The sequence below is a fragment of the Terrabacter sp. NPDC000476 genome (genome assembly GCF_040300125.1).
Taxonomy (GTDB): Bacteria; Actinomycetota; Actinomycetes; order Actinomycetales; family Dermatophilaceae; genus Terrabacter.
Map to the genome: position 1 here is coordinate 571,580 of NZ_JBEPDF010000003.1, position 57,671 is coordinate 629,250.

At 72.3% G+C, this 57,671-nt stretch carries 42 protein-coding genes (2 of these 42 running past the window's edge); 21 read left to right on the forward strand and 21 right to left on the reverse strand.

All coding sequences use genetic code 11. The annotated features are described in order from the left end of the window. Positions 1–32, forward strand: the final stretch of a protein-coding gene (locus tag ABT295_RS18580; protein ID WP_352395877.1) for a DUF3017 domain-containing protein. It extends 289 nt beyond the left edge of the window; only the last 32 of its 321 coding nucleotides appear in the window; its start codon lies beyond the left edge, outside the window; it ends in the stop codon at positions 30–32. Positions 33–135: 103 nt separating this feature from the next. Here ABT295_RS18580 and ABT295_RS18585 read toward each other — a convergent pair whose 3' ends face one another. From ABT295_RS18585 to ABT295_RS18595, 3 genes are all read right to left on the reverse strand, one after another. Continuing rightward, the gene (locus ABT295_RS18585; RefSeq protein WP_352395878.1) at positions 136–1,125 is read right to left on the reverse strand and encodes a malate dehydrogenase; all 990 of its coding nucleotides are present in this window, start codon (positions 1,123–1,125) and stop codon (positions 136–138) included. Positions 1,126–1,186: 61 nt separating this feature from the next. Then, a complete protein-coding gene (locus tag ABT295_RS18590) occupies positions 1,187–2,026 on the reverse strand; it encodes a hypothetical protein (RefSeq protein WP_352395879.1) in 840 nt (279 codons plus the stop codon). Next, positions 2,023–2,673, reverse strand: coding sequence for a SatD family protein (locus ABT295_RS18595; protein ID WP_352395880.1), 651 nt, complete (start codon positions 2,671–2,673; stop codon positions 2,023–2,025). Before ABT295_RS18595 ends, ABT295_RS18590 begins: the two co-directional genes overlap by 4 nt. Positions 2,674–2,859: 186 nt before the next feature. Between ABT295_RS18595 and ABT295_RS18600 the strand changes: the two genes are divergently transcribed. Next, positions 2,860–4,497: a DUF1800 domain-containing protein gene (locus ABT295_RS18600; RefSeq protein WP_352395881.1), complete on the forward strand. Its 1,638-nt coding sequence runs from the start codon at positions 2,860–2,862 to the stop codon at positions 4,495–4,497. Between the two features lie 7 nt (positions 4,498–4,504). Further along, the gene (locus ABT295_RS18605) at positions 4,505–5,851 is read left to right on the forward strand and encodes a DUF1501 domain-containing protein (protein WP_352395882.1); all 1,347 of its coding nucleotides are present in this window, start codon (positions 4,505–4,507) and stop codon (positions 5,849–5,851) included. 53 nt (positions 5,852–5,904) lie between these two features. On the opposite strand, the gene aqpZ is transcribed toward ABT295_RS18605, so the two are convergent. Both aqpZ and ABT295_RS18615 read right to left on the reverse strand, forming a co-directional pair. Next, positions 5,905–6,720: an aquaporin Z gene (gene aqpZ / locus ABT295_RS18610; protein ID WP_352395883.1), complete on the reverse strand. Its 816-nt coding sequence runs from the start codon at positions 6,718–6,720 to the stop codon at positions 5,905–5,907. Positions 6,721–6,811: 91 nt separating this feature from the next. Beyond that, on the reverse strand, positions 6,812–7,654 hold the full coding sequence (locus tag ABT295_RS18615) for an SGNH/GDSL hydrolase family protein (protein WP_352395884.1): 843 nt from the start codon (positions 7,652–7,654) through the stop codon (positions 6,812–6,814). A gap of 131 nt (positions 7,655–7,785) precedes the next feature. Here ABT295_RS18615 and ABT295_RS18620 point away from each other — a divergent pair, with 131 nt between their 5' ends. From ABT295_RS18620 to ABT295_RS18645, 6 genes are all read left to right on the forward strand, one after another. Beyond that, entirely contained in the window at positions 7,786–9,675 is a 1,890-nt protein-coding gene (locus tag ABT295_RS18620; RefSeq protein WP_352395885.1) for a glycosyltransferase family protein, read from the forward strand. 93 nt (positions 9,676–9,768) lie between these two features. Then, a complete protein-coding gene (locus ABT295_RS18625; protein ID WP_352395886.1) occupies positions 9,769–10,536 on the forward strand; it encodes a class I SAM-dependent methyltransferase in 768 nt (255 codons plus the stop codon). Positions 10,537–10,547: 11 nt separating this feature from the next. Further along, entirely contained in the window at positions 10,548–10,958 is a 411-nt protein-coding gene (locus ABT295_RS18630) for a hypothetical protein (protein ID WP_352395887.1), read from the forward strand. Next, on the forward strand, positions 10,951–13,122 hold the full coding sequence (locus ABT295_RS18635; protein ID WP_352395888.1) for a glycosyltransferase: 2,172 nt from the start codon (positions 10,951–10,953) through the stop codon (positions 13,120–13,122). Before ABT295_RS18630 ends, ABT295_RS18635 begins: the two co-directional genes overlap by 8 nt. Further along, entirely contained in the window at positions 13,119–13,781 is a 663-nt protein-coding gene (locus tag ABT295_RS18640) for a hypothetical protein (RefSeq protein ID WP_352395889.1), read from the forward strand. Before ABT295_RS18635 ends, ABT295_RS18640 begins: the two co-directional genes overlap by 4 nt. Further along, a complete protein-coding gene (locus tag ABT295_RS18645; RefSeq protein ID WP_352395890.1) occupies positions 13,778–14,644 on the forward strand; it encodes an accessory Sec system protein Asp2 in 867 nt (288 codons plus the stop codon). Before ABT295_RS18640 ends, ABT295_RS18645 begins: the two co-directional genes overlap by 4 nt. Positions 14,645–14,664: 20 nt before the next feature. Here the strand turns inward: ABT295_RS18645 and ABT295_RS18650 are convergent, their stop codons facing one another. Continuing rightward, positions 14,665–15,693: a glycosyl transferase family 90 gene (locus ABT295_RS18650; protein WP_352395891.1), complete on the reverse strand. Its 1,029-nt coding sequence runs from the start codon at positions 15,691–15,693 to the stop codon at positions 14,665–14,667. 210 nt (positions 15,694–15,903) lie between these two features. On the opposite strand from ABT295_RS18650, the gene wecC reads away from it, so the two are divergent. From wecC to ABT295_RS18665, 3 genes are read left to right on the forward strand one after another with little or no spacing between them, the layout of a single operon-like run. Then, positions 15,904–17,151, forward strand: a complete 1,248-nt coding sequence (gene wecC / locus ABT295_RS18655; protein ID WP_352395892.1) for a UDP-N-acetyl-D-mannosamine dehydrogenase — start codon at positions 15,904–15,906, stop codon at positions 17,149–17,151. Between the two features lie 41 nt (positions 17,152–17,192). Further along, the gene (locus ABT295_RS18660; RefSeq protein WP_352395893.1) at positions 17,193–21,695 is read left to right on the forward strand and encodes a glycosyltransferase; all 4,503 of its coding nucleotides are present in this window, start codon (positions 17,193–17,195) and stop codon (positions 21,693–21,695) included. Further along, positions 21,688–22,482 (forward strand): DUF6270 domain-containing protein, encoded by a 795-nt coding sequence (locus ABT295_RS18665; protein WP_352395894.1) that lies wholly within the window; start codon positions 21,688–21,690, stop codon positions 22,480–22,482. The genes ABT295_RS18660 and ABT295_RS18665 overlap by 8 nt, the downstream gene beginning before the upstream one ends. On the opposite strand, the gene ABT295_RS18670 is transcribed toward ABT295_RS18665, so the two are convergent. The 11 genes from ABT295_RS18670 to ABT295_RS18720 all read right to left on the reverse strand — a co-directional run bounded on the left by ABT295_RS18670 (position 22,462) and on the right by ABT295_RS18720 (position 39,838). Further along, on the reverse strand, positions 22,462–25,164 hold the full coding sequence (locus ABT295_RS18670) for a DUF6270 domain-containing protein (RefSeq protein ID WP_352395895.1): 2,703 nt from the start codon (positions 25,162–25,164) through the stop codon (positions 22,462–22,464). The two genes, ABT295_RS18665 and ABT295_RS18670, sit on opposite strands and share 21 nt — an antisense overlap. A gap of 79 nt (positions 25,165–25,243) precedes the next feature. Further along, complete coding sequence (locus ABT295_RS18675; protein WP_352395896.1) at positions 25,244–28,261, reverse strand: hypothetical protein; 3,018 nt, start codon at positions 28,259–28,261, stop codon at positions 25,244–25,246. Positions 28,262–28,345: 84 nt separating this feature from the next. After that, complete coding sequence (gene wecB / locus ABT295_RS18680; RefSeq protein WP_352395897.1) at positions 28,346–29,488, reverse strand: non-hydrolyzing UDP-N-acetylglucosamine 2-epimerase; 1,143 nt, start codon at positions 29,486–29,488, stop codon at positions 28,346–28,348. 4 nt (positions 29,489–29,492) lie between these two features. Then, positions 29,493–30,491, reverse strand: a complete 999-nt coding sequence (locus ABT295_RS18685) for an ABC transporter ATP-binding protein (RefSeq protein WP_352395898.1) — start codon at positions 30,489–30,491, stop codon at positions 29,493–29,495. Continuing rightward, the gene (locus ABT295_RS18690) at positions 30,484–31,380 is read right to left on the reverse strand and encodes an ABC transporter permease (protein ID WP_352395899.1); all 897 of its coding nucleotides are present in this window, start codon (positions 31,378–31,380) and stop codon (positions 30,484–30,486) included. Before ABT295_RS18690 ends, ABT295_RS18685 begins: the two co-directional genes overlap by 8 nt. Then, positions 31,380–33,179 carry a glycosyltransferase family 4 protein gene (locus tag ABT295_RS18695; RefSeq protein ID WP_352395900.1) on the reverse strand — a complete coding sequence of 600 codons (1,800 nt, stop codon included), beginning with the start codon at positions 33,177–33,179 and terminating at the stop codon, positions 31,380–31,382. The genes ABT295_RS18690 and ABT295_RS18695 overlap by 1 nt, the downstream gene beginning before the upstream one ends. After that, positions 33,176–34,516 carry a glycosyltransferase family 4 protein gene (locus ABT295_RS18700; RefSeq protein WP_352395901.1) on the reverse strand — a complete coding sequence of 447 codons (1,341 nt, stop codon included), beginning with the start codon at positions 34,514–34,516 and terminating at the stop codon, positions 33,176–33,178. Before ABT295_RS18700 ends, ABT295_RS18695 begins: the two co-directional genes overlap by 4 nt. Then, a complete protein-coding gene (locus tag ABT295_RS18705) occupies positions 34,513–35,631 on the reverse strand; it encodes an SGNH/GDSL hydrolase family protein (RefSeq protein ID WP_352395902.1) in 1,119 nt (372 codons plus the stop codon). Before ABT295_RS18705 ends, ABT295_RS18700 begins: the two co-directional genes overlap by 4 nt. Positions 35,632–35,689: 58 nt before the next feature. After that, positions 35,690–36,724, reverse strand: coding sequence for an MraY family glycosyltransferase (locus ABT295_RS18710; protein ID WP_352395903.1), 1,035 nt, complete (start codon positions 36,722–36,724; stop codon positions 35,690–35,692). Further along, on the reverse strand, positions 36,721–38,763 hold the full coding sequence (locus ABT295_RS18715) for a polysaccharide biosynthesis protein (protein ID WP_352395951.1): 2,043 nt from the start codon (positions 38,761–38,763) through the stop codon (positions 36,721–36,723). The genes ABT295_RS18710 and ABT295_RS18715 overlap by 4 nt, the downstream gene beginning before the upstream one ends. Positions 38,764–38,782: 19 nt before the next feature. Continuing rightward, the gene (locus ABT295_RS18720; RefSeq protein ID WP_352395904.1) at positions 38,783–39,838 is read right to left on the reverse strand and encodes an LCP family protein; all 1,056 of its coding nucleotides are present in this window, start codon (positions 39,836–39,838) and stop codon (positions 38,783–38,785) included. Between the two features lie 113 nt (positions 39,839–39,951). On the opposite strand from ABT295_RS18720, the gene ABT295_RS18725 reads away from it, so the two are divergent. The 7 genes from ABT295_RS18725 to ABT295_RS18755 all read left to right on the forward strand — a co-directional run bounded on the left by ABT295_RS18725 (position 39,952) and on the right by ABT295_RS18755 (position 50,544). After that, on the forward strand, positions 39,952–43,017 hold the full coding sequence (locus tag ABT295_RS18725) for an NHL repeat-containing protein (protein ID WP_352395905.1): 3,066 nt from the start codon (positions 39,952–39,954) through the stop codon (positions 43,015–43,017). A 140-nt stretch (positions 43,018–43,157) separates the two neighbouring features. Continuing rightward, on the forward strand, positions 43,158–46,148 hold the full coding sequence (locus ABT295_RS18730; protein ID WP_352395906.1) for an RHS repeat domain-containing protein: 2,991 nt from the start codon (positions 43,158–43,160) through the stop codon (positions 46,146–46,148). A 35-nt stretch (positions 46,149–46,183) separates the two neighbouring features. Beyond that, on the forward strand, positions 46,184–46,777 hold the full coding sequence (locus ABT295_RS18735) for a hypothetical protein (protein ID WP_352395907.1): 594 nt from the start codon (positions 46,184–46,186) through the stop codon (positions 46,775–46,777). Positions 46,778–46,894: 117 nt separating this feature from the next. Beyond that, positions 46,895–47,692: an exodeoxyribonuclease III gene (locus ABT295_RS18740; protein ID WP_352395908.1), complete on the forward strand. Its 798-nt coding sequence runs from the start codon at positions 46,895–46,897 to the stop codon at positions 47,690–47,692. Between the two features lie 96 nt (positions 47,693–47,788). Continuing rightward, complete coding sequence (gene trpS / locus ABT295_RS18745; RefSeq protein ID WP_502991208.1) at positions 47,789–48,832, forward strand: tryptophan--tRNA ligase; 1,044 nt, start codon at positions 47,789–47,791, stop codon at positions 48,830–48,832. A 54-nt stretch (positions 48,833–48,886) separates the two neighbouring features. After that, positions 48,887–49,414, forward strand: a complete 528-nt coding sequence (locus ABT295_RS18750) for a 2'-5' RNA ligase family protein (RefSeq protein ID WP_352395910.1) — start codon at positions 48,887–48,889, stop codon at positions 49,412–49,414. A 2-nt stretch (positions 49,415–49,416) separates the two neighbouring features. Then, positions 49,417–50,544, forward strand: coding sequence for a YihY/virulence factor BrkB family protein (locus tag ABT295_RS18755; RefSeq protein ID WP_352395911.1), 1,128 nt, complete (start codon positions 49,417–49,419; stop codon positions 50,542–50,544). A 141-nt stretch (positions 50,545–50,685) separates the two neighbouring features. On the opposite strand, the gene ABT295_RS18760 is transcribed toward ABT295_RS18755, so the two are convergent. The 4 genes from ABT295_RS18760 to ABT295_RS18775 form a co-directional block, all read right to left on the reverse strand. Further along, complete coding sequence (locus ABT295_RS18760) at positions 50,686–52,167, reverse strand: D-alanyl-D-alanine carboxypeptidase family protein (RefSeq protein ID WP_352395912.1); 1,482 nt, start codon at positions 52,165–52,167, stop codon at positions 50,686–50,688. A 190-nt stretch (positions 52,168–52,357) separates the two neighbouring features. Beyond that, positions 52,358–53,101, reverse strand: a complete 744-nt coding sequence (locus ABT295_RS18765; RefSeq protein ID WP_352395952.1) for a succinate dehydrogenase/fumarate reductase iron-sulfur subunit — start codon at positions 53,099–53,101, stop codon at positions 52,358–52,360. Between the two features lie 11 nt (positions 53,102–53,112). Continuing rightward, positions 53,113–55,155, reverse strand: a complete 2,043-nt coding sequence (locus ABT295_RS18770) for a fumarate reductase/succinate dehydrogenase flavoprotein subunit (RefSeq protein ID WP_352395913.1) — start codon at positions 55,153–55,155, stop codon at positions 53,113–53,115. Positions 55,156–55,158: 3 nt separating this feature from the next. Further along, positions 55,159–55,815, reverse strand: coding sequence for a succinate dehydrogenase cytochrome b subunit (locus ABT295_RS18775; RefSeq protein WP_345506706.1), 657 nt, complete (start codon positions 55,813–55,815; stop codon positions 55,159–55,161). Between the two features lie 275 nt (positions 55,816–56,090). Here ABT295_RS18775 and ABT295_RS18780 point away from each other — a divergent pair, with 275 nt between their 5' ends. Together ABT295_RS18780 and ABT295_RS18785 are read left to right on the forward strand one after the other, a co-directional pair. Further along, positions 56,091–57,059 (forward strand): SDR family NAD(P)-dependent oxidoreductase, encoded by a 969-nt coding sequence (locus ABT295_RS18780; protein WP_352395914.1) that lies wholly within the window; start codon positions 56,091–56,093, stop codon positions 57,057–57,059. Between the two features lie 58 nt (positions 57,060–57,117). Beyond that, positions 57,118–57,671 carry the beginning of a nucleotide sugar dehydrogenase gene (locus tag ABT295_RS18785; protein ID WP_352395915.1) on the forward strand. The gene runs 613 nt beyond the window's last position, so the window shows 554 of its 1,167 coding nt (coding positions 1–554); its start codon is at positions 57,118–57,120; its stop codon lies off the right edge, out of view.

Sequence of the window (57,671 nt, forward strand, 5' to 3'; positions counted from 1 at the left end):
CGCGCGTCACCGAGGACCTCTCCACGCGCTGACCCGCGGTGCCGGCCGCATCCGTATGCCGGTGGCCCCGAACGCGCGAGCGCCGGCCACCGCTGGGGTGACCGGCGCTCGCGCTGGGTGTTCAGGTGGTGCGGCTCAGATGAGGCCGAGACCCTTGACGGCGTCGCGCTCCTCGGCGAGCTCGGCGACCGACGCGTCGATCTTGCCGCGGGAGAAGTCGTCGATGTCGAGGCCCTGCACGATGCTCCACCGGCCGTCATGGACCGTGACGGGGAAGGAGGAGATGAGCCCCTCCTGCACGCCGTAGGAGCCGTCGGAGCGGACCGCCATGGAGACCCAGTCGCCCTCGGCGGTGCCCTCGACCCACGTGCGGGCGTGGTCGATGGTCGCCGACGCGGCCGACGCGGCCGAGCTGGCGCCGCGGGCCTCGATGATCGCCGCGCCGCGCTTGGCGACGGTCGGGATGAAGGTGCCGGCGAGCCAGTCCTGGTCGCCCACGGCCTCGGCGGCGTTGCGGCCGCCGACCTCGGCGTGGAAGAGGTCGGGGTACTGCGTGGCCGAGTGGTTGCCCCAGATCGTCATCTTCCTGATCTCGGTGACCGGCACGCCGAGCTTCGCGGCGAGCTGGCTGATCGCGCGGTTGTGGTCGAGTCGCGTCAGGGCCGAGAAGCGCTCGGTCGGGATGTCGGGGGCGTTGCTCATGGCGATGAGCGCGTTGGTGTTGGCCGGGTTGCCGGTCACGGTGATGCGGATGTCGTCGGCCGCGACCTCGTTCAGGGCCTTGCCCTGGGGCGCGAAGATGCCGCCGTTGGCCTCGAGGAGGTCACCGCGCTCCATGCCGGGGCCGCGCGGGCGCGCGCCGACGAGGAGGGCGTGGTTGACGCCGTCGAAGACCTTCGTCGCGTCGTCGCCGATCTGCACGCCGGCGAGCGTCGGGAAGGCGCAGTCGTCGAGCTCCATGACGACACCCTCGAGCGCCTTGAGCGCCGGGGTGATCTCGAGCAGCCGCAGCTCCACCGGGGTGTCGGGCCCGAGCAGGGCACCGCTCGCAATGCGGAACAGGAGGCTGTAGCCGATCTGGCCGGCGGCGCCGGTGACGGCGACCTTGACGGGGGTTGTGCTCACAGGAAGGCCCTTCACATCGGTGGCGCTGGACGCTCCGACGCTACCAGTGCGCGCCGGAGGCTCAGGCGGCGAGGGCGAGCGAGGCGAGCGCGATGAGCCAGCTGACGAAGCTGCCCACGAGGAAGTACTCCGTCACGTCGTCGATGCCGGCCGGGCCGCCCGGGTAGCTGCCGGCCGGGTCGGTGGCCGTGCGGCCGCGGGCGGTCGCCTGGATCTCGGGGAAGCGGAGCAGACCCTTGGCGGCGATGACGAGCCCGGCCGCGCCGAACTCGCCCGCCAGCCCGAGCCCGACGATGACGAGGCGCTCCATGGGCCCGAGGAGGCGGCCGCCCTTGAGCCGGTCGGAGGGTTGCTGGCCCGTCCCCGAGGGCGGGTCACCGGCCGCTGCGGCGGCCGCTGCGGCCGCGGCTGCGGCCGCCGAGACGTCGGAGGGCCGCAGGGCACCGATGGCGAGCAGCACGAGCCGCACGATGAGGTTCGCGGTGGCGAGGTTGAAGGCGGCGAGCCCGGTGAGGAGCAGCACCCGCGACGCGGAGGGGGTGCCCGTGCCGGGCAGGTCGGCCCAGGCGAGCCACGTCGCGAGCGGGCCGCCGGCGGGGCTGGCGGCCCCGGAGGCCGCGAGCAGGCCGACGACGACGACGGCGAAGGCCGACAGCGCCGGCAGCGCGCCGCGGCCCGTCTCGTGGGTGCGCTGCGACAGCTCGATCCAGGCCGCGCCGGCCACGGCGGCGAGCGTGAGGGCGAGGGCGTCGGCCCACGTGTGCATGCCGGCGAGGAGGGCGACGAGCAGGATCACGACCGGCGTCGTCGCGTGGGCGACGGCCCGGCCCGGCCGCCACGACGTCGAGCGCACGAGGTCGCCGACGCCGAGGCCGACGAGGACGATCGACAGCCAGGTCACGGGAGCTCCTCGAGCCGGGCCAGCGCCTCGAGCGCGACGCCGAGGCCGTCGCGCCGCACCCGCTGCGAGACGGCCGACGCACTGATGCCGAGCCGGTCGGCGACGTCGGCCTGCGCTTCGCCCTGCATCAGTCCTCCGAGGATCTCGCGTGAGGTGGTCGACAACGAGCCAACCATGAAGTCCAGACAGTCGAGGGAGGCCTGCACGGCCGTCACGAGAGCGGCGGGCTCGTCGGGGGCGAGGTACGCCGTTCGCGCGGTCCGCGTCTGCGGGCGTCCCGCGCGCTCCTCGGCGAGCACGATGGCGTCGCGCGCCGCCCAGTAGGCCGGGCCGTCGTGCACCCCGCGCTCGGCGTCGAGGGTCGTCACCGCTCCCCGGCCGAGCCCGAAGCGCACGTCGGCCACGGGGTGGAGCCCGGCGCGGACGACGAACGCGGCGCGCAGGGCGTCGCCGAGGGAGGGGTAGACCGCCTGGAACTCGTCGCCGAGGGTGATGACCGGCGGCTCGAGCGCCGGCACCGCCTCGGTGACCTCCTCGATGACGGACTGGAAGCGGGCGTGCAGTCCGGCCCGGTCTGCGGCGGCGCGCGAACCGACGATGTCTCCGATGAGGGCGACGGGTGAAGGAGTGGGCTCCAGTGACGGCATATGAAGATCATAACTTCAGTAGGCCGATCTGAAGCTCAAACCTTCGCGCCAGTCGCACCACCACCCCTGACGCCTACGTCACTGAGTCGCCCCGCGGGTCACTGACGTAGCGCCGGGAGGGGAGTTCTGCACCGAAATGTCCGAAAACGGAGTCAGCGGGGGGTTCGGCTGCTTACCGTCGTGCGCATGACCGCTCCGACCCCCGACGCGCCGCCGGCCGCCGCCCCCGCGCGACGGCGCGTGCTGTCCGGGCTCGGTGCGGGCACCGCCCTGGGCGCCGTCGCCATCGCGACCGCGGGCAGCGCCACGGCAGCCCCCGCCACCGCAGCTCTCGCCGCCACCACCGCCGCCACCACCGCGGCCCCCGGTGCGGCCCTCGGTGCTGCCGCGTTCGCCGCCGCGACGACCACGACCGACCCCGTGCTGCACCTGCTGCGCCGCGCCACGTTCGGCCCGACGCCGGCCCTCGTCGCCGAGGTGCGCAAGACCGGCACCACCGCCTGGCTCGACGCCCAGCTCGCCCCGCTGACGGCCGTGCCCGACACCGCGATGGATGCCCTGCTGAAGCGCTGGACCCGCCTCGGCTGGAAGACCTGGCAGGTGCGCGAGCGGCTGCTCGACACCGACCGCTGGGCCGTCATGATGGAGGTCGTCGAGTCGCACCTCGCTCGGGCCCTCTTCTCCCGCCGCCAGCTCCTCGAGACGGCCGTCGACTTCTGGACCAACCACCTCGTCGTGCCGGTGCCGAGCAGCGAGGTCTGGGACAACGCGCACCTCTTCCAGCGCGACGTCGTCCGGCGCCACGCGCTCGGGCGCTACAGCGACATGCTCGTCGCCGCGTCCCGCCACCCGGCGATGCTCAAGGTCCTCGACAACGCCGACAGCACGAAGCGTGCCCCGAACGAGAACTACGGCCGCGAGCTGCTCGAGCTGCACACGGTCGGGGTCGGCAACTACACCGAGACCGACGTGCGGATGTCGGCCCGCGCCCTGACCGGGCTCAGCGTCGACAGCGAATCGGGCCTCTTCTCCTACAAGCCGCAGCGCCGCTACGTCGGCCCCGTCAAGGTGCTCGGCTGGAGCGACCCCAACCCGGTGGCCGAGGACGGCGTCGCGGTCGCCACCCGCTACCTCACCTACCTCGCCCAGCACCCCGCGACGGCGAACCGCATCGCCCGCAAGCTCGCCGTCCGCTACGTCTCCGACACCCCGCCCGCGACCCTCGTCACGAAGCTCGCCCAGGTCTACCTCGCCAACGGCACCGCCATCGCGCCCGTGCTGCGCGCGCTCTTCCTCTCGCCGGAGTTCGCCGCATCGGCGGGCCAGAAGGTGCGCACGCCCTACGAGGACGCCCTCGCCGCGTGCCGCGTGCTCGGCCTGACGCCCGAGCCGGCGCCGACGTCGGGCGACAGCAACCTGCGCCACCTCTTCTGGGCGCTCGGCTCCTTCGGCCAGGCACCGATGGGCTGGCCCGCCCCGAACGGCTACCCCGACGTCGCGGCGGCGTGGAACGGCGCGTCGAGCACGCTCAACCGCTGGAACTTCCACCTCGGCCTGGCCGGCAACTGGACCCTCAAGGCGATGGCGCGCCCGGCCGTGACGACGTTCGTGCCCTCCCCGCTGCCGAGCACGTATGCCGCCCTCGTCGACGCGCTCGCCGCGCGCCTCTTCGTCACGCTGACCGCCGCGCAGCGCGAGGCGATCTGCCGCTTCGTCGACCACGCGCCGACCGACCCGCTGCGGGCCGGCTCGGCCGCCGTGACGTGGCGCCTGCCGTCGATCGTCGCGCTCCTGCTCGACTCCCCGAACTTCGCGATCCGCTGAGGACACCATGACGAGCGCCCTGACGAGCACCCCGACCCCCGACGTCGCCTCCGCTGCTCCCGCCACCACCGCCCCGACGGGCTGCGGGTGCCCCGACGGGCAGGCGCTCGCCGCCCAGGTCTCGCGCCGCACCCTGCTCGCGGGCGCCTCCGCGCTCGGCGCGCTCGGGACGGTCGTCGGCACGGCCGGTCCGAGCGCCGCCACGCAGCTGGCCTTCGCCGGCGCCGGCTACACGGGTGACACCGTCGTCGTGCTCAGCCTGCGCGGCGGTTTCGACGGACTGTCCGCGGTCGCCCCGGTGGGCGACCCGGCATACGCGGCGGCGCGCCCCGACATCGCGGTGCCTGCGTCCCGGGCCATCAGGCTCGACGCGACGTTCGGCCTGCACCCGGCGCTCGCGCCGCTCAAGCCGATCTGGGACGCGGGCGGCCTCGCCGCCGTCCACGCCGTCGGGCAGGTCAACCCGACCCGCTCGCACTTCGAGGCGATGGCGGCGATGGAGAACGCTGCTCCCGGGAGCACGCTGCGCACCGGCTGGCTCGACCGGATGATCGGCCTCACGGGTCCGGTCACGAGCTTCTCGTCCGCCGCGGTGGGGGCGGCGTCGTCGCCGCCCTCGATGATCGGGCCCAACCCCGAGGTCGCGGTCCGCACCGTCGACAGCTTCAGCCTCGGCGGCGCCGACGACCCGCAGGAGCGGGACCGTTGGACCACGGCCCTCTCGGCGCTGTATGCCGGCGCCCCTGCCACGCTCGCCGCTCCCGCCCGCGCGACGCTCGGCGCGCTCGCGACGATGAACCCGCTGCGGGCGGCCGGCTACACGCCGGCGAACGGGGCGGCCTACCCGCAGGGGGCCGTCGGTGACGCGCTGCGCGACCTCGCCCGGCTCATCAAGGCCCGCGTGGGGCTGCGCGCGGCCACGGTCGACGTCGGCAACTGGGACATGCACTCCGACCTCGGGCGCAGCGACGGCGGGTGGATGTTCCGTCAGCTCACCGAGCTGGGCCAGGCGCTCGCCGCCTTCCACCGTGACCTCGGGGCACAGATGCAGGACGTCACCCTCGTCACCCTGAGCGAGTTCGGCCGGCGCGTGGCGCAGAACGGCTCGGGCGGCCTCGACCACGGCCACGGCAACGTCTCGCTCGTGCTCGGCGGCGGGGTGCGCGGCGGCAAGGTCTACGGCCGCTGGCCCGGGCTCGCCCCGGCCGCCCTCGACAACGGCGACCTCGCCGGCACTACCGACTACCGCACGGTCCTCGCCGAGGCGCTCGAACGACGGGCCGGCATCTCTGCCTCGACGGTCTTCCCGCAGCTCGACAGCGCCCGCCTCGGCCTCTTCACCGCTAAGGCCTGACCGGCCCGGATTAACCCTGCGCCGTCGTCGAGCGGGCTCGCTCGACGATCGGCTCAGTCGTCGAGGACGGGCCGGCCCTCGGCGTCGACCGCCGCGTTGGTCACCGTGTCGGTCGACCCGCTGATGTCCATGTCCTCCCGGCGCTCGCCGGTGATCCACGCGTACGTCGTGCCGGCGATGAGCCCACCGACGATCGGCGCGACCCAGAAGACCCAGAGCTGGCCGACGGCGCCGTTGCCGTTGAAGAAGGCGACGGCGGTGGAGCGGGCCGGGTTGATCGAGGCGTTGCTGATCGGGATCGCGACGAGGTGGGCGAGCAGCAGCCCGAAGCCGATCGCCAAGGGCGCGAAGCCCTTCGGGGCGTCGTCCTTCGTCGCGCCGAGGATGATGTAGACGAAGAACGCGGTCACGAGGGCCTCGACGACGAGCACGGCCCCGAGGCCGAAGCCACCGGGGGAGAGCGCGCCGTAGCCGTTCGCGGCGAGGTTGCCCGTCGCCGTGAGCCCACGGGACGCCACGAGCCCGGCGAGCGCGCCGCCGGCGAGCAGCCCACCGACGAGCTGCGCCGCGACGTACGCCGGCACCTCGCGCCACTCGAAGCGCTTGGCCACCGCGATGCCGATGGTGACGGCGGGGTTGAAGTGGGCCCCCGAGACGTGGCCGACGGCATACGCCATCGTCGTCACCGCGAGCCCGAAGGCGATGGCGACGCCGAGGTGGCCGATGCCGAGGTCGAGGGGCGCGGCGTCCGAGAGGGCCCGCACGACGAACTTCGCGTTGAAGACCGCCGAACCGCAGCCGATGAAGACGAGCCAGAAGGTGCCGAGGGCCTCCACGGCGAGACGTGAGCTCAGCTTGGGCGTGTACACCGGGGTCCTCCCCGGGGTCCTCCAGCGGGACGAGCGTCGCGATCCACCCGGGCGGCTCCCGGTGCTCGCAGCGTAGTGGACCGTCTGCGTGTCAGGGGGCGACGCCGCCGAGGGCCGTGAGCACGGTGCGGGCCCAGAGGCGGCCGCCCTTGGCGTTGGTGCTCGGCGGGTCGACGACCGAGACGAAGGCGTTGGGGTCGCCCGCTGCGGAGAAGGCGGCGGCGACGTCGATGGTGGGGAGCCCGTGGGAGTCAGCCCAGTCGCGGGTGGCGGTGCGCACGGGGCCGATGGCGTCGTCGCGGTCCTGGCCCTGCAGCACGACGCCGACGGCGGCTCCCGGCCAGCGGGCCGTCACGGCGCGGTACGTCGACTCGAGCCCGGCGGTGATGCCGGATGCCGTGTCGTCGCGGCCGAAGCTGAGCAGCACGGCGTCTGGGGTGCGCGGCCCGAGGAACTCGAGCCGCTTGGCCGGGTAGTCGGCCGTGGCGCCGGTGCGCGAGCCGTTCCAGATCGTCAGGGCGGGGCCGGCGGAGCCGACCTTCTCCTTGGAGGCGTACTGCGTCGGGTCGTTGGGGTCCAGGCCGCGCAGGGTCACCCGGTGGGTGTCGCCGGCCTGCTCGGCGAAGGCGCTGACCCACTCGCCCGCCTCGTCGCCGGTGCCGTCGCCGAGCACGACGAGGGTCGCGTCACGGCCCGAGCCGAGCAGGGTGGAGATCGTCGGCGCCGTGGGTGTCGTCGACGTCGGGGTGCTGGGCGACGGGCTCGGCGTGGTCGGTGCGGTCGTGGCCGGCCGGCTCGTCGTCGCGGTCGGGGGAGTGCCGCTCGACTGGCTGAAGCGGCCGGTCGCGAGGGCGACGACGCCGAGCACGAGCAGCACGTTCGCCAGCACGGCCGCCACTCCCAGGGCGAGGTCCCGCCCGCGGCTCCTGCGCATTGCGTCATTCTGCCCCAGGTCGGGCGCGGGTGCCCGGAGGCGCCCGCCGGGTCGGCTACGTTGGTCGCGCGACGGGCGAGGCCGTTCCGCCCGAGCGCGCCGCGCCCCCGCTCCCACCACCCGAGGTGCTCATGCCTGTTGACCGACGCCGCCCGAGCGACCTCCGGACGGCGCTCTGGCACCTGCGGCGGGGCGGGATCACGCAGCTGCGCACGTGGCGGCGTCGCCGGTCGATCGCGGGGCACCAGCCGTCGGCGGGGATGGCGCGCCGGGCCGACGGCTCGCTCGACGTCGCCGCGTGGCCGATGCCCGAGCGGGCGCCCCGGCGCCCGCAGCTGCGCGTCGGGGTCATCCTCGACGACTTCTCGCGCCTGGCCCTGGGCTACGAGTGGCAGCAGGTGGAGCTCGTGCCCTCTCGCTGGCGCGAACAGGTCGCGGAGGCGCCGCTCGACCTGCTCTTCGTCGAGTCGGCGTGGCACGGCAACCGCGACGCCTGGCAGTACGCGCTGACGGGCACGTCGGCTCCTCGCCCCGCGCTCGTCGAGCTCGTCGCGTGGTGCCGGGAGAACGGCATACCGACGGTGTTCTGGAACAAGGAGGACCCGGTGCACTACGCCGAGTTCCTCGACACCGCGAAGCTCTTCGACCACGTGCGCACCACCGACTCGAAGCGGCTCGAGGACTACCGGCGCGACCTCGGCCACGACCGCGTCGGCGTCATGGCGTTCGCGGCCCAGCCGGCGATCCACAACCCGGTGCGGCCCGGCACGGGGCACCAGTCGCGCGACGTCGCGTTCGCCGGGATGTACTTCGCGCACAAGTACCCCGAGCGCCGCGCGCAGATGGACCTGCTGCTCGGCGCGGCCGCCGAGGTCAGCTCCCGGATGCCGGTCGGCCTCGAGATCTTCTCGCGCTACCTGGGCGGTGACGCGAACTACCAGTTCCCGGAGCCGCTCGGCTCGCGCGTCGTTGGCTCGCTCGACTACGCGCAGATGCTGACGGCATACCGGCTCTACAAGGTGTTCCTCAACGTCAACTCGATCGTCGACAGCCCGAGCATGTGCGCGCGGCGCATCTTCGAGATCACGGCGTGCGGGACCCCCGTGGTGTCGACGGCGAGCCCCGCCATCGAGAACTTCTTCGCCGCCGACGAGGTGCTGCAGGTCGACGCACCGCAGGAGGCGGAGTGGACGCTGCGGGCGCTCGTCAACAGCCCGGAGCTGCGCGACCACCTCGTGCACGTCGCGCAGCGGCGGATCTGGACCGAGCACACCTACGAGCGGCGCGTCGACGAGGTGCTCGAGGCCGCGGGCCTCGGGGCGAAGGTGCGCCGGCGTCCGACCGTGAGCGCCCTCGTGTCGTCGAACCGACCCCAGCAGATGACGCACGTCGTCGAGACCGTGGCGGCCCAGCAGGGCGTCGACGTCGAGCTGCTGCTGCTCGGCCACGGCTTCGAGGTCGACGCGGCCGTCGTCGAGCGGGCGCGTGAGCTGGGGCTCGAGAACGTGCAGATGCTGCACGCGCCGTCGACGCAGTCGCTGGGCGCCTGCCTCAACCAGCTCGTCGCGGCGGCGTCCGGGGAGGTCGTCGCCAAGATGGACGACGATGACCTCTACGGGCCGCACTACCTCTCCGACCAGCTGCACGCGCTCGACTACTCCGGCGCCGCGCTCGTCGGCAAGCAGGCGCACCACATGTACCTCGAGGCGCAGGACGTGACGCTCGTGCGCTTCCCCGAGCGGGAGCACAAGTTCACCGACTTCGTGATGGGCCCGACCATCGTGACCTCGCGCGAGGTGGCGCTCGCGCACCCCTTCGGTGACCTCGGCCGGGGGGAGGACACCGACTTCCTGCGTCAGGTGGCGACGGACGGGCTGTCGATCTACTCGAGCGACCGGTTCAACTTCGTGCAGATGCGTTACGGCGCCGCCCACCACACGTGGGAGGCCAGCGCGGCCGAGCTGCTCGCCAACGCCAGGGTGCACGCGTACGGCCGCACCACCGCCCACGTCATGATCTGAGGACGGCAGCGCCGGCAGGCGTGTGATTGGTCCCGGGTGCTTTTCCGACAATTTGCTGACTATCCTCGCCATGACCCCTAGGAGCGCGACATCGTGACGTCAGACCAGAAGATCGACGCCCTCACGAGCGGCATGACCTCGATCATCGGACGACTCTCGAGGCTCGACACCTATGCTCACGCGATTCCGGTGGACGTGGCGGGAGAGGTGGACGCCGTCCACTACCTCCGGTCACAGCTGACGCCAGCGGCGTACATCCCTCCCGCCGGCGGGTGGGCGGCGCAGTACAAGACCATCGCCTGGCTCGTGGCGCAGATCCTCGAGTCCCGGATCGAGGGTCTGGTTCTAGAGCTGGGTGGTGGTGTGTCCACGGTCTGGCTGGGCCTGGCGCTGCGACGGCGGGGAGAAGGCGCCCTCGTCAGTCTGGACCACGATGACGACTACGCGAACAAGACGCGTCGTGGTGTTGAGCAGCAGGGGCTGCAAAGCTACGTCTCGGTCTTGCACACGCCGCTCGCCACCCAGGAGATCCGCGGTGAGAGCCGCGTCTGGTACGACCTGGCGTCGCTAGAAGTCCCGGACAGCTCTGTCGGACTGCTCTTCGTCGACGGGCCACCCGCCACCTCCGAGCCTTTGGCGCGTGACCCGGCCTTCGTTATGCTGCGGAGCAAGCTGCGTGACGGTGCGCTGGTGGTCCTCGACGACGTGGATCGGCCCGGGGAGCAGCAGATCCTCGAGAACTGGACGGCAGCAGCCGCGTCTGACGGCAGCACCCTTTCTCACATCGAACGCCTCGGTCGCTCGGTGGTGCTGCGCTTCGATGCTGCCCAGCGCAATCAGACCCCTCCTCAATCCCTCTAACGAAGGCGACGATGTCCACCTACGAGTTGAACTTCGGTGTTCCATACGGGGTGACCACGGCCCGTGTGTACCTCGACGTGCTCACGCCCGTTGACGCGGACCGTCAGTACGTGGTCGGTCTCCGAGCGATGGCTGGGGACCGCGTCGTCGATCTCGATTCGCCGGGGTGGCACTACTCCAAGCACCTGCAGACGAAGTTCTGCTACCTCCCTCGCCGCAGCGAGCCCGGGATGGCCAAGCTGCCGCTGCTGACAGTGGGGCGCGAAGTCACCCATCTGGAGGTGCAGCCGCTCGCCTGGGCACGCGGGTCCGCACCTGTCGAAGAGGTCGTCGGGTCTGTGTGGCTCGCGACGCCGGACCCGGCCGGAGGCACCACGATCTTCGAGGCTGTCAGCCGTCAGGAAGGTGAGAACCATGTCTGATGTCGACGTCTCGGTAGTCATCGGTTTCAAGGACTGGGGTCGTGACAGGGTCGCGATGGCCGTCCGCTCGATCTCGAAGGCGTTCGGGGAGCTTAACGGAGAGGTGATCGTCTCCGACTACGGTTCCGTCGAGCCGGGTCGTGAGGAGTTCGAGGCCCTCGTCGCGAGCCTCGGTGGGCGCTACGTGTACACGGAGACGAATGGCATCTGGTCCCGCTCTCGGGCCCTGAACGCCGGTTTCGCCGTGGCGCAGGGGCGTGTCCTGATCTCCACGGACGCCGACATGGTCTTCACGCCCGGCTCGCTCGAAGTCGTCGCCCGCAGGATTCTCGAGGACGAGGCCCAAGCCATCGTCCTGCAGTGCCGCGATCTGCCCGAGGGCTTCGCTCCCGAGGACCTCATCGGGACGGACATCGACTGGGCGACGCTCGAGCGCAGCTCGCGACTGCGCCCCCGGTGGGGCATGGGTGGGATGATGGCCTGCTCGCGAGCGGCTTACCTCCACATTCGTGGTCTGGACGAGCGCATGGAGATCTACGGCGGAGAGGACATCGACTTCGCCAACAGGCTCCGGCGCTCGGGACGTCGCATCGAGTGGATCGAGGACCCTCGGGTCCGGATGTACCACATGTGGCACCCGCCGACGCGGAAGATCGCCGTGAGCACCGAGCAGGGCGCCAGCGCCATCGACCTCAACACGAAGATTCACGTCAGCGACCCGTCCTTCATCCGCAACACGACGTCGTGGCGGCATGCCCCAGCCGATCGACAGCTCCCTGTCAGTGTCGTCATCTCCACGTTCAACCGCTGCGAGTACCTGCCCGACGCCATCAACTCGGTGCTCGCCCAGACGATGCCTGACTTCGAGCTGATCATCGTCGACGATGGCTCCACCGACGACACGCGTGCGGTCGTCGAGAGCTTCGACGACGAGCGAATCCGCTATTTCTACAAGGAAAATGCCGGTCTGGCTGCAGCCCGGAACTTCGCGGCGGACCGGAGCCGTGGGCGCTACACCGCCATCCACGACGACGACGACATCATGCTGCCGTGGCGGCTGCAGCGGCACCTCGAGACCCTGACGGCCGACGTGAGCGGGTCCTACGGCGGTTGGGTCGACTTCAACAACGAGACGGGAACCATCAACCCGCTCTACGGCAAGCGGTTGAACATGGGAGCGCTGCTCTTTTCCGGCAAGGTGTACCTGCACCCCACGCTGATGGTCGAGACCGAACTGCTGCGTCGGGTCCGGTACAACGAATCGCTTCGCTCCGGTTCCGACTACAACCTCGGCCTGCGGCTGCTCCGTTCTGGCGCCGACTTCCTGCACACGGGAGAGTTCCACACCCTGCGACGACTGCATCCGAGGCAGATCACCGAGACGGATTCCTCCGTGCAGAAGACGTCCGCGGTCCTCACGTCCTTCATGGCTCGCGTCCCGATGTCCGCCGCGAACATGGACCGTCTGCGTGCGGCGCAGAAGGAGGTCAAGTCGCCCACCGTGCGCGGCTCAAAGGACGTGCTGGGTCTGGTCGGGCAGTACTTCCCCGACCACCTCGTCCGCCGCTCGGCGAGCGTGACGGTCGACCCCAAGAGCCCCCGCATCGTCGAGCAGCGGGCGTGGCTGGTTCGGAACGCAAGCCGCTACGTTCGGGTCGAGACGGCCAACGGCGAGGTGGAGGTCGAGACGGCTCAGTGCAGCAACGTATCGCTGGCCGATCTCGCCGGACTTCGCGCTGCAGGGCTTGACTTCGAGCTGCTCATCCAGAGCACCGGCCCGGATCCGTCGAACGGTCGCGCGGACGTCGAGCCCGCGGCAGGCGCAGGCAGCATGATGCGCGGCCTGGCGTCGAAGCTGCACGCCGACAACCAGCGGGCGGACCAGCCCTACCTTCTCGTCGTGACCACCGATGACTCCTTCGACCTCGGCGAAGTCGTCCTTTCTGACGGCGCCCAGCCCCTCAGCCGCCTCGTGACCGACGGCTCCAGCAGCAACGTCCTTCACCTGGTGTCAGGGCTCCCGCTCGATCAGCTCGGTCAGCTCCGCAGCCGACTCGCTCGCAGGAGCGACGTCGCGTACGTCGGAGTGGGAGTGCCTGCAGAGCATCTGGGGCAGGATGAGGCAGTCGCAATGCTGGCGCGGACCGCAAAGGACGACAAGTGAAGATCATCTGGCAGCCGACGGACGACACCGGACGGAGTGGCCTCGCTGCCGTCGTGGAGCAGTACGACGCCGTCCCCCCCATCAGCAAGCTGCTCTTCGATGGTGCGCCGCGGCTGTTGACGGCCGAGCGGATGGGAGCGGCCGCGGCGCTCGCCTTCGGCCGGTTCAGCAGCGGCAGCGTCGTCCTTCCTCGGCCGGTCGCACCCGCTCTCGCACAGGCCATCCAGGACTACTGCGCGGGCTCGTGGACCGTGGTCAGCCCGGTCGTGTTCGAGCCGGCGGCGCTGCCTGTCGGAGCCTCGACCTTCGTGCTTGGCGCGCCGCCCGAGTTTCGTCCCGACAACGAATGGGGGCGCCCCCGCCAGTTCAAACTCGACATCCGACGGGCCGACGCCTACGCGGGCCAGCTGGCGTCGATGGACGAGCTGATCATCGCCAGTAACGCCTACCTCCACGCGGCGACGGATGACGTGACCGACATCGGCCACTTTCTCGGTGACCTGGCGGTGGCGGTGCTCTTCTCCGAGAGTCTGCAGGTCGACTCGATCGCCCTGCCGCACACTGTCGACCTCGGGTCCGCGGCTTCGCAGAAGATCCAGAACATTCTCGCGGCATGCCGTCTGGGGCTGACGTCGCAGGAGGATCCGACCGCGGCATGAGCACGACTGATCGACTGGGCCCGGAGGCGCGGGTCGACGGGTCGCCAGGCCCGGCTGCGGACGGCGAGGGCGTTCACACCTCGCACGGCTACGACATCCGGTACAAATTCCGGGCAGCCAGTGGTGACCGCCGACACCTCATCGTGGTCTTCACCGGGATCAAGACCGATGGCGACTACGACTTCGACGGCAGGGCCGCGGCCGGATGCAAGGCCGCGATGTTGTGGATCGCCGACGACTTCGGTGGCGAGAACGCGTACTACATGAGCCACGCGGGCGAGCGCGGTCTCGCCGATGGCGTGGACGAGCTGATCCGGACACAGCTCAGCCGTCTGGGGCTGACGGCGAGGGACTGCACGCTGATGGGCTTCTCGAAGGGTGCTTCTGCCGCGCTCTACTACGGCACCAAGTACGGCTATGCCAACATCGTGGCCTCGGTCCCGCAGATCAAGGTGGGCAGCTTCGCCAGGGACACCTACCCCAAGATCTATGCGCACATGACGGCATCAGGATCTGTCGAGGACTGCGTCGAGCTCAACGGCCTCATCCCCGAAGCGGTACGTCTCGACGCCGATCTCGCCAAGAACATCTACCTCTTCAGCTCCGTCGACGATTCGCAGTTCGGCTTCCACCTCAAACCTTTCGTCCCCGAGCTGATGAAGTACGAGAACTTCAACATGATCATGACAAAGTCGTCACAGGTCACCCACCACGGCGAGGTGACCCACTACAACGTCCCCCTCATCCTCTCGATCATCTACGCGCTGTCGGAGGGCATAGCTCCCCGGTTCGGGCTGACGTCGAACGGTGCGGGCGAGCCCTTCGACTACTCGGAGATCAAAGCCGGCGGGGCCGACGGCTGATCCCGTCGCGACGGCCGGGCTCAGGACAGTTCCGTGAAGCCGAGTCGAGACAGGACCTCGAGCTCGGCCTGGAGCCAGACGTTGCGGTCCGTCATACGGGCGTACGCCTCATGGGCGTTGTCGATGATGCGCAGACATTCGTCCGGGTGAGCCTCGCAGTATGCGAACTTCTCCTCGAGGTCCGCCAGGCCTCGAGCCACCGGCACGTAGTGCACCCACGGCTTCAGGAAGTAGTCGGGGACCACCTCGTAGGCACAGTCCTCGCGCAAAGCAAGGCTGTTCGTCTGCAGCACCCAGTAAAGGCTTGATGCCACGTCGTTCCCGTTGGGGCAGAGGATGTATCGGTGCTGGATCTGTTCCTCCGGCGTGGCGTGCTCGCCCCTCACATCGAGATCGGCCACCCACGGTCTAGCGTCCAGGACGCTTCCGGTCAGCTTCAGGTCGAGGTTGTCCGACGTGTTCGACATCAGGACTGCTCGCAGTCGCGAGTAGAACTTCGCGGACGTCCGGAACTCGTCCACTGAGCGGAGCAGCAGCGGACCGCTGCGATGGTGGGGATCGAGCCACCTGCTTCCCACCATCGCGCCACGCCAGAAGACGCGGGCCTGCTTCTGCAGGAAGGGAGTGGCGTCGTCCACGATGACGCCGGGGTGTCCGACGTTCCGGGACGGCTCGAAGTAGGCGCGCAGGCGCCAAAGGACGGCGTTGCGACTGCCGACCCGCCGGTTGTACTGGAAGACATTGAGCGGCCGACCGAAGTGGACGTCGGCGTCCATGGCTCGGGCATCCTCCATGTCCCAGAAGATGGGAGCGGTGGGACGCCCATGCAGGGACTCCACGAAGTTGGCGTTGCGATGTCCCTTGTAAGCGTCGCGGTCGAAGACGTCCTCCGGGGATCCGGCCGGAAGAAGCTCGCCGCCCCTGAGGCCGACCGCACTCACGGGGTCGAACCCGTGGAACATGCCGGTGGAAGGCGCCTTGCCGGCAAGATCCGTCAGGGACGACGACGGGGGAACGACGTCGGGCAGCATGAAGTCTGCGAGGCTCACGGGCGTCCTCTCGGTGAACGTGAGTCGGTGTGGAGTGCGTCGCGAGCCTAGCCGCGTGTGCGTGGAGAGCGTGAGACGCGGGGTCGAGCGCCGGGCCAGAGCCGAGCATCACGGCAGTCGGTGTCCCAAGTCCGGTAGATTCGCCCCGCGATGTTCTGCGGGCCAACGCCCTGCAGGACGGTTTCGAGGAACGACGGAAGGAAGTGCCCAGTGGGTGGCACACAGACGGTGGCAGTGATCGGGCTGGGCTACATCGGCCTTCCCACGGCAGCGATCCTCGCCACGAACGGCGTCAAGGTCATCGGCGTCGACGTCAGCGACCGCCACGTCGACGCGGTCAACCGCGGTGAGGTCCCGTTCGTCGAGCCCGACCTCGCGACGCACGTCGCCGGCGCGGTGAGCCAGGGCATGCTGTCGGCCCAGAAGGACACGCCCAAGGCGAGCACCTACATCGTCGCCGTCCCGACGCCGTTCAAGGACGGCTACGAGGCCGACCTCAGCTACATCGACGCCGCGACCGACGCGATCATCCCGCAGCTCGAGGGCGGCGAGCTGCTCATCCTCGAGTCGACCTCGCCCCCCGGCGCGACCGAGCACATGGCGGCCCGCGTCTTCGAGGCGCGGCCCGACCTCTCCCTCGACGGCTCGGAGGGCCGGCCGGTCGTCCAGTTCGCGCACTGCCCCGAGCGGGTGCTCCCTGGACGCGTCATGATCGAGCTCGTCACGAACGACCGCATCATCGGCGGCCTGACGCGCGAGGCCGCCGAGCGCGCCCGCGACCTCTACCAGATCTTCTGCGACGCCGAGCTGCACCTGACCGACGCGACGACGGCCGAGATGGCCAAGCTGACCGAGAACAGTTTCCGCGACGTCAACATCGCCTTCGCGAACGAGCTGTCGATCATCGCCGACCGCCTCGGCATCGATGTCTTCGAGCTCATCGAGCTCGCGAACAAGCACCCGCGCGTCAACATCCTCCAGCCTGGCCCGGGCGTGGGCGGCCACTGCATCGCCGTCGACCCGTGGTTCATCGTCAGCGCCGTGCCCGAGGACGCCCGCCTCATCCGCACGGCGCGCGAGGTCAACGACCACAAGCCCGAGGTCGTGCTCGGCAAGGTGGCCGACCTCGCAGCCCGGCTCAAGGAGCCCGTCATCGCGGCTCTGGGTCTCGCGTTCAAGCCCGACATCGACGACCTGCGCGAGTCGCCGGCGCTCAGCATCACCCAGCAGCTCGCGCAGCGCCACCCGGATGCCCGCATCCTCGCCATCGAGCCCAACGTCGACGAGCTGCCGCGGGCACTCGCCGCGCTCGAGAACGTGACGCTCGTCGAGACCGCCGCCGGGATCGCGCAGGCTGACATCGTCGTGCTCCTCGTCGACCACAAGGAGTTCAAGAACCTCGACCGGTCGGTGCTCGCCGAGAAGTCGGTCATCGACACCAGGGGCGTCTGGCGCTGACGGCGTCGCCCGTCCCATCCTCCGCTCACAGGGAACCCCTCATGCACGCTGACGAGAGTCGCGATCCATCCGTCCTCGACCGTCAGCTGCTGGCTGACTTCCTCGCAGACCCTGAGGGCCTGCGCAGGAAGCACCTCGGGCTGAGATCCCGCGACGCGACTGCTCGCAAGCGGATCGCAGAGCTGGAGAAGCAGCTGACCCGGCTGCGCAAGCTCGAGAAGGAGAACAAGGACCTCACGCGCCGGCTCGGCAGCGCGAACAGTGCCCTCGACGCCTACCGGGCCGAGACGGCGCGCCTCAAGGCCGACCTCAAGCGGCTGCGGTCCTCGCAGGCCTACCGGCTGGGGCGCACGCTGACGCGTCCCGCGACGCTGCTGAGGCGCCCGTCCCGGCCGACGCCTGCCGCGCCGCAGCCCGCGGCGATCGAGTCGGCGGCCGCGCCGGAGCCGAGCACGACGGACCCCTCGGTCGGGGAGTCGCCCGGCACCTCGAGCCCGCCGCCGCCCGTCCCGCGGCGGCTCAGCGAGTACTCCTTCGACGAGCTGCTTGCCCGCTTCGAGGAGGCGCCCGGCCCCGACCGCCTCGGCCACGTGCTGTCGCGGGCCTGGTACCAGCAGGGCCTCATCGGCCTGCCGGCCCGCCTGCTGCGCGAGAACCCCGAGATCGCCGCCCAGCTCGACCCGCGCAGCGGCGACCTGGCCGCCCGGATCCTCGGCGCCGACCGCGTCGTCACGCACGGCATCGAGGTGCCCCCGCGCGCGAGCGGCCCCGCCTACGTGCCCGAGCGCGACCGCGTCATGTACTGCGCCTACTCCACGCCGGCCTTCAACTCCAACGGCTACTCGATCCGCACCAAGGGTGTCGCCGACGGTCTGCGCGAGGCGGGCGCCGACGTCGTGGTCGTCGGCCGGGCCGGCTACCCGTGGGACGCCGCCGCCGACGGCGCGCGCCCTCCGGTGCGGCGGCACGTGCGCACCGTCGACGACGTCGACTACGTGCACCTGCCCGGGGCCAACCTCGGCACGACGCCCATCGACCACTACGTGCTCCAGTGCGCAGACGCGTTCGTCCGCGAGGCCCGCCTCAGCCGCCCGAGCGTCATCCACGCCGCGTCGAACCACCGCGTCGGGCTCGCGGCGCTCATCGCCGCGCGCCGGCTCGGGCTGCCCTTCGTCTACGAGGTGCGCGGCCTCTGGGAGATCACCGAGGCGTCGGACAAGCCCGGGTGGCAGGAGACGGAACGCTTCGCCGAGCAGGTGCTGCTCGAGACGCTGGCCGCTGCCGAGGCGGACCTCGTGCTCGCCATCACCGCGCAGACCAAGGACGAGCTCGTCGCTCGTGGCGTGCCTGCTGACCGGATCCGGTTGGCGCCCAATGCGGTCGACCCCCACGACTACCTCCCCCTGCCGACCGACGAGGCCTTCGCCAAGGCCCATGGAGTGCGCACCGACGTACCGGTCATCGGCTTCGCGGGCAGCATGGTCGCCTACGAGGGCCTCGCCACACTGCTCGACGCCGCTGCCGTGCTGCGCGAGCGGGGCGTCGGCTTCCAGGTCGTCCTCGCCGGTTCGGGCAGCGCCCAGCCGGACCTCGAGGTGCGCGTCCAAGAGCTCGGTCTCGGCGAGGACGTGCGCTTCCTCGGTCGGGTCCCCTCGTCGCAGATGCCGCGCGTGCTGAGCCTCTTCGACATCATGCCGTGCCCGCGGCTCTCGCTGCCCGTCACCGAGATGGTCTCCCCGCTCAAGCCGCTCGAGGGGCTGAGCGCCGCCAAGGCCATCGTCCTGTCCGACGTCGCACCGCACGTCGACCTTGCGGGGGAGCACGAGGAGCGTGCCCTGCTCTTCCCGGCGGGCGACGCCACCGCGCTCGCCGACGTGCTCGAGCGGCTCATCGGCGATCCCGGCCTACGCGCCGACCTCGGTCGCGCCGGCCGGCTCTGGTGCCTCGACGAGCGCAACTGGCTCTCGCTCGCCGGCTCGATCCGCGCCGGGCACCGGGAGGCGCAGCGCACCCACGACGCGCTCGTCGACGGCGAGGCCGGACGCTCGCTCGGCAGCCTGCGGGTCGGACTCATCGCCGACGAGTTCACGAGCCAGACGCTCGCGGCCTCGGTGACGACGGTCCCGCTCGATCGTGACGGATGGGTCGACCAGCTCGACGGCCTCGACCTCGTCTTCATCGAGTCCGCGTGGTCGGGCAACGGCGGCCAGTGGCACCGCGGCGTCGGCTTCTACTCCGACGACGAGGACGCCTCTCTCGCAGCCCTGCTCGCGACCACCCGGGACCGCGGTATCCCCACCGTGTTCTGGAACAAGGAGGACCCGGTCCACTTCGCGCGCTTCGTGCGCACGGCTTCGCGGTGCGACCACGTCTTCACGACCGACGGCAACATGGTCGTGCCGTACCTCCAGGCCGGCATCGGCACCGTCCGTACGGCGTCATCGTTGCCCTTCTACGCGCAGCCGCGCATCCACAACCCGCTGCCCGGCCGACGCCCCTTCGAGCAGTCCGTGGCGTATGCCGGCACGTACTACGGCGACCGCTACGCGAAGCGCTCGGCCGAGCTCTCCCGCCTGCTCGGTGCCGCCCGCCCCCACGGCCTCGCCATCTACGACCGGCAGCTGGCCGTGCCCGACTCGCCGTACCACTTCCCGCCGGAGTTCCAGCGCGACGTGCGCGGCAGCCTGCCCTACGACGAGGTCATCGACTCCTACAAGGCGCACGTCGCGAACCTCAACGTGAACTCCGTGGCCGACTCGCCCTCGATGTTCTCGCGCCGGGTCGTCGAGGTCGCCGCCTGTGGTGGCGTCGTCCTCTCCGGGCCCGGGCGCGGCATCGAGGAGACGTTCGGCACGGCCATCCCGAGCACCGGTGACACCGCGACGTGGCGGGCGCTGCTGCGCGACTGGTCGCTCGACCCCCAGGCCCGCCTCCGAGAGGCCTGGCTGCAGATGCGCGCGGTCCTGCGGGCGCACACGGTCGACACCGCGCTCACCATCCTGGCGCGGACCGCCGGCATCCCCGTTCGCGCGGCCGGACTGCCCACGTATGCCGTCGTGCTCGACGGCACGCGAGCCGACCTCCTCGCGACGGTCGCCTCCCAGTCGGTGCTGCCGACGGCGGTCTGCGCGTCGGCTGGTGACGCCGAGGCGCGAGCCGCGTTGGAGCCGCTGGGGATTCGCGTCCTGGCGTGGGACGAGGCGGTCGCGGACGTCGACTTCATCGGTCACGTGACCGAGCCGGTCGGCCGCACCCACGTCGAGGACCTGCTGCTCGCGACGCGGTTCGGCAGCTGGGAGCGGATCGTTCCGGTCAGCGAGCCCGGCCTCGAGCACGGCCGCCCGATGGCCCGGCCCGTCGAGAGCGGGCGACCCGTCGACTCGGTCGACGGCCTCGCCTCACGTGAGCTGCTCGCCCGGCACGCCGACCTGCACGAGGCGCTCCGGGCGCCCTCGGTGGCGGTCGAGCTGCTCGTGCCGCGTCCCCTCGAGCCCTACGGGCCGCCCGACCCCACCGAGGAGGAGCCCGAGATCGACTGGGCACGTGAGCTCGGTGGCCGGACCGTCGTCGTGGCGGGCCACGACCTCAAGTTCGCTCGTTCGACGATCGCCGCGCTCGAGGCGGCCGGGGCCGAGGTGCTGCTCGACGAGTGGCTGTCGCACAGCGAGCACGACGAGGAGCGATCGCGCTCGCTCGTGGCGCGCGCCGACGTCGTCCTGTGCGAGTGGGGGCTCGGCAACGCCGTCTGGTACTCCCGTCACGTCCGTCCGGACCAGCGCCTCGTCGTGCGGGTGCACTCGCAGGAGCTTCGCCGGGCACACCTGTCCCGCATCAAGCACACCGCCGTCGACCGGTACGTCTTCGTCGGTGCCCTCGTCCGCGAGGCCGCGGTGCACAGCCACGGCGTGCCGCGCGACCGGACCGTCATCGTGCCGAACGCCGTCGACGTCCGGGCCCTCGACCTGCCCAAGCTGCCGGGCGCAGAGCACACGCTGGGACTCGTCGGCATCGTCCCGCGCACCAAGCGCCTCGACCTGGCGCTCGACGTCCTCGAGGGTCTGCTCGCCCACGACGACCGCTACCGGATGCGGGTCCGGGGGCGGACGGCCGCCGACTACCCGTGGATGCTCGACCGCCCGGACGAGATGGCCTACTACGACGCCCAGGACGCCCGCATCGAACGCATCAACGATGCCCACCCGGGAGCCGTCCGGCTCGACGGGCACGGTGACGACATGCCCGAGTGGTACCGAGAGATCGGGATCGCCCTGTCCGTCAGCGACTTCGAGTCCTTCCACCTGACGATCGCCGACGGTGCGGCTTCGGGCGCCTTTCCCGCCCTGCTGGCCTGGCCGGGATCCGACCTCGTCTATCCCCGGGGGTGGGCCAGCCCGTCGGTCCCGGCGCTCGTCGACCGGATCGTCTCCGCGCCGCGCCGGCCGGAGGAGTACCGCGAGGTCGCGCGCCAGAGCTTCGACGAGGCGATGGTGATGCGCCGGCTGCTCGACGTCCTCGCCGGTCGCAGGGAGTCCGACGATGCCTGAGCAGCACGCGACGGGGTCGCAGCCGGGGTCGGGGACGAGCACCGGGGTGCTCATCTTCGGAAGCTGCGTCTCACGGGACACCTTCACCTTCCTGCCCGACACGTTCCGCCTGCTCTCCTACGTGGCCCGGCAGTCCTCCATCAGCGTCGGCGCACCCGCCGACGGGGTCGCCGCTCGTCTCAAGGAGCTGCCGTCGGCCTTCCAGAACCGGGTCGTCCGGGGCGATGTGCGAGGCGACCTGCTCGACACGGCCTCGCGACTCGTCGCGGACATCGACCTGGTCCTCGTCGACCTCATCGACGAACGCGGCGGTGTCGTGGCGGTCGGTGGTGGCTACGTCACCAAGCTCTCGGAGCTGTGGAACGCCGGGGGTGCGGCCGCGACGACCGGCGGCCGGCACGTGCCGTTCGCCACCGACGAGCACTTCGCGCTGTGGTCGACCGCGGCGAGGCGGATCGCCGACCGCCTGCAGGAGCTCGGCCTCCTCGAGCGGGCGATCGTGCTGCGCACGCCGTGGGCGAGCAGGATGCCGTCGGGCGCTGCCGTCCCGGTGCCGCACTGGATGACGCCCCCCGCGACGGCCAACGCCCAGTACGAGCGGTACTTCGAGCTGCTCGGAGAGCTCGGCTACGAGGTGGTCACCCTGCCGGACGACCTCGCGCTCTCGACGGAGGAGCACCAGTGGGGCGCCAGCCCGTTCCACTACCTCGACGCGGCCTACGAGCACCTCGCCGGGCGGATCACCGACGTCGTCGCGCGGCGGGCCTCAGACCACGCGCAGCGGTGAGCTCGCCACGGGGATGCGTTCCCCGTCGGTACGCAGCACGAACGCGCGGCAGCGGTAGATGTCGGGCTTCGGCACCGTGAACGTGTACGTCAGTCCACGCTGGTAGGGGGTCAGGGCCAGCCGCTGCCCACCGGCGTGGAGCGAGAAGGCGCAGGCGTCGAGGTGGCTGGCCGAGACCGTGGCCGTGACCTCGAGCGCTCCCGTCTGCACGAGCGTCACCTCCGGCGCCGAGCTGCGTCCCATGGGAGTGCGCTGCGCGGTGGTCGGGACGCGCGTGCGCCCGTGCGGATCCGCGGCATCCCAGCCGAAGGGGTGGACGAGCTGCTCGGCGACCGCTGAGATCTCGGTGGCCAGGCGCTCGTAGGTCCAGTCGTCGTAGTGGAACGGCGCCAGGCCCCACTGGTGGGTCGACAGGGCGTGGACGTCCGGGAGGACGCGACCGACGGCCGGCACCCCGAGCACGTGCTGCGCGTGCGCGAGGTAGGCCTCGGTCAGCCTGTTCGCCTCGTCCGCGCCGAGCCCGAAGCTCGTCGGGGTCGGCTCATCCGTCTCGGAGCTCGTGGCCCACGGTGGGGCCACGATCACGGTGCGGTCGAGCAGCCCGAGCTCGGCGAGAAGGTCGCGCCAGGGCCCGAGGGCGGCGGCGAACCGGTCGAGGTGCTCGGGCGTGCCGAAGGGCACGCGGCTCAGACCGTCGGGCAGCTCACCGGCGAGGTGCGTCCGCAGCTCCACGGAGTCCGTGCTGACACCACCGTCGACGTGGTCGAGCACCCCGAGCCGTTCGTCGACGAGGTCCCAGAGCACGAGGTCGACCTCGGCAGCGGCGTCGCGCAGCACGGTGGGGAGCGATGAGCCCGCGTCGGCCTCGAGCATCCGTCGCTGGAACGCGCTCGGGAAGGCGGACGGGTCGACCGGCGGTGTCGTGGGGGCCCCGAAGGCACTGACCAGGCTCTGGCGCGCCACGTAGCCCGTCAGCTCGAAGAACTCCGGGTCGAGGAAGGCGAAGGTGTCGCGCGAGACGCAGCTCCCGACGACGAAGGTGCGCAGCCGGGAGGGTACCGGCGTCACGTCGGCCTCGAGCGCGAAGAGCTCGTTGAGGTGACCGTCGCGCACCCGGGCCCGCACGTGGGTGACCCGGCCGTCCGAGTCCTTGACGAGCACGGCGTTCTGCCGGTGGCTGCGGGTGAACGGCTCGTCGGCACCGAAGAAGTCGAAGGCCGTGCTGATGCCGCCGTACCGGTTCGGCAACCCCTGCCAGACGAGCGCGGCCCAGAGCTGTCCGGACGCGTCGCGGGTGACGCGCAGGGACACAGCGGCCCGCAGGCGCTCGACCTCGCCCCGCAGGTCGCGTGGCAGGCTCTCGAGACCGGTGCTCGGCAACAGCTGGCGGTGCTGGAGGGACTCCACGACGTCGGCCGCCTTCCTCGAGGTGTCGAGCAGGTCACGCAGACCCTCGACGAGGACGTCGCGCGGCGGCGGGTCGTGCCCCTCGCTGAACGCCGAGACGAGGACGAGCACGCCCTCGTCGTCGACGTAGCGGCCGCCGCCGACGTGCCGCAGGCCGCCCTGCTCGACGAAGGGCGCGAGGTGGTCGATGACGTGCGCGTCGCCGGCGTTCTGCAGGTAGAGCAGCCGACGTCGTCCCGGCGGCCGGCCGTCGCTCAGCACCCGGTGCTCGACGCCGCCGGCACGGAGCGCCTCCGATCGCTGCTCACGCGACAGGCGCGCGACCTCGACGCCCTCGGCGGGCAGGGCGTGCGTGAGGTACTCGGCGACGGCCCTCGGCTGGTAGTCCAGCAGGTCGGTCTGGGGGTTCCAGACGAACGCCGAGACGGGTACCTCGAGACGGGCGGCGTTGTAGAGCGAGGCGAACCCGCCGCCCGAGCCCCCGACGAGCACGAGCTCACGGTCGTAGCGGCGTCCGATGGCGGTGAGGACGGCGAGCGTCGCCGGCTGGAGGTCGTCACCGCGCCGCCCGGCATACCAGCTGAGGGTGAGGGAACGGTCGGCGTTGAGCGTGGCGTCGCTGATGGCCACGAAGGGTGACCGGATGCTCTTGCCCAGGCCGATGCCGGAGAAGAAGGGCCCGGGGTTGCCGTCCCGCTTGGAGACGGCTCCCGAGAAGATCACCGGTAGCGCTCGGCCCTCCGGCACGGCCCCGGCGTCGCCGCCGAGGTAGAGATCGATGTGCAGGCCGCTCGACAGCTGCACGACGTTGACGCCCGGCACCCAGTCCGCGGCCGCGACGAAGTCGTCGAGGGTCGGCCACAGCGTGACCGCAGGCAGGAACCGGCCGTAGTCGCTGTCACGCGGGAGGTCCTCGGGCCGGGCCCAGCGCGGGTCCGGCTCCCCGGCGGCGGGGTCCGGGATGGGCGCGGTGTCGGCAGCGGGCCCGCCATCGAGCACGATGCGGTCACCGGAGAGGACGTAGCGCTCCTCGGCAGCGGTGCGCACGAAGACACGGCACCGGTAGGCACCGGGTGCCAGGCGGCCGAACGTGTGCGCGTCCTTGCGGACGTAGGGCGTCGACTCCGCGAGCTCGGAGCCGCGGTAGAGGTGGTAGCTGTAGAAGGCGCCGTCGGCGGCGTGGACGCGCACGCTCAGCCCGTCGTACCCGGACCGCGCGACGTCGAGGCTCGCCCTCGGGGCGGCGTCGTCGGCGCTATTCGCGGGCCTCGTCACAGCAGCAGTCCTCAAGCGGGTCGGTCGTCGCCCTCGGCGACGGGTCACGGCACTCTACCCGCCGCTGCACGCGCCGGCCTCATCGAGGCGTGGCCCGCACCAGGGTCGCGCGGGAGGGGTAGTAGAGCACGCCGTCGGTCTCGCGGACCCGCGGCGGGGACACCCCGGAGGAGGCGATGGTGCCCACCTCGAGGGTCTCCACGTCGACTGTGAAGAGGCCGCCACGGGTCGCCACGACGACGCGGCCCGGCACGGCCGCCAGGTCGACCGTCCGGTAGGTGGGGGTGTCGGCCTCGCGGGCCGGCACGAGCGGCACGCGGCGTAGCGTGGCGCCGGTGTCCGGGTCGAGCTCGAACAGGGTCGTCGACGTGGCGGCCCACAGGCGGCCGCTCGCATCGACGAGGACGGCGGCGAAGGCCTGGGCTCCGTCGAGCGGCGCGACGTGCCATTGGGTGGTCCCCGTGTCGAGGTCGTAGGCGAAGACCTCCGCGCTCGAGGTCTCGGGCTGCACGCCGAGCCCGCCCCAGCGCGAGGTGCCGCCGAAGACGACGGAACCGCTCGAGGCGAGGGCGACCACGCTCTGCTCGGGGACGGGGCACCAAACCGTGCGCGGAGTCGTCGCCGCACCGTCGAACCAGCCCAGGACGCCGCCGAGCCGGCCGTAGCGCGGGATCGTGCCGAACACGGTGCGACTGCCGGCTGTCGTCCACGCGATGGGCCGGTCCTGACCGAGCGTCGTGCCGAACGTGGCGAGCAGCCGAGGGTTCTGCCCGTCGACCCACGGACGCGTGGCGTCGCGGCGGAAGATCCGCGCGGACGTGTAGCTGCCGAAGTAGTCGTATTGCCCGTTCGAGACCATGCCCTCCACCTCCCCGAAGGCGTCCCTGCCCACCGGGTCGGAGATGAGCGGGGTCAGGTGAGGGTCGGCCTGCGTCGGGTCGAGGATCGAGAGGTTCGAGCCGCCGAAGCCGCCGACGAGCACCTCGCCGCGAGAGCCGATCGCGAGCGACTTGATCGGCACGGCCGTGGGGCGCAGGCGGATGGTGAAGGTCCGCACGGCAGCCTGTGGGAGCGGTCCCGACGTGACGGCGGGCAGCACCCCGGCATTGACGGCGGTGACCGTGGAGAGGCCGTCGTAGGAGATGACCCAGTCGCCGAGCACGCCGCCGATCCGGGTGCGGGCCACGGTGCGGTCGCGGGCCGCGCCCGCCGCGAGCAGCGCCACCGGACGCTTCGCGCCGGGCCCGGCCAGCCGGGGGTCGACCCGCCAGAGGCGTCCGTTCGTCACGTAGTAGAACGGGCTGCCGGGCACCGTCGTCGTCGTCGGGGTCTGCTCGATCGTCTGGCCGGTGGCGTCGAGCGCCAGCGGTACGTCCCACGTGCGCGCGACGGTGTCATAGACCGCCCGACGGCCCTCGGGAAGCCGGGCGGCGAGGTAGCGGCCGTGGAGGTCGAGGGTGACGACGAAGCCACTGGTGACGGGCTCCGGGAGGTCGATGACCTCACGGCGTGACGGGTCGGTCGCCGAGATGCGGACGATGTCGGGTCGCGTGGCGCCCGTGCCGACGTAGACCCAGTCGCGGTCGACGGCGATGCTCCGCGCGTACTCGTGGCCCCCGCCGACGGGGTCCGGCGCCGAGAAGGACTGGCCGGCGGGGTCGAAGGACCACACCTCACCACCCGGGTAGCTGGCCCCCCAGATCCGGCCGTCCGGGCCGGTGGCGAGGTCGAAGACGAGCGTGGCGTCTGGCGTCGCCCGGCCGAGGTCGACAAGGGTCCGGGCGGCGAGGTCGAAGCGGGCCAGGTGCCCCCCGCCGGAGCCGACGTAGACCGAGCGGCGGTCGAGGCTCTCGGTCAGGGCCCAGCCGTGCACGAGCCCGGGTAGCGGCGTGCTGTCCTCGACCTGCCCGGTCTGGAGGTCGGCCAGCTGGAGCGTCGCCGGTGCACCCGAGACCACGGTGACGAGCTTCGGCCGACCCGCGACGTCGACGACCCGTGAGGTCGTCGTCGTCGTGAAGCCGTCCAGCCGGGCCACCGGTGAGGGCTGCCACGTCGTGGCCGGCGCGCTGGGGGAGGGCTGCAGCGACACGTCGTCCCAGGCCGCGGTCCCGGTGCCCGCCTCGCTCGTCGAGAGCTCGACGCTGGCCCAGGCCGCGGTGTCGGGGGCCGTCGCCGTCGTCAGCAGCTGCTGCCAGCCTGCGCCGTCCGGTGCGCGCACGGGTGCACCGGGCGTGCCGAGGGGCTCCATGGCCGCGTCGAACCATCGGACCGTCAGGCTGGGGGTCGGGGCGCCGCCCGACCCGGTGCGCACCCAGGCCGCGACGCGCACCCCGACCGACGGCGCAACCTGGACGAGGGAGGTGCGCGCCGTGGCGGCCGTCGACGTCGACCGGTCGGTGAGCAGCAGGGACGCAGAGCCGCTCCGGTGGACCGCGGTGCTGCGCTCCGCGGTCGTCCCGTCCGCCGAGGCGCAGCGCCACGACGTCGGGCAGCCGCCCTCGGGGTCGCCGGCAGCGCGCGACTGCTCGAACCCGCCGTTCGGAACCGTCGTGTCGACCGCGACGAGGTCGTCCCAGTCGACGTCGCTGGCCCTGCCGCCCTCCGCGGACAGCATCAGCGAGGCCGACGTGGTCCCGGCGGGTGCGGTGCCGGTGACCGCGACGCGGGACCAGAGGCCCGTGGTGGGGCCGGTCGTGGCCTCCACGGCGTCGAGCAGCCGCCCGTCCGCGCCGTGGAACGTGAGGCTCAGCCGCCCACCTCCCGCGGAGACGAGCGCGAAGGCGCCGGCGGCATACGACCGCCCGGCGCTCGCCGTCACGTGCGGGTAGGTGGCGGCCGCCAGGGGCGCCGCCCCGGTGCCGGAGACACGCAGGGACGACGCACCGCTGCGCGCCCGGGCGGACGTCAGGCCCACGTCGCCGTCACCCGGGCTGAGGCGCCAGCCCAAGGCGCCGGGATCGCTCTCGAAGTCGCCCGGGACGAGCGTCGGCGTGGCCCGCTCGGGTCGCGGTGCCCCGCGGTCGAGCAGGAGCGCCACCGCCGCGCCCGTGGTGAGCAACGCGGCCACGACGAGCGCGATGACGAGCCGGCGCTTCATCCGTCTCCCCTCGTGGGTCTCGGGTCCTGCGACGCGGCTGGTCGTGTCGTCGTGCCGGTCAGGGCCCGCCAGCCGCTGCGCGTCTCAGGCGCCGAAGTCAGGCAGCCGGCGGCCGACGCCGAGCAGCTCGGCGATGGCCGCCACGGAGCGGGCGGCGGCCTGGCCGTCGCCGTAGGGGTTCACGGCGTTCGCCATCGACGCGTAGTGGTCGGCGTCCGACGCGAGCGCGCTCACCTCGGCGACGATGCGCTCCTCGTCGGTGCCGATGAGCTTGACGGTGCCGGCGTCGACCGCCTCGGGACGCTCGGTGTTCTCGCGCATGACGAGCACGGGCTTGCCGAGGGAGGGAGCCTCCTCCTGCACGCCGCCGGAGTCGGTGAGCACGATCGTCGACGCCGCCATCATCCGGGTGAACTCGCCGTAGGCGAGCGGCTCGGTGACGAGCACGTTGTCGAGGCCGTCGAGCGAGGGCAGCACGGCCTCGCGGACGATGGGGTTGCGGTGGGCCGGCAGCACGACGGAGTAGTGCGGGAAGTCGCGCGCCAGGCGGGCGACCGCCCGGCCGACGACCTCCATGACGTGCCAGTTCTCGCGGCGGTGGGTCGTCACGAGCAGCACCGGGCGGCCGGAGTCCTCGATCGCCTTGAGGGCCGGGTCGCTGAACGGGATGTCCTGCTCGACGGTGTGCAGCAGGGCGTCGATGACGGTGTTGCCGGTGACGGCGATCGTCGCAGGATCGATGTTCTCGCGGAGCAGGTTGTCGCGCGAGGTCGTCGTCGGGGCGAGGTGCAGAGCGGTGACCTGCGAGGTGATCTTGCGGTTCGCCTCCTCGGGGAAGGGCGAGTGGATGTCGCCGCTGCGCAGCCCGGCCTCGACGTGCACGACGGGGATCTGGCGGTAGAACGCCGCGATCGACGCCGCCGCCACCGTCGAGGTGTCGCCCTGGACGACGACGGCGTCGGGCGCCTCCGCCTCGAGCACGGCGTCGAGGCCGTCGAAGACCTTCGACATCAGGGCGTTGAGCGTCTGGCGGTGGGCGAAGACGTTGAGGTCGTGGTCGGGGACGATGCCGAAGATCTCGTTGACCTGGTCGAGCATCTCGCGGTGCTGGCCCGTCACGACGGTGACCGATTCGAGCACGTCGCTGGCCTCGAGGGCCTTGATGACCGGGGCCACCTTGATCGCCTCGGGGCGGGTGCCGTAGATCGTCATGATTCGCTTCGTCATGTCCTCATCCCTGTCTCGCCCGGCGGCGCGCGGCGCGCCCCCGGGGAATCTCCGTCTCGCGCGGCGGCTGAGACTCGCTGAGCCTGGCGCGGGCGTCCTCGAGGAGGCCGGCCGCCTTCTCGGTCTCGCCCTTGGCGATGTTCCACGCCCACCAGCGGTAGGCACGGGCCGTCTCGTAGGCCGGACCGTCGGCGACCATCTGCCCCTCGTGCAGCCAGATGGCGCGTGTGCACATCTCCTCGATGGTCTGCGCGGCGTGCGAGACGAGGAAGATCGTGCCGGCGTCGGCCCGGATCTCGGCCATCTTCTTCTCGCTGCGCTCCTTGCTCGCCGCGTCGCCGGTGGCGAGGGCCTCGTCGATGAGCAGGATGTGCGGCCGGGCGGCGGCGGAGATCGCGAAGCGCAGGCGTGCGGCCATGCCGGAGGAGTACGTCTTCATCGGCAGGTGGATCGAGCGGCCGATGCCGGCGAGCTCGACGACCTCGGGAATGGCCTCTTTCACCTCCGCGGGAGTCTTGCCCATCGCGAGCAGGCCCAGGCGCACGTTGGCCATGCCCGACATCTCGGGGAGGAGCGCGGCGTTGACGCCGAGGAACGACGGTGTCTCGGTCGCGAGCACCGTGCCACGCGTCGGCGTCTCGAGGCCGGCCATGATGCGCAGCAGCGTGCTCTTGCCCGACCCGTTGTGCCCGACGATGCCGACGGACTCGCCCGACCGGGCGACGAACGACACGTCGTCGACCGCGCGGACCGTGACGTTGCGGGCGAGACCGAGGCGGCGCGCGAGGCGCGTGCGCCTGTCGCCGCCGCCCGACTCCGAGCTGGGCACGCGGTAGTGGACCGAGAGCCGCGAGACGACGACCGAGGGTCGGCCGAGCGGCACCTCGATCCCCTTCTTCGGCTCGTCGCCGGAGCCGTGCTCCGCGCCGGTGCCGACGTCCTGGACGTCGTCGTCCCGGGCCGCGTCCTCGACGTCCGCGCCGGTGATCGCCTGGTCACTCACGGCCGTACTCCTCCTCCGCCTGCCAGAAGTAGAGGAAGCCGAAGATCGGCGTGAAGACGGCCCACGCGGCCAGGGTCAGCCAGAGCTTGAGGTCGGGCGTCGTGCCGTAGAGCAGGAGCTCGCGCGACAGCTCGAGGGCGCAGTAGGCCGGGTTGAGCTGGAGGATCTCGAGCACGGTCGGGTGGGTGATGAAGCGGTCGAGCGAGAACATCACGCCGGACCCGTAGCGCCAGAGCCCGGAGAAGAAGCTCATCAGCATCCGCATGTCCGGGATGGCGTTGGTGAGCCGGGCTGCGTAGAGCACGAGGCCTGCGTTGAACAGCACCTGCAGCACGAAGACGAGGGGGAAGAGCGCCCACCGCCACGTCACGTTCGCGTGGGGCGGGATGAGCAGGATCATCGCCATCATCGTCAGCACCACGGGGAACATCGAGATCGCCTCGCGGATGACGAGGCCGAGCGGGATCGCCGCCCGCGGGAACGAGAACGCGCGGATCAGGGTCTTGCCGCCGACCATCACCGTCGAGCCACCGGTGAGCGCGCGGCCGGTGAAGGAGAACATGAAGACGCCGATGAGGAGGAAGCCGATGTAGTTCGGCACCCCGTTCGAGGTGCCCAGGATGACCCCGAAGATGACGTAGAACATCAGGCCGTCGAGGATCGGCCGCCCGACGAGCCAGAAGCGGCCGAGGATCGTGTCACGGTTGCCGCTGAACGCGCGAGCGCGGGCGTCGGCCCAGATGAAGTACCGCCGGCCCCAGAGGGCCGCGACGTACCTGCCGAGCGACGGACGCTGACCGACGGGCTTGAGCCGGGCGACGTCGACGGCGTCGAAGTCCGCCGTGCCGACGTCGGCCAGCGCCGACTGGATCCTGCTGCGTCGCCGCATCAACGATCGCTCCCAAGGTGCTCGTAGAGGTTCCGGTACCGCGCCGCCAGACCCTGCCACGTGCGGGTGGCGGCGAAGGCGCGCCCGGCGTCGCCGAGGCGGCGGCGCAGGGGCTCATCGTCGAGCAGCGTCTGAAGTCTAGTGGCCAGATCCTGGGCGTCCTCTGGGCGCGCGAGCAGGCCCGTGCCGGGAACGGCGACGATCTCGGCGAGCGCCGGCAGGTCGCTCGCGACGACGGGCCGACCCGCGGCCATCGCCTCGATCGGCTTGAGCGGGGTGACGGTGCGGCACACGTCGACGTCCTGACGCGGCACGACGAAGACGTCGAGGGCGCGGTGCCAGGCCGCGGCCTCCGTGCGGTCGACCCGGCCGGGCAGCACCACGACCCCCGACAGGCCGAGGCGGTCGACCTGCGCCTGCAGCGCCGGTCGGGCCGTGCCGTCACCGACGACGGCGCAGCGGACGTCGAGGCCCCGGGCCCGAAGGAGCGCCACCGCGTCGACGAGCACGTCGATGCCCTCGTACGCGACGAGGGACGAGACGGTGCCCACCCAGAAGCCGTCGGCCGGCAGCCCGAGCGCACGGCGGGCGTCGCGGGCGGCGACGGTGGCGGAGAGGAGGCCCTCGTCGACGGCGTTGGGCATGACGCTGATCGACCCGGCCGGCACCCCCCGCTCGACGAGGTCGCGCCGCAGCGCCTCCGACAGCACCACGACGTGGTCGGCCGCGAGCGACATCTCCGTCTCCTTGTCGTGGCAGAGCCGGAAGCGCTCGCTCTGCAGCGCGGCCGCCTGCTCGCCCGCCGGCCTCGACGCGAGCCACGTCTTCTCGAGCTGGCCCCGCACCTCGTAGACCCACGGCACGCCCGTGGCCTCCGAGACCGCCTGTGCGACAAGGGCGTTCGGGAAGTGGGTCGTCGTGTGGATGGCCGTGGGCCGGAAGCGCTCGACGTGCGGCAGCAGCATCTCGACCGTCTGGGAGAGCCGCTCCTCGATCGTCGGCGCCATCCGCCCCGGCACCAGTCGTCGGTACGTGATGCCGTCGACGACCTCCGACTCGAGCGCACCCGGAAGCCCGATCGTGACGGGGTAGCCGAGCCGGGTGACCGCCTCGACCTCGATGCCGGCCGCGCGCTGGGCGCGCAGGATCGAGTGCGAGCGCAGCGCGTAGCCCGAGCTCGTGCGGGGCACGCTGTTCGTCAGCAGGTGCAGCACCCGCGGCCCGCTCCCGCTCCCGTATGCCGGGGCCCGGGAGCCGCCGTCCCGCCCGTCGCGCACCCGGGCCGCCGCGGATGGAGCGTTCGGGACCGGGAGCCGGAAACCGGGTGTCATGGTGCGGCGGTCGGAGGTGAGTCGGGCGTGCTGGCGACGGGCCGCGCCGCCGCTCGCACCCTCGAGCACCTCGAGAGCGGCCGTGAGGTCGCCTCGGCTCCACGCGGCCCGGGCCAGCGCCGAGGCCGGTGCGTCGTCGCCGAGCGCCTGGCCGACCTGCACCGCGAGCTCCGCGGCGAGCCGTCGACCTGCCGCCGTGCGCGGGCTCACCTGCGCGAGCAGCGACCGCACCTCGGCCGGGCGGTCGGCGAGGAAGTAGCCGAGGGCCTGGCGCAGGGACGGGTCGGTGGCGTCGTCGCGAAGGACGAGTCCCGACGCGCGGGTGCGAGCGCGGAGGGGGAGGCGCCGCACCGCCTGCACGGCGAGCAGCGCGGGGTCGTCCTGGGCGTTGCGCCAGGCGACGTGCGCCAGCAGGCGCAGCTGGCGCAGGCGCCGTGCGGCGTTGCCGCGGGACGTGGCTCCGGTCATGCGCCCACCACCTCGTGGAGCACGTCGAGGTAACGACCGGCCAGCCGGTCGTCACTGGCGTGCTCGCGCACCCAGTCGCGGGGTCCCGCGCCGACGCAGAGCCGGTCGGGGTCGTCGACGAGCGTCTTCCACAGGTCGGCGAGCGCCTGCGCGTCGCCGGGAGGACTCACGTGACCGGCGCCGGTGCGCTCCACGATGTCGGCCGCCTCGCCGGCGACCGACGCGGAGACGTGCACGCCCAGCGACATGGCCTCGTAGAGCTTCGACGGGACGGTGAGCGACAGCCCCCGCCAGGCGCGCAGCACGACGAGCACCGAGTCGGCCCAGGCGTACTGCTCGACGAGCTCGGCCCGGGGCACGGTGCCCCGCACGTCGACGGGGGCGTCGAGGCGCCGAGCCAGCTCGGCCAGCACCTGGCCCTCGGCCCCGGCGCCGACGATGCGCACGCGCACGGGCATGCCTGCGCGGGCGGCGAGGCTCGCGGCCTTGACCACGGTCGAGAGCCCCTGGGCGCGGCCGAGCGTGCCGGCATACAGCACGCGGAGCGTCCCGTCGGGCTCACGCGCCGGCCGGCCGGTCCAACCGAGCAGAGGGTGGGCGCCGTTGCGCACGACGTGCACCGAGCGCACGCCGCGGTCACGGAGGGTGTCGGCGAAGCTGTCGGTCGTCGTGACGACCGCGGTGCCGCGTCGCTGCAGGCCGGTGGCCACGCGGTGCACGGCTGACATCCCGGCGCGGCGCGCCGTGTCCCGGGCCCCGTCACGCAGGCGGTCGAGGCTGCCGCGCGGCGCCGGGTGCGGCCGGGGCGCGATGGCGTCGCCGGCGGCGCCGTGCGCGGTCTCGGGAGCGGGCAGGTCGTGCGGAGACGCGAGCTCCCACTCCTCGGCCACGTCGAGCAGGTCGGGCCACGCGTCCCTCATCTCCACGACGAGCGGCACGCGCAGCGCCGTCGCCACGGCGCTGCCGGCTGCGAGCATGGGGAGGGAGGGCACCGTCGCGACGACGACGTCCGGGCGGTGGCGCCGGAAGCGGCTGACGGCCAGACGCGTGGCGCTCGTGGCCGCGACGAGCTGGTCGGCGAACCGGGATCCCACCTCGGTGTCGTAGGCGAGGAAGGCGGTGCGGTGCACGGTCTCCCCGTGCCGGCCGACGTGGACGGCGCCCGGGCCGAGGTCGGCGTGCGCGGGGTCGAGCGGACCGCGGGGGTAGTGCGGCGGGGGAGCGAGGACGCTCACCTCGTGCCCGGCGCGCACGAAGCGCTCGACGAGCGATGCCCACCGCTGCTGCGGCGCCCCGACCTCCGGCTCGTAGTAGTGGCTGAGCAGCAGGATCCTCACTGTCCGTCGGCGCCCTGATCGCCGGTGCCACCGGCGTCGGACGGTGGCGGCGTGCTCGGCTCGGTCGGCGTCGGCGTCGGGTCGGGCGTCGGGGTCGCGGGGTCGGTCGTGGACGGCTCGGGCGTGCCCGTGCCCGGATCGGTCGGCGTCGGCGTCGGCTCCGGTTCGGTGGTCGGGTCCACGGGCGGCGGCGTGTACGGCGGCCGCGGACGCGTCGGCACCGGCGTGTACGAGGGCAACGGCGCCGCCGGGGTGGTCGAGCTCACGGCCGGCGCGGGTGCGACCGGGTCGGGGGCGGTGCCACCGAGGGCGCGGTAGACGGCGAGCCCCCAGAGCTCACCGCCGCGCTGGTTGACGCTGGGCGGGTCGACGACGGAGACGAACTGGTTGGGGTCACCGGCCTTGCGCAGGGCGGCGGCGACGTCGATCGTGGCGACCCCCTGGGTCTTGGCCCAGGCGCGGGCGGCCTCACGCACGACGCCGCTGACGTCGTCGCGCTCGGGTGCCTGCAGCACGGTCGCGACGGGCACCCCGGGCCAGCGCGTGCTGATGGCCTTGTACGTCGTGGCGAGGTGGCTCGCGATGTTGTCGGCCGAGTCGTCGCGCCCGTAGCTGAGCAGCACGGCGTCGGGGCGCTGGGGCACGAGGAACGAGAGGCGCTTGACGGCGTAGTCGGCGGGCGCGCTGCGGCGGCTGCCGTTCCAGATGGTGAAGGTCGAGCCCTTCTTGCCGTAGGTCAGCTGGTCCGCGTAGCGCGTGGGGTCGGAGGTGTCGAGGTTGTGCAGGACGACCTGGTGGTCACGGCCGAGGAGCGTGCCGAGGGCCGTCACCCACTCGCCCTCCTCGTCGCCCGTGCCGTCCCCGAGCACGGCGAGCGTCACCGGGCGGGTCGCCGTGGCGAGGCGCGTGAGCGGCATCGACGCCACGACCCTCGTGGGGGCGGCCACCGTCGGCGGTGCCGTCGTCGTGGACGTGGCGCGCGTCGGGGTGGGCGTCGGCTCGGGAAGGGTGTCCGACCGCCCCGCCGTGAGCATGACGACGCCGGTGACGAGCAGCACGTTCACCGCCACCGCGAGCAGCCCCAGAGAGAGGTCGGTCCCCTTGAATCGACGCATGCGCCACATTGTGCCGTGCACGGGGTCGGGACGACGAACCGGCGGCCGCCGGCGCCGCTCAGATCTCGAGCTCGTCACGCACCTGCGACCAGCGTGCCCCGCTGTTGCCGAGACGCGGGAGGAAGACGTAGAGCACGCCCACGCCGGCGAGCAGGACGAGCGAGACGAGCCGGGTCTGGCGCCCGGCGCCGAGCAGGCCCGGCAGGGTGAGCAGCGCGCACACGAGCGTCAGAGCACCCACGACGCACGAGGTGCGCAGGTGGCTCCAGCCGGCGTGGGTCAGCCGCTGGTAGACGTGCAGCCGGTGCGGCTCGAAGATGCGGTCGCCGTTCGCCATCCGGCGCACGAGCGTCGTCAGGGAGTCGGTGAGCAGGATGACGAGCGGCGCGACGAGGACCTCCACGGGCGCGCCCGCGAGGAGCAGCCACACGCTGAGGACCGCCCAGATCGCGCCGAGGGCGTAGGAGCCGACGTCACCGAGGAAGACCCGCGCCTGGGGCACGTTGAAGGGCAGGAAGCCGAGCGACCCGCCGAGCACGGCGGCGGCGAGCAGGGCCGCCGCGGGCACGTCCGTGACGAGCGCGACGACGGCGTACCACCCCGACGTGATGACGGCGTGCCCGGAGACGAGCCCGTTGATGCCGTCCATGAAGTTCGTGACGTTGACGAGGACGATCGTGCCGAGCACCACGAGCGGCACCCAGAAGGCGGTCCGGTGGGCCACGATGGGGGCCGTCGTCGCCCAGACCACCGCCACGAGGGCCTGCGCACCGAGCCGCGGCACGACCGAGAGCGTGCGCAGGTCGTCGACGAGTCCGATGGCAGCCATCGCGACGATGGGCAGCACCGCGAAGGCGAGGTCGCGCACGACCGTGTTCGCGATCTCGGGGGTGAGGAGGACGCCGAGGAGGCTGACGCAGGCGGCGGCGACGATGCCGAGGCCGCCGCCGCGGGGGGTCGGCACGGCGTGCATCGAGCGGTCGACGGGCACGTCGACGACGCCGCGGGCGCGCAGCAGCGGCAGGAGCGCGAGGATCGTGGCGACGGACACGAGCAGACCACCGACGCTGGTGGCGAGAACGGGGGCGGTCATGAGTGCGAGGTCCAGGCCGTTCGGTCGTGGCGGTCGGGGGAGTGGTGGGCCGCGTCGTCGTCCTCCGGCACGGGTGTCGGCACGGGAGTCGGCTCGGACGGCAGCTCTGTGGTCGACCCGGTGCCGGCTGGCGAGGCCTCCTCGTGGAGGGTGGCGGCCGGGGGCGCGACCACGCCCACGGCGTCGCGCAGCCAGTCCCGCACGAGCTGGACGCCGCCGGAGCTGACGACACCGGCACGCAGCTCGGTGATGTCGAGCAGGAGGTCGCGCGGCAGCACGGGGATGCGCACCCGGCTGATGAGCGGGTGGAAGGGCCGCTCGTCGGGCTCGTCGGCCGCGAGCGTCGTCTCGGAGAGCTTCTCGCCCGGGCGGGCGCCCGTGTAGACGATGCGCGGCTCGGCGAAGCCCTGCAGGGCCGCGAACCGGCGGGCCAGCTGCTCGATGTTGTGGGCCGTGCCCATGTCGAGCACGAGGCCGTCGCCCGTCTCGCCGTCGACCGCGGCCTGCAGCACGAGCTGGCACGCCTCGTGCACCGTCATGAAGTAGCGCGTCATGTCCGGCGAGGTGATGGTGATGGGCCGGCCGGCCGCGAGCTGCGCCGCGAACGTCGTCAGGGCAGAGCCGCGCGAGCCGAGCACGTTGCCGAAGCGCACCGACATGTAGCGGGCGTCCTCGGAGGCCGTCGTGCCGAAGGTCGCGGTGAGCAGCTCGGTCGTCCGCTTCGTGTAGCCGAGCACGCTGCGTGGGTCGGCCGCCTTGTCGGTGGAGATGTTGACGAAGCGGTCGACGTCGGCGGCGACGCAGGCGCGCAGCAGGTCGGCCGTGGCGACGACGTTGGTGAGGAAGGCCTCGGCCGGGAAGCGCTCGGCCAGCGTCAGGTGCTTGATCGCCGCCGCGTGGAACACGACGTCGGGACGGATGTCGGTGATGAGGTCGGTGATGAAGCCGGGCGTGCGCAGGTCGCCGAGCACGAGGTCGCGCGACTCGAGGGCGCCCTGCCCGTCGATCGAGAGCTGCACCGCGTGCAGGAGGCTGTCGTCCCGGTCGGTCATCACGAGCCGGGCGGGGGAGTACTGCGCGATCTCGCGGCAGAGCTGTGAGCCGATCGAGCCGCCGGCGCCCGTGACGAGCACGGTCTTGCCGTCGAGGTAGCTCGCGATGGCCTCGGTGTTCGTCTCGACCGAGCCGCGGCCGAGGAGGTCCTCGAGGAGCACCGGACGGAACGCCTGGCGCGGTAGCTCGACCTGCGACCCGACTCGGCGGCCGGGGCTCGCGGGCGCGCCCTCGGAGGTCAGCATCTCGGAGAACGAGGGCAGCACGAGCAGCTCGCAACCGCTGTCGGCGGCGACCTGCACGACGCGCTCGACGGTGGCCGCCGGCGCGGACGGGATGGCGAAGAGGATGATCTCGGCCTCGCTCGAGCGCACGACCTCCGCGAGGTCGTCGATGCGCCCTGCCACCCGCACCCCGAGGACGCCGAGGTGCCGCTTGGCGGGGTCGTCGTCGACGAGGGCGACCGGGTGGAGGGCGGCACGGGCGTCCTGCAGCATCATCGCGACGGCCTGCTGACCACCCGAGCCGGCGCCGACGACCACGGCGCGGCGCCCGCCGCGGCGGTCGCGCCGCTGGCGGGCGCGGTGGATGCGCACGGCGGCGTAGCGCAGCACGAGCCACGCCGACCCCGCCGAGGGCGCGATGGTGACGGCGACCGAGAGCGGCACGATCGAGGGGTCGGTGAGCACCGATGCCGCGCTCAGTGACGCACCGAGGCAGAGCGCGGTGATGCCGAGGCCCAGCATCTCGTCGGTGCTGGCCCAGCGGTAGCGGCGCGCGACGAGCAGTCCGTAGGTCACGAGGTAGACGGCGGCCGACAGCCCCATCGCGAGGGCGACGCCCGGCCGGTTCTTCACCGAGAACGTCAGGTCGTAGCGCGCGGCCGCGAGCACGGCGAGCACGAGCACCAGGAGCGCGACGTCGAGCAGCATGAGCAGCAGCCGCGGCCACCTGGGTGCCCGCGGTCCGATCGCGATGCTCGGCATGCTCACCGTGATCGTCGGCCTACTTGTAGGACTGCAGCGCGTCGGTGCGGATGGCCTCGCCGAGCTGGTCCATCTTCACCTCGTCGACGACGTCGATCGACTGGCCGTCGGGGCTGGTGCCGAAGCCGGTGAAGGGCGCGGTGACGAAGCGGATGTCGCTGCCGCGAAGCCCGCGCAGCGCGAAGGCCTCGGATCGCATCGTGCCGACGTCGAGCTTCTGGTCGACCGTGAGGTTGTCGGTCGCGGCCTCGACGAAGTTCTTGAACTGCACCGGGTTGGTCAGCGTGTCCTTGCTCAGCGTCTTGAGCATGAGGGCCTTGACGAAGGCGAGCTGGCGCTGGCCGCGGGAGATGTCCCCCTCGCTCAGCTGCTTGCGCTCTCGGACGAAGGCGAGCGCCATGTCGCCGTCCATGTGCATGACGCCCTTGGTGAACGTGTAGCCGGCCGAGACGCTCGGCTCGGCCACGTTGACCTCGACGCCGCCGACGGCATCCGTCATGCTCTTGAAGCCCTCGAAACCGAGCATCGCGACGTGGTCGACGCGGATGCCCAGCATGTTCTGCATCGTGGAGACGAGCAGGGGAGCGCCGCCGAACGCGTACGCGGCGTTGAGCTTGTTCTTCCCCTTGCCCGGGATCGACACGTAGAGGTCGCGCGGGAAGTGGATGAGGGTGACGTCGCGGTGGTCGGCGGGCACGTGCACGAGGACCATGACGTCGGAGCGTGCGCCGCTGCGCCCCGGGCCTGCGTCGTTGCCGATGATGAGGTAGTTCGTGCCGTTGCCCTCCGGCTGCGCCACGACGCTGCCGTCGTCGGCGGTGGGCTGGTTGTTGCCGTCGGGCAGGAGCAGCTCCTGCTTGACGTTGTTCGTCACGATGTGGTTGAGCCAGGCCAGGTAGCCGCCTACGGCGAGCACCGGCACGAGGATCAGCACCAGGGCCGCGACCAGGATCTTGCGGTTGCGCCGCTTCTCGCGCGTGGGGACGTGCCCGTCGTCGCCCGTGTCGGGGTCGTCGAGGTGGTCCTCGTCCCCGAAGAGATGGGCCTCGTCCTCGTGTTCGCGCGTCCTGTCCACGCGGGCCAGTGTACGGCGCCGGCCTCCCCGCGCTCGCCGGTCGCCAAGGGATGAATCGGACTTTATATACCAAACACTATATATCCGGTTTTAATGGGGGTTACCGTGCGTCCGTGACCCCCACTCCCCGGCTGCTGAGCAGCGCCCTCGCCCGGTGCCACCGCGCCCTCGGCCTCGTCCCCGTCCGTGACGCCCGGCCCCTCGGGCGCGATCGTCCCACCCGGACCGCCACCGTGGCGGCGTCGGTCCTCGTGCTGGCGTCCGGGGCGCTCGTCGCGACCTCGCCCCACGGGCAGGCCCTCGAGCCCGTCACCTCGGGCTACGCCGCCGGCGACTTCGAGACCGCCGGTCTGACCCCGCAGGGCTGGACGGTGAGCGCACCGTCGCCGAACCGTGTCGTCGTCTCGTCGAGCCGGGCGATCAGCGGCGTCCGGTCGCTCCTCGTCGAGGACACCTCGACGACGGCGCCCGTCACGGTGACCCGCGCGAAGTTCACCGTCGTCCCCGGGGTGGCCTACCACGCGCAGGGCTACGGCTACACGACCCGGGGCGTGCAGAACCTCGGGATCGTGTTCTACGACGCCGCGGGCAACCGCGTCGGAAGTGCGACCACGCCCAGCAGCGGGGCGGTCATGGTGTGGTCGCGCACCGAGGTGCACGCCACGGCGCCGGCCACGGCGCGAACGGCGACGATCCAGCTGTCGTCGACGAGCGGGGCGCTGTCCCAGGTCTGGTGGGACGCCGTCAGCGTCATCAACCCGACGATGCCCAACAACAGCTTCGAGTCCCTGCCCACAGAGACGGCGCCGGTGCCGGGCTGGTCCACCTACGGCTCCGGCGGGGCCACCGTCGCCCTGTCGAGCGCCCAGGCGAAGGTCGGCGGTCGGTCCATCGAGCTGACCGACATGTCGCCGACGGGGATCGCCATGGTGAGCAGCTCGCTCGTGCCCGCCTTCGCCGGGGTCGCCCACGACGTGCGGGCCTACGTCCGCCCGACGAAGGGGGCGTTCTCCCTCAACGTCCGCTGGTACGACGCCGCGCGCAAGTTCATCGGGATGCAGCGGTTGCCGGTCTCCAAGGCGCTCAACGTCTGGAGTCTCGTGTACTCCCGGGTCACCGCTCCCAACAACGCCCAGTACGTCGCCGTCCAGCTGACGACCGCCGTCACGGGCAGCTCGTCCGGCGCGTGGGACGCCGTCTCCGTCACCCCGAGCCCGGGGGCCACCGTCACGTCGTACTCCTCGACGTCGCACGGTGAGCCCCTCGACGCCTTCTCGAACTCGAACGTCACGGGCACCACCGTCATCGGTGGCCGCGCCAAGCTCTTCACGCTCGTCTCCGGCTACCCCGGCGAGTTCCAGCTCGCCGACGTCGAGACGGGCCGCGTCGAGACGCGACTGCCGGCCCCGGGCATGGACGTCGGCTGGGCCATGACCAAGACCGACGACGGCGCCGTCTACCTCGGTGGCAGCGGTGGTCACCTGTGGCGCTACCGCCCCGGGGCCGGCGAGCTCGAGGACCTCGGTCAGGTGGCCGACCGGGCCAGCACCGTGTGGGATCTCGAGACGGCTCCCGACGGCCGCGTGTGGGGCGTGTCGTACCCCGGCTCCCAGCTGTGGTCCTACAGCCCCTCGAGCGGCACCTTCGACCGGCTCGGCAGCGTCAGCGACACCCACGACTACGCCCGCAGCCTCGCTGTCGACGGCCGCTACGCCTACGTCGGCGTCGGCTCGGGCCACCCGACGATCATCCGCGTCGACCTGACCGACCCGTCGTCGAAGGTGGAGATCCCGCTGCCGACGCCCGTGACCTCCGGCAACGTCACCGAGCTCGAGCTGCTCGGCCGCTACCTCATGGTCCGGGCGCCCTCCGGCGTCACCGCGTCGGGAGCGAAGTACGCCGGCGAGCGCCGCCTCTACGACACCCGCACGGGCAGCTGGGACGTCGCCGCGAACATGGCCGCGCAGACGCCGAGCGAGCTCGACTCGCAGGGCCGTTTCTACTACCTCAGCTACAAGCAGCTCTGGGCCGTCGACGGATCCACCGGTGAGAAGACGGCCGTGGCCCCGACGAGCATGGTCGCCGGGCGCGACCGCATGGTGCTCCGGGCCACCATCGACGGCGTCGCGGGGGAGTGGATGCTCGCCTACGACCCCTACGGCACGGTGCGGGCCATCGAGCTGGGCAGCTTCGCCGAGCGCAGCTTCCCGGTCGGTTTCCTCGCGACGAAGATGCGCATCAAGTCCCTCGACCAGGGGCCCGGCGGCTCGGTCTACGCCGGCGGCTTCGGCGGGTCGAGCCTGGCCGTCGTGCAGCCCGACACCGGCGATCGCGCGCAGTACCCGGCGACCGCAGCCCCCGCCGTGAGTCCCGGGGCGGGGGTCATCGGCGAGGTGGAGGGCACGGCTGCGCACGGTCACTACCAGTACCTCGGCACGTACACCGACGGGAAGGTGTTCCGGTACGACACGAGCCAGCCCTGGGTCGACGGCTCCAACCCGACGCTGCTGACGACCCTGGGGACGAGTGAGCGCCAGGACCGGCCCATGGCCTGGGCGTCGGCCGGGTCGCGGACCTTCTTCGGCACGGTCCCGAAGTACGGCGTCCTCGGCGGCGTCCTCGGCATCTTCGACGACGACGCGTCCGCCCCGGTCATCGTGCCGGCCCCGGTCGCCGACCAGAGCATCATCGGCCTGGCCGCTGCCGGCGACGTCGTCTACGGCGGCACGTCCCGCTGGGGTGGGCTCGGTGCGACGCCGACCCAGGCCTCGGCCAAGGTCTTCGCCTACGACGCGTCGACGCGGCGAAAGCTGTGGGAGACGGCGCCCATCCCGGGGGCCCAGGCGTTCGGCGCCGTGTCGATGGGCCCGAACGGGTCGCTGTGGGCGGCGTCCGGGCCGCTCCTCGTCGAGCTCGACCCCCGCACGGGCGCCGTGCTGCGCAAGGTGATGATCTACCCGGCTCCGCCGACGACCGGCGCCGTCTACCGCAACGCCGACCTCGTGTACGCCGACGGCGTGTTCTACCTGGCTGCGATGGACAAGGTCTACGTCGTCGACCCCGTCACGCTGCGGGTGACCGCGGCCGTTCCGAGCGGAGTGAGCATCCCGCGGCTCGCTCTCTCGGGCGACCGGATCTACTACGCCTCGGGCACCGTCCTCAAGTCGATGAACCGCTGACCCGACGGGACGCCCGTGCCACCCGTCGGGGTGGTGCGGGCGTCCCGTATACCAGACGCCGAACGAGGATGAGTGAGCGGATGCCCCCTTTATCACTTTCGATGCGACCTGTCAGGCGAATGACCGGTACGCTCTCGCGCGTGTTTCCCCTCAACGCATCCTCCCCTCCCGTCCCCCAGGCCCGTCGATCGCGACGGGGGGCCGCCGTCGTCGGTGTCACCCTCGCCGCGCTCGTCGGGCTCGTCGCCGGGGGCTCCGTCCCGGCCGGCGCCCTCGAGAAGGTCACCTCCGGAGCCTCCTACGGCGACTTCGAGACCGTCGGGCTGACGCCCCAGGGCTGGTCGGTCAGTGCGCCGAGCCCCAACCGTGGGGTGGTGTCCAGCAGCCGGTCGATCTCCGGCGCGCGCTCCCTCCTCGTCGAGGACACCTCCACGAGCCGAGGCGCGGTCGTGGCTCGACGGCTCGCCGTGCGTCCGGGCGCGAACTACCACGCGCAGGGCTACGCCTACACGACTCGTGGTGCGCAGACCCTGAGCCTGACCTTCGCGGACGCGGCGGGACGGGTCATCGCCCGCCACTCGACCCCGTCGACGGGTGCTGCCATGGTGTGGTCGCGCGTCGAGGTCCATGCCAAGGCGCCCGCGGCAGCCCGTAGCGTCGTGGTGCAGGTGTCGTCGTCGAACGCCGCGGTCTCGACGCTGTGGTGGGACTCCATCTCGGTGATCAGCCCCGCCGTCGTCAACGCCGGCTTCGAGTCGGTCCCCACGGCCACGGCTCCGGTGCCGGGCTGGAGCCGTTTCGCGTCGGGTGGCGCCACGGCGGGGGTGACGACGAGCCAGTCGCGGTTGGGCAGCCGCTCGCTGCACCTCGCCGACCGCACGACGGCCGGCTTCGCGCTGGTCCGCAGCGCCAAGGTCCGGGTCTTCCCCGCCGTCAGCCACGACGTGCGCGCCTGGGTGCGGCCGACCGCCGGCGCGCTGACGGAGACGGTGCGGTGGTACGACAGCGCCCAGCGCCTGGTGCGTTCGCAGGGCTACAGCGTCTCGGGCCGCCTCAACGCGTGGAACCTCGTGTCACGCAGACTCACCGCGCCGCAGAACGCCCACTACGCCACGGTCGAGTTCGGCACGACGCGGGCCGGGACGGGCACGGCGGACTGGGACGCCGTCTCGGTGCTTCCCGCGGCGGGAGCGAAGGTGAGGACCTACCCGACGGGTGTCCTGAGCCAACCGCTCGACGGGTTCTCCAACACGAACGTCACCGCGGCGACCGTCGTCGGAGGCCGCGCGAAGCTCTTCACCATCGTCGCCGGCATGCCGGCCGAGCTGCAGATGATCGACGTCCAGTCGGGGTCCGTCGAGGTCCGTCGGGCCCTGCCCGGCGTGACGTCGGGCTGGGCACTCACGACCGGCTCCGACGGCAGCCTCTACGCCGCTGGTTCGGGGGGTCACCTGTTCCGCTACCTCCCCGCGAGCAAGACCCTCCGTGACCTCGGGCGCGTCACGAGCAGGGCCACGACGGTCTGGGACCTGGAGCGCGGCGCCGACGGCCGCATCTGGGGTGTGTCGTACCCCGGCTCGGAGCTCTGGTCCTACAACCCGAGCACCAACCGTGTCACGTCCCTCGGCTCGGTGAGCACGGCCCACGCCTACGCCCGCAGCCTCGCCGTCTCGGGTTCCTACGCCTACGTCGGCGTCGGCTCCACCTACCCGGCCGTCATCCGCGTCTCGCTCTCGACCGGGGCGAAGACGCGCATCGGCCTCCCCGTGCCCGTCACGGCGGGCACCGTGAGCGACGTCGAGCTGCTCGGGCGCTACCTGCTCGTCCGGACGCCTGCCGGGACCAACGCCTCGGGCGGGCGCTACGCCGGCGAGCGTCGCCTCTACGACACCCGTACCGGCTCGTGGAACGTCGCGGCGAACATGCCGGCCCAGACGCCGTCGTCGCTCGACCCCTCCGGCCGCTTCTACTACTTCAGCTACAAGCAGCTGTGGGCCGTCAACTCCGCCACGGGCGCCAAGGCGGCCGTGGCGAGCACCACGATGAACCCGGGCCGCGACCGGCACGTCGTGACGGCCACCCTCGGCGGGGTCTCGGGTCGGTGGCTGCTCGCCTACGACCCGGCCGGCGTGGTCCGGGCCATCAACCTCTCGACACACCGCACGGGCCTCTACTCGGTGAAGTTCCGCTCGACGAAGATGCGTCTCAAGACGCTCGAGGAGGGCGCTCGCGGCGCGGTCTACGCCGGTGGCTTCGGTGGGCCGAGCCTGGCGGTCATGAGTCCCACGACGGGTACCGGCCCGCAGTACCCGGCCCGCTCCGGCGTCCGCAACTCGATCGGTGAGGTCGAGGGCACCAAGGCGCACGGCTCGTTCGAGTACATCGGCACGTACACGGGCGGCAACGTCTTCCGCTACGACACGACCAAGCCGTGGGTCGACGGCTCGAACCCCCGCCTCGTCGCGTCCCTCGGCACGAGCCACAAGCAGGACCGCCCGCTGGCCTGGGCGACGGCGGGTTCACGCACCTTCTTCGGCACCGTGCCGAAGTACGGGGTGCGCGGCGGGGTGCTGGGCTACTTCACCTCGGACTCGTCGGCCGCGACGATCGTCCCGCAGCCCGTCGCCGGCCACAGCGTCGTCAGCCTCGCGGCGTCGGGCAACGTCGTCTACGGCGGCACGTCGCGCTGGGGCGGCCTCGGCGCCGCACCGGCCGGTGGAGCGGCCCGTGTCTTCGCCTACGACGCGTCGAGCAGGCGCAAGCTGTGGGAGTCGACACCGATCTCGGGCGCCCAGTCGATCGGCGCCCTGACGATGGGACCCAACGGCTCGCTCTGGGCCGCCTCCGGCCCGTTGCTCGTCGAGCTCGACCGGCGCACCGGTGCGGTGGTGCGGCGGGTCATGGTCTACCCGGCTCCCGCCACGAGCGGCGCGGTCTACCGCAACGCCGACCTGGTCTACGCCGACGGGGTCTTCTACCTCGCCGCGATGGACCGCGTCTACGTCGTGGACCCGGCGACACTTCGCGTCACGGCGGCCGTGCCGAGCGGCATGAGCACCCAGCGCCTGGCCGTCACCGGCAGCCGGGTGCTCTACCCGGCCGGCACCTCGGTGCGCTACTTCAACCGCTGACGACCGTGCCTCGGGCGCTGCCTACACTGTCCGCCATGGCACGGGGACAGGGGCAGCGCCCGAGGGCCGGTGGCGACCTGCCCGTCGCCGCGGCCTTCGTCGGCGGGTTCGTGCTCTACGTCTGGCTGCTCACGCGTCTGACCGAGCCGCTCGTCACCGTGCTCTCGTTCGTCTCGGGTGGCCACCCGAAGGTCTACGCCGCGCTGCTCGCCGCGCTCACCGGCCTGCCCGGCCTGCTGCTGACGCTGCCCCGCGCGCTGGCCCCGCAGGTGCCCTTCGTGCGCGCGTCGGTCCGCAGCCGACGCCAGCTCGCGCTGCACCGCAGGTCGTATGCCGTGCCCGACGTTCTCGGCGTCGCCGCGCTCCTGCTCGCGCAGGTCCCGCTGCCCGCGCCCTGGGGGCCGGCGGGCAAGGCGGCCACGATCGCCAACGTGACGCGCAGCCCCGCGATCGTCGAGCTGAGCGCGCTCTTCGCCACGTGGTCGCTCGTCGTGCTCGCGGTCGGGATCGCCGCGGCCGCGATCGTGCGGGTCTACGGCCACGCGGCCGCGTACCGGGTGATCGGCATCATCCTCGCCGGCGGCGCCCCGGTCGTCGCGTGGTTCGCGGTGGTACGCGCCATCGCCTGACCGGCGTCGACCGGCGTCGACCGCCGTCGACCGGCGTCGACCGGCAAGGTGACCGGCGCTGACCGGCAAGGTGACCCGTGGCAGAGCCTCGCCGTGGAGTCCACGACAATGGACGCCATGCGCATCATCACGGCGAACGTCAACGGCATCCGGGCAGCAGCGCGACGGGGCGCCGTGCCGTGGCTCGTCGCGGCCGAGCCCGACGTGCTGTGCCTCCAGGAGGTGCGCGCCGACGACACCGAGCTCGCGAAGGTGCTCGCGGAGGCCGGTTTCGGCCACTGGTCCGTCGCCCACACCGAGGGGTCGGCGAAGGGTCGCGCCGGCGTCGCCGTCGCCACCCGGGAGCCCCACCTCGCCCAGCGCGTCGGCATCGACGGCCTGCACGCGGACGAGGGCCGGTGGGTGGAGGTCGACGTCGCGACCGCGCGCGGACCGCTCACGCTCGTGTCGGCATACGTGCACACGGGCGAGGCGGAGACGCCGCGGCAGGACGCGAAGCACGCCTTCCTCGACGCGATGACGGCGCGGATGGCGCGTGCGGCGCAGGCCGGCGAGCTGATGGTCGTCACCGGCGACCTCAACGTCGCCCACCGCGAGGCCGACCTCAAGAACTGGAAGGGCAACCTGCGCAAGGCCGGCTTCCTGCCGTCCGAGCGCGCCTACTTCGACGGCTGGTTCGACGACGGCGCCTGGGTCGACGTGCCCCGCTCCCTCGCGGGGGAGGGCCCCGGCCCCTACACGTGGTGGTCGTGGCGGGGGAAGGCGTTCGACAACGACGCGGGCTGGCGCATCGACTACCAGCTGGCGACCGCACCGCTCGCGGCCCTCGCGACGACGGCGAGCGTCGGGCGCGCCCCGACGTACGCCGAGCGGTGGAGCGACCACGCGCCGGTCGTCGTCGACTACGCGGTCTGAGCCGAGCCGCCCCCCCGAACCGCCCCCCGAACCGCCCCCGAGCCGCCCCCTGGGCGACCCGGGCGCCCTCGCCCCGATTGGGGCCGCACGACGACGATGGGCCAGAATGCACGCATGTCCTCGACGCCGACCGCCCCGCACGCGCCCCGCAGCCTCTCGGGCATGCAGCCGACGAGCGACTCGCTCCACCTCGGCAACTACATCGGGGCGCTCGTCGAGTGGGTGCGGCTGCAGGAGACGCACGACGCCTTCTACTTCGTCGCCGACCTGCACGCCCTGACGGTCGCGACCGAGCCCGAGCTGCTGCGCCGGCGCACCCGGCTCACCGCGGCCCAGTTCATCGCCGGTGGCGTCGACCCCGGGCGGTCGGTGCTCTTCGTGCAGAGCCACATCTCCCAGCACACCGAGCTGAACTGGATCCTCAGCTGCCTCACGGGTTTCGGCGAGGCGAGCCGGATGACCCAGTTCAAGGACAAGTCGGCCAAGGGGACCAACACCAACGTCGGGCTCTTCACCTACCCGGTGCTGCAGGCCGCCGACATCCTCGTCTACGACGCCGACGTCGTGCCCGTCGGCGAGGACCAGCGTCAGCACCTCGAGCTCTCGCGCGACCTCGCCGGCCGCTTCAACCAGCGTTTCGGCGACACGCTCGTCGTGCCGGACCCGCACATCATGAAGGCGACGGCGAAGATCCAGGACCTGCAGGACCCGACGGCGAAGATGAGCAAGTCGGCCGCCAGCGACGCGGGACTCGTCAGTCTCCTCGACGAGCCCAACCGCATCGCCAAGAAGATCCGCTCGGCCGTCACCGACACCGAGCGCGAGATCCGCTTCGACGAGGACGCCAAGCCCGGCATCTCCAACCTCCTGTCGATCCACGCGGCCCTCAGCGGCACGCCGGTCGCGCACCTCGAGGCGCAGTACGAGGGGCGTGGCTACGGCGACCTCAAGAAGGACGTCGCCGAGATCGTCGTCGAGAAGGTCACGCCGTTCCGCGAGCGCACGCTCGAGCTGATGGCCGACGAGGCCGAGCTCGACCGCATCCTCGCCGACGGCGCCGACCGGGCCCGCGAGGTCGCCGAGGCGACGGTCCAGCGGGTCTACGACAAGGTCGGGCTGCTCCGCCGTCCCGGTCGCTGAATCCCCTCCGACCCAGAGGTGTCGTCGACAGGCCCGTTCGATACGGTCGGGGGCGTGACTGACGCGCGCCCCACGACGATCGGCGTCTCCATCCCGATCCCCTCGCCCTACGGCGAGTTCCTCCAGGCCCGCCGCGCCGACTTCGGCGACCCGGCGGCCTGGCAGATCCCGGCGCACATCACCCTCCTGCCGCCGACCGAGGTCGACGAGCCCGCGCTGCAGGCCTTCCACGACCACTGCGCGAAGGTCGCCGAGGCCCACGCCCCCTTCGACGTGCTGCTCCGCGGCACCGGCACCTTCCGACCGCTCTCCGACGTCGTCTTCATCCAGGTGGCCCAGGGCGTCTCGGCGTGCGAGAGCCTCGAGCGTGGGCTGCGCTCCGGCCCGGTCCTGCGCGACCTCGAGTTCTACTACCACCCGCACGTGACCGTGGCGCACAACGTCGACGAGGCGGGCCTCGACCGCGCGTTCACCGAGCTCGCCGACTACTCCGTGCTCTTCCGCGTCGACGCCTTCCACCTCTACGAGCTCGGCGCCGACGCGGTGTGGCGGCCGACCCACGACTTCCCGCTCGGCGGCTGAGCGTGGGAGCGCTGCAGCGCCTCGTCCAGAGGCTCCTCGACCGCCTCAAGCAGACCGAGGCCTGGGAGGCCTGGCAGCGCTACGGCAGCGCCAACGGCGACCTCCTCGCGGCCGGTGTGGGCTACTTCGCCTTCTTCTCGATCTTTCCCGCGCTCGCGCTGGCCTTCGCGATCTTCGGCTTCGTGCTCCAGGGCCGCCCCGACCTGCTGACGGCCATCGCCGACTCGCTCAACGCCGCCCTGCCGGGCATGGTCCGCACGGCGAGCACGCCGGACGGCATCATCGGCCTCGAGGCGCCGGCCAGCCTCACCCTGACCATCACCGGCATCGTCTCGTTCGTCACCCTGCTGTTGGCCGGCCTCGGCTGGATCGGGGCGCTGCGCACCGGCATCCGGGGCGTCTTCGGCCTCGACTCGTCGGCGGGCGGGGTGGTCGGCACCAAGGTGCGCGACCTCGGCGTGCTCGTCACCCTCGGCGTCGCGATCGCCGCGTCGGCGATCCTCACGAGCGCCGCGGGCGGCTTCGCCGAGCGCGTCGCCGACTGGATCGGCCTGCCGCAGGCCGGGGTGTTCGTCGGGCTCGTGGGCGTCGTCGTCGGCGTCCTCTTCGACACCCTGATCCTCGTCGTGATGCTCCGCGTGCTGACCGACGTGCCGCTGCCGATGCGCCACGTGCGCGACGGGGCGGTGCTGGGCGCGGTGATCCTGACGCTCCTCAAGCTCTTCGGCGGCTTCCTCATCAGCCGCACGACGGCCAACCCGCTCCTCGGTGCCGTCGCCGTCGCCGTGGGGCTGCTCTTCTGGCTCAACCTCATGTCGAAGGTCGTGCTGCTCTCGGCCGCCTGGGCCGCCAACGACGTCGACGTGGCCGCCCTCGCCGGCGACGGGGAGCCCACCGGCCCGCCGCGCCCCGTGCGCCCCGCCTTCGTCGCCCCGCTGCCGGCGCACGCCGACGCCACCGCGCTCCCGTATGCCGGCGCCGCCCCTCGGGCGCCCGCCGTGGCCGACCGCGCCGGCGAGGGCCCACCCGCGGCCCGCGCGACCGACCGGGTCAGCCTCGCCGCCGGCGCCGTGATCGGCGCGGCCGCCGCCACCGCGGCCGTCACCGCCCGCCGCCTCCGCCGCCGCTGACCCAACACCCCCCGACGCCCGCAACACCCCGAGACTCCCGTAACACACCGAGAAAGATCCAACTCACCGCGATCCGATCCCGGTGAGTTGGATCCTTCTCGGTGTGTTGCGGGGCGGGGCGGGCGGGGCGGGGCGGGCGGGTCAGGTGCGGTGACGACCGCGGCGCCTCGAGCGGAGCGCCGGGACGGCGAGCGCCCCGCCGCCGGTGACGACGAGCCCGAGCAGGGCGATGCCGGCCAGGGTCATCGTGCCGTCGTCCACGGGCGTGCCCGCGTCGGCGGCGGCCACCGGCTGCGGGGTGCCGGTCGGCGTGCTCGGCTCCGTCCCGGGATTCGTGGCGGTCACCGACCCGTCGGGCCCGTCGGGCCCGTCGGGCCCGGTGGGGAGCCGGGGGATCGCCGGGGCGGCGGTCGGCGGCGTCGCCTCGCCGGGCTCGACGAGCCGGCCCACGGGGGTGACCCGGTCGGCGTTGGCGAAACCCCAGTCGAGCAGGGCCGCCGTGGGCTTCCACGACCCGGTGACGCTGCCCATCTGCGCGACGACGAGCGTGCGGCCGCCGCGCGTGGCGGCGCCGATGAAGGTGTGCTGCGCCCGGTCGGTGCGGCCCGGCTTGATCCCGATCGTGCCGGGGTAGTGCCGCAGCAGCTCGTTGATGTTGTAGACGTGGAACGCCGGCCAGACCTTGCCGGAGCGGTCCTTGCCGCCGGGGAAGACGGTGTCGCGCTTGACGATCGCGGCCCGGAAGCTCGGCAGCCGCATGGCGTTGCGTCCGATGAGGGCGAGGTCGTAGGCGCTGGAGCGCTGCGCGCCCTCGTCGAGCCCGCTCGGGTCGACCGTCAGGGTGTCGTGCGCGCCGATCCGCGCCGCCTCCTCGTTCATGAGCGCGACGGTTCGGTCGTAGCCGCCGGCCGCGTCGGCGAGCGCGTAGACGGCGTCGTTGGCGGAGAACATCAGCATGGCGTCGACGAGCGCGCTGACGGGGTAGCGGTTGCCGGCGAGGATGCCGACGCGCGAGCCGGCTGCCGACTGGGCGTCCTCCTTGGCGACGACGACCCGCCTGGGGTCGAGGCGCGGCAGCAGGGTCAGTGCGGTCAGCGTCTTCAGGGTGCTCGCCGGCCGCAGCCAGGCGTGCGGCGACTTGGCGGCGAGGATCTCGCCGCTGTCGAGGTCGGCGACGACGTAGGAGACGTCGTAGACCTCGGGTGGCGCCGGCGTCGCCGGAGGAGCGTCGACGACGACCCCGTCGGAGGCCAGCTGCGCCCCGCCGACGACCGAGTCGGGGGCCCACTGCGGGTGCGCGAAGGGCTTGGGCGGTGCGTTGCGGCATACGACCCTCGGCTCGGGCGCCGGCGTGGGCGTGGCGTGCGGGCGGCCCGCCGTCGAGGCGCTGCCCGTGGGTGGCCCGGTCGGCGCGGCCGGCGTGGCGGTGGCCCTGACCTCGTCCGTGGGGAACACCCGCGGCGTCAGCACGACGCCCGGTGGCACCGTCGTCGGCACCTGCCAGGGCCGGCAGGCGGGCGACGCGGCCGGCGCGGCCGGTGCGCCTGCGACGGCGGGGGACGACCCGGCATACGCGGTCGTCGGCGTGGCCAGCGCGATCGACACGAGCGCCCCGAGCGACACCAGGGTCCCGAGCGTTCCCGAGGTGGTCCGCACGCGTCGTGCGGCGGGTCGGGGGGTGCCGGGTCCGGGGGTCCGGGGCGTCCGGGGCGTCGAGGGCGTCATCGCGGCCACAGACTAACCCGCCCCGGATGCTCCGGGGCGGGTCGTCGGTGGTGCGTCACGGATCGTGACCTGGCGGGCGGCGCCGTGGTCAGTGACCGCGGGTCATCGCGCCGCGCAGGTCGCGGTTCAGCTGGCTGATGACGTCGAGCGGGATCTCCTTGGGGCAGGCCGAGGCGCAGGCGCCGACGTTCGTGCAGCCGCCGAAGCCCTCGTGGTCGTGCTGGTCGACCATGTTGACGACGCGGGCGTCGCGCTCGGGCTGGCCCTGCGGGAGCTCGCCGAGGTGCGTGATCTTGGCACCCATGAAGAGCATGCCGGACGCGTTCGGGCAGGCCGCCACGCAGGCGCCGCAGCCGATGCAGGCCGCGGCCATGAAGGCCCGGTCGGCCTGCGGCTTGGGCACCGGCACCGAGTGCGCCTCGGGCGCCGATCCGGTGTTGGCGCTGATGAAGCCGCCGGCCTGGATGATGCGGTCGAAGCTGCTGCGGTCGACGACGAGGTCCTTGATGACGGGGAACGCGTCGGCGCGCCACGGCTCGACGGTGATCTCGTCGCCGTCGGAGAAGCTGCGCATGTGCAGCTGGCACGTCGTCGTCACCTCGGGCCCGTGGGCCTTGCCGGAGATCATCAGGCCGCACATGCCGCAGATGCCCTCACGGCAGTCGGAGTCGAACGCGATGGGCTCCTCGCCGCGGGCGTTGAGCTGCTCGTTGAGCACGTCGAGCATCTCGAGGAAGCTCATGTCCTCGGAGATGTCGGTGACCGGGTAGGTCACCATCTCGCCCTTGGCCTTGGGGCCGGTCTGGCGCCAGATCTTGAGGGTCAGGTTCATTCCGGTCCCACTCACTTGTAGCTCCGCTGCTTCATCTCGACGAATTCGTAGACCAGGTCCTCCTTGTGCAGCACCGGGGCGCCGTCCTGGCCGCCCCACTCCCAGGCCGCGACGTAGGCGTACTCGTCGTCGTGACGCAGCGCCTCACCGTCCTCGGTCTGGGACTCCGCCCGGAAGTGACCGCCACACGACTCGCGGCGGTGGAGGGCGTCGATGCACATGAGCTCACCGAGCTCGAGGAAGTCGGCCACGCGGCCGGCCTTCTCGAGGCTCTGGTTGAGCGTGTCGGCGCTGCCGAGCACCTTGACGTTGCGCCAGAACTCGTCGCGCAGGCCGCGGATGAGGTCGATGGCCTTGAGCAGCCCCTCCTCGGAGCGCTCCATGCCGCAGTACTCCCACATGATGTTGCCGAGCTCCTTGTGGAAGGAGTCGACCGAGCGGTCCCCGTTGATGGAGAGCAGCTTCTGCACGCGGGCGTCGACGGACGAGCGCGCCTCGGCGACGGCCGGGTGCGCCTCGTCGAGCTTCTCGAACGGGCCCTTGGCGAGGTAGTCGCGGATCGTGTTCGGGAGCACGAAGTAGCCGTCGGCGAGGCCCTGCATGAGGGCGGAGGCGCCGAGGCGGTTCGCGCCGTGGTCCGAGAAGTTCGCCTCGCCGCTGACGAAGAGGCCCGGGATGCTCGACTGGAGGTCGTAGTCGACCCAGAGCCCACCCATCGTGTAGTGCACGGCGGGGTAGATGCGCATCGGCACCTCGTAGGGGTTCTCACCCGTGATCCGCTGGTACATGTCGAGCAGGTTGCCGTACTTCTCCGCGACGGCTTCGGCGCTCATGCGCTGCAGGGCGTCGGTGAAGTCGAGGTAGACGCCACGGCGGAAGTCGCCGACCTTCGGCCCGACGCCGCGACCCTCGTCGCAGACGTTCTTGGCCTGGCGGCTCGCGATGTCGCGCGGGACCAGGTTGCCGAAGGAGGGGTAGATCCGCTCGAGGTAGTAGTCGCGGTCCTCCTCGGGGATCTCGCGGGGGTCCTTCTCGCAGTCGGCGGCGTTCTTCGGCACCCAGATGCGGCCGTCGTTGCGCAGCGACTCCGACATGAGCGTCAGCTTGCTCTGGTGCTCGCCGGCGACGGGGATGCAGGTCGGGTGGATCTGCGTGTAGCAGGGGTTCGCGAAGTGCGCGCCCTTGCGGTGCGCGCGCCACGTCGCGGTGACGTTGCTGCCCATCGCGTTCGTCGAGAGGAAGAAGACGTTGCCGTAGCCGCCGGAGGCGAGCACGACGGCGTCGGCGAGGTGCGTCTCGATCTCACCGGTGACGAGGTCGCGGGCGATGATGCCGCGCGCCTTGCCGTCGACGACGATCACCTCGAGCATCTCGTGGCGGCTGAACATCTCGACGGTGCCCGCCGCGACCTGGCGCTCGAGGGCCTGGTACGCGCCGATGAGCAGCTGCTGGCCCGTCTGGCCACGGGCGTAGAAGGTGCGCGACACCTGCACGCCACCGAACGATCGGTTGTCGAGCAGGCCGCCGTACTCACGCGCGAAGGGCACGCCCTGCGCGACGCACTGGTCGATGATGTTCGCGCTCACCTCGGCGAGGCGGTAGACGTTCGACTCGCGCGAGCGGTAGTCGCCGCCCTTGACGGTGTCGTAGAAGAGGCGGAACGTCGAGTCGCCGTCCTCCTTGTAGTTCTTGGCGGCGTTGATGCCACCCTGCGCGGCGATCGAGTGCGCGCGGCGCGGGGAGTCCTGGTAGCAGAAGGACTTGACGTTGTAGCCGGCCTCGCCGAGCGTCGCGGCGGCCGCGCCACCGGCGAGGCCGGTGCCGACGATGATGACCGTGAGCTTCCGGCGGTTCGCCGGGTTGACGAGCGCGGCCTCGAACTTGCGCTTGTCCCACCGCGACTCGATGGGGCCCTTCGGCGCCTTCGTGTCGACGATCGGCTCGCCCTCGGTGTAGAGGCCGTGCACGACGCCGGGCGCCTCGGTGGGCGCTGCGGCCGGGGCGGCAGCGGGTGCCTCGGGCGCGACGGTGCTGGCTGTCTGGGTGTCGGTCATGGATCAGTTCCCCTTGACGATTCCGAACAGGATGGCGAGCGGCGGGAGCGCGAAGCCCACGGCGGTCACCAGCGCGATGACGGTGGCGGTGGCCTTGGCCGTGCGGCGGGCGCGGGCCGTGCTCGTCCAGCCGAGGGTCTGCGCGGCGCTCCAGACGCCGTGCCACAGGTGCATGCCGAGCGCGGCGAGCGCGAGCAGGTAGATGAGCACGACCCACCACACCTGGAAGCTCGAGATGACGAGCGCGCCGGCGCTGTCACCGACGGCGGCGTCGGGCCCGACGTTGAACTTGACGATGGTGAACTGCAGCAGGTGCCACACGAGGAAGAGCAGCAGCGTGACGCCGCCCCAGCGCATCATCCGGCTGCGGATCGTGGCCTGGGCGGCCGCCTTCGCGACGTACCGGTTCGTGCGCGCCCCGTTCGCGCGGGTCCACAGGTAGAACGCGGACCAGGCGTGCGCCACGAGGGCGACGACGAGCAGGGCGCGGAAGATCCAGAGGAAGCCGCCGAACGGCAGGATCGGGGTGAGGAGCGTGCGCAGGTGCAGCGCGTACTCGTCGAAGCCCTCGACGCCGCCGAAGATCTTGAGGTTGCCGTACATGTGCACGAGCACGTAGAAGACGAACAACGCACCCGACGTCGCCATGAGCAGCTTCATGAAGACGGTGGTGCGGCGTGCTGACGCAGGTCGACGTTTTCCCGTCGCTGGGAGAGTGTTGGTGGCCACGTCCGCACCCTATCGCCGCGGATTCCGCACCCGAATTCCTACTCGCTGGTAGACGGGCGACTGTGACAATCTCAACAAGAAGCCTCGACAAAAGGGCGTATGCCGGGTGCCGGGCCGCGCACGCACGCGCGGCGCCGCTCCCGCCGGGAACCCGCCGTGCCCGGACGGGCCGGGACCGCCCTCGTGCGGCTCCTAGGCTGGGACCCATGGTGCTCTCCGACACGACCGCGGCGCTCGACTGGCTCATGGACAAGTCCCTCGTGCTCGGCTACACGAAGATCGGCCCCGCCCTGCGCCGCTCGTGGTGGCCGGCCGACCCCGCCACCGGCGCGCTCGCGGGGCGGCACGTGCTCGTCACCGGCGCGAGCGGCGGGCTGGGGCTCGCGACGGCCCGGGGCGTCGCGCGGCTCGGCGCGGTCGTGCACCTCACCGGCCGCGACGCCGCCCGCCTCGAGGCCGCGCGGGCGCGGCTGCAGGACGAGCTGCCCGCCGCCACGGTCGAGGTGCACGTCTCCGACGTCAGCGACCTCGCCGGCACCGCCGCGTTCGCCCGCGACCTCGCCGCCCGGCTGCCGCGCCTGCACGCGCTCGTGCACAACGCGGGCGTCATGCCGCCGCGGCGCACGACGACCGCCGAGGGGCACGAGCTGACCTACGCCACGCACGTGCTCGGACCGCAGGTGCTGACCTACGGCCTGCGCGAGTCGCTCGCGGGCGGCCGGGTCGTGCTCGTGACGTCCGGGGGCGCCTACGGCCAGCGGCTCGCCGCGGACGACCCCGAGTTCACCGAGGGGGAGTACTCCGGCGTCACGGCCTACGCCCGCACCAAGCGGATGCAGCTCGTCCTGACCCGCCTGTGGGCGCGCGACCTCGCCGCCGACGGCATCGGGGTGCACGCGATGCACCCGGGATGGGCCGACACCCCGGGCGTCACCGACTCGCTCCCGCGTTTCGCCGCGCTGACCCGCCCGCTGCTGCGCGACGCCGACGGGGGCGCCGACACGGCGGTCTGGCTGACGGCGACGACCGACGCGCTCGGCACGGGCGGCTTCTGGCACGACCGCCGGCGCCGGCCCACCCACTACGCGCCGGTCGGGGTGGAGACGCCGCAGCAGGTGGCCCGCTTCTGGGACGGCGTGCGCGCGGCAGCGGGGGTGCCGGCGCCGACGGCGTGACCCGACGGCCGCGTGGTCGCGAGATGGCGCACCCGGCCGACTTCGTTACGCTGCCGGAGTGAAGATCACTGTCGTGGGCCTCGGGTACGTGGGTCTGTCCAATGCCGTCATCCTCGCCCAGAACAGTGAGGTCGTCGCCCTCGAGGTCGACGCCCACCGGGCCGCGCTCGTCAACGACGGGCACTCGCCGATCGTCGACCCCGACCTCGAGGACTACCTCGCCCGCGGCGGGCTGGACCTGCGCGCGACGACCGAGCCCGCGGAGGCGTATGCCGGCGCGTCCTTCGTCGTCGTCGCGACCCCCACCGACTACGACCCCGAGACGCAGCACTTCGACACCTCGTCGGTCGAGTCCGTCATCGGGGCCGTGACGCAGCACGCGCCCGACGCGACGGTCGTCATCAAGTCGACCGTGCCGGTCGGCTTCACCGAGCGCATGCGCGCGGCCCACCCCGGCACCCACATCGTCTTCTCGCCCGAGTTCCTCCGCGAGGGGCGGGCGCTCTGGGACAACCTGCACCCGAGCCGCATCGTGCTCGGCGACACGAGCGCCGAGGCCAAGGAGTTCGCCGCGCTGCTCGTCGAGGGCGCCGACGCGACCGACGTGCCCGT

Coding starts and splice junctions, on each gene's coding strand:
- ABT295_RS18595 (WP_352395880.1), bottom strand. CDS start 2,673: ATGCCGTCACTGGAGCCCACTCCTTCACCCGTCGCCCTCATCGGAGAC.
- ABT295_RS18600 (WP_352395881.1), top strand. CDS start 2,860: ATGACCGCTCCGACCCCCGACGCGCCGCCGGCCGCCGCCCCCGCGCGA.
- ABT295_RS18605 (WP_352395882.1), top strand. CDS start 4,505: ATGACGAGCGCCCTGACGAGCACCCCGACCCCCGACGTCGCCTCCGCT.
- ABT295_RS18615 (WP_352395884.1), bottom strand. CDS start 7,654: ATGCGCAGGAGCCGCGGGCGGGACCTCGCCCTGGGAGTGGCGGCCGTG.
- ABT295_RS18620 (WP_352395885.1), top strand. CDS start 7,786: ATGCCTGTTGACCGACGCCGCCCGAGCGACCTCCGGACGGCGCTCTGG.
- ABT295_RS18630 (WP_352395887.1), top strand. CDS start 10,548: ATGTCCACCTACGAGTTGAACTTCGGTGTTCCATACGGGGTGACCACG.
- ABT295_RS18635 (WP_352395888.1), top strand. CDS start 10,951: ATGTCTGATGTCGACGTCTCGGTAGTCATCGGTTTCAAGGACTGGGGT.
- ABT295_RS18645 (WP_352395890.1), top strand. CDS start 13,778: ATGAGCACGACTGATCGACTGGGCCCGGAGGCGCGGGTCGACGGGTCG.
- ABT295_RS18660 (WP_352395893.1), top strand. CDS start 17,193: ATGCACGCTGACGAGAGTCGCGATCCATCCGTCCTCGACCGTCAGCTG.
- ABT295_RS18665 (WP_352395894.1), top strand. CDS start 21,688: ATGCCTGAGCAGCACGCGACGGGGTCGCAGCCGGGGTCGGGGACGAGC.
- ABT295_RS18675 (WP_352395896.1), bottom strand. CDS start 28,261: ATGAAGCGCCGGCTCGTCATCGCGCTCGTCGTGGCCGCGTTGCTCACC.
- wecB (WP_352395897.1), bottom strand. CDS start 29,488: ATGACGAAGCGAATCATGACGATCTACGGCACCCGCCCCGAGGCGATC.
- ABT295_RS18690 (WP_352395899.1), bottom strand. CDS start 31,380: ATGCGGCGACGCAGCAGGATCCAGTCGGCGCTGGCCGACGTCGGCACG.
- ABT295_RS18695 (WP_352395900.1), bottom strand. CDS start 33,179: ATGACCGGAGCCACGTCCCGCGGCAACGCCGCACGGCGCCTGCGCCAG.
- ABT295_RS18705 (WP_352395902.1), bottom strand. CDS start 35,631: ATGCGTCGATTCAAGGGGACCGACCTCTCTCTGGGGCTGCTCGCGGTG.
- ABT295_RS18710 (WP_352395903.1), bottom strand. CDS start 36,724: ATGACCGCCCCCGTTCTCGCCACCAGCGTCGGTGGTCTGCTCGTGTCC.
- ABT295_RS18715 (WP_352395951.1), bottom strand. CDS start 38,763: ATGCCGAGCATCGCGATCGGACCGCGGGCACCCAGGTGGCCGCGGCTG.
- ABT295_RS18735 (WP_352395907.1), top strand. CDS start 46,184: ATGGCACGGGGACAGGGGCAGCGCCCGAGGGCCGGTGGCGACCTGCCC.
- ABT295_RS18740 (WP_352395908.1), top strand. CDS start 46,895: ATGCGCATCATCACGGCGAACGTCAACGGCATCCGGGCAGCAGCGCGA.
- trpS (WP_502991208.1), top strand. CDS start 47,789: ATGGGCCAGAATGCACGCATGTCCTCGACGCCGACCGCCCCGCACGCG.
- ABT295_RS18765 (WP_352395952.1), bottom strand. CDS start 53,101: ATGAACCTGACCCTCAAGATCTGGCGCCAGACCGGCCCCAAGGCCAAG.
- ABT295_RS18770 (WP_352395913.1), bottom strand. CDS start 55,155: ATGACCGACACCCAGACAGCCAGCACCGTCGCGCCCGAGGCACCCGCT.
- ABT295_RS18775 (WP_345506706.1), bottom strand. CDS start 55,815: ATGAAGCTGCTCATGGCGACGTCGGGTGCGTTGTTCGTCTTCTACGTG.
- ABT295_RS18780 (WP_352395914.1), top strand. CDS start 56,091: ATGGTGCTCTCCGACACGACCGCGGCGCTCGACTGGCTCATGGACAAG.